The following is a 57,671-nucleotide window of genomic DNA, read 5'->3' as shown; positions in this document are numbered from 1 at the left end:
CTCGGCGGCGCGCTGGCCGTGCGGGTGGGCGCCCTCCCAGGGCTTCGGTACGTCGATCTCGTACAGCACATCGAGGTCCATGGCCGCGCTCCTCCGGTAGCCGGTCCGGTGGGGGTGCGGGGCGACGATGCGGGAGATCTGACGAAGAGTCAATAGGCAGGGGTGTCGCCCGCGGGGCCGCCCGTGGAACCCGGAATGTCCGGCTTCCGGTTAGCGTTGTCCGCGAGGACGGACAACCTGGTGGAAGGCGGCACACCGTGCACGGCGAGTACAAGATCCCCGGCGGCAAGCTCGTCGTCGTCGACGTGGACGTGGCGGACGGTGTGCTGCGCCAGGTCCGGGTCGCGGGCGACTTCTTCCTCGAACCGGACGAGGCGCTCCTCGCCATCAACGCCGCGCTCGAAGGCGCCCCCGCCGACGCCGACACCGCGGCCCTCGCCGCCCGGATCGACGCGGGGCTGCCCGCGGGCACGGTGATGCTCGGCCTGACGACCGAGGGTGTCGCCACCGCCGTCCGCCGGGCGCTCGCCCGGGCCACGGACTGGCGGGACTACGACTGGCAGCTCATCCACGACGCACCGCAGTCCCCCGTCCTGCACATGGCGCTCGACGAGGTGATGGTGGAGCAGGTCGCGCTCGGGCAGCGGCCGCCGACGCTGCGCGTGTGGGAGTGGGACCGGCCCGCGGTGATCATCGGCAGCTTCCAGTCGCTGCGCAACGAGGTGGACCCCGAGGGCGTCGAGCGGCACGGCGTGACCGTCGTACGCCGCGTCTCCGGCGGCGGCGCGATGTTCGCCGAGCCCAAGTCCACGATCACGTACTCACTCGCCGTCCCCGAGTCCCTGGTCTCCGGCCTGTCCTTCCAGGACTCCTACGCCTACCTCGACGACTGGGTGCTCGGCGCCCTCGCCGACATGGGCATCAAGGCCTGGTACCAGCCGCTCAACGACATCGCCACCGACGTCGGAAAGGTCGCGGGCGCCGCGCAGAAGCGGGTCGCGGCCGGGCAGGGCGCGGTGCTGCACCACGTGACGATGTCGTACGACATCGACGCCGACAAGATGGTCGACGTGCTGCGCATCGGCAAGGAGAAGCTGTCCGACAAGGGCACGAAGAGCGCCAAGAAGCGCGTCGACCCGCTGCGCCGGCAGACCGGCCTGCCGCGCGAGGAGGTCATCACGCGCATGATCGACTCGTTCCGCGCGCGCTACGGCCTCACGGACGACAAGGTCACCGCCGAGGAACTGGCCCGCGCCCGGGACCTCGTCCGCACCAAGTTCGGTACGGACGAGTGGACGGCGCGGGTGCCGTAGAGCCCGTGCTCCCTCAGACCTCTCGGTCGGCGACCCCCGCGATCGCGGCGAACCGCGGTGCCTCGTCGTCGTACGGCGCTCCGGTGAGGTCGCCGAGGACCTCGACGTCGTCGAATCCGGCGTCCCTCAGCTCGGCGGTCAGTTCGTCCGGGGTGAAGTAGCGGACCCAGTTGAGGAATGTCCGCTGCCGGTCGGCCTCGTAGATCTCGTACTTGTCCAGCGATACGTGCTCGGCCTCGTAGCGGTACGTGTTGAGGAAGCCGAAGTAGGGCCGCGGTGACCAGAAACCGTCCATGAGCGACGGGGCGTAGGACGCCTGTTCGCGCACGTCGGCGAACGCCGCCCGGGAGTCGACGTCGAAGACGAAGGAGCCGCCGTCGTCGAGGTGGCGGCGGACGGTGCGCAGCAGGGTCCGCCGTCCCTCGGGCGGCAGCGCGCAGTAGTCACGCATGATCATGACGATCAGGCCGTACCGCACGTCCTCCTCGTACCTGAGGTAGTCCTGGCGGAGATGGCGCACGGACAGGCCCTCCGCCCGGGCGAGCGCCTGCGCGTGCGCGAGCGAGCGGGTGGACAGATCGAGGCCGGTGACGCTCGCCCCGGTCCGCGCCAGGCGGGTCGTGTAGAGGCCCGGGCCGCAGCCGAAGTCGGCGACGCGCAGGCCCGGGCCCACGTCGAAACGGTCGCCGAGCCAGGCCACGACCCGTTCGAGGTACTCCGCCCGGTAGGAGGAGGCGTCGACATGGGGATCGAGGTGGGCGGCGAGCATCCGCTCGGAGATGTGGGGGTCGGTCCACAGGTCCGGGGTGGTGACGGCCGAGTAGACGGCGGGGCGGGCGTTGATCGTCGAGAGTTCTTCGAACACAGTGGGGCGATCCTAGGCTCCGCACCCCTACGCGACCAGCGATTTCGTGTCGGCCCTCGGGGCCGGCCGCTCCCTACACCGTCGCCTGGTCGCTGTCGCGGAATTCGCCCCAGCCGTGCCAGCGCTCGATCTCCATCACGGCGGTCACGCGGGCGCGCTCGCGCTCCGGGTAGGAGCCGCCCGTGTAGTGGGTGGAGATCCGGTCGATGTCCGCGAGGCCCTTGTCGTCGCGGAGCTCGATCACCCGGCCGATCAGGGTGATGTGGGTGTACCAGCTGTCCTTGTCGAGGACGGTGAGGGTGAGGCGGGGGTCGCGGCGCAGGTGCTTCAGGCGGACCCGCCCCTCGTCCATGTTGAGCAGCACTCGGCCGTCTTCCCAGAGGTACCAGGTCGCCGCGGAGACGGGGGAGCCGTCGGAGCGGAGGGTGGCGACGGTGGCCGGGTTCGCACGCTCCAGCATGGCGACGGCCGGGGCGGACAGCGGGGGCTTGGACACGGTTCCTCCTTGATGCGTCGGGGGGGTACGCCGTCGACCCTAGTGACGCACGCCACCGGCGGCACTTCGCGGGACCGCTTTGAGCGCCTGCGACGCCGGTAACCCAAGCCCCTGCGGCGCTTGAGCATCGGGGCCCGGGGCAGAGCCCCGACCTTTCCAGCCCCGCCGACGCTTGAGACGCAGGGCCCGGAGCGGAGCCCCGATCCTTCCAGCCCCGCAGGCGACTCAGCAGCGGGACACGGGGCAGAACCCCGAACTTCCAGCCCCGCCGACGCTTGAGGCGCGGGGTCCGGGGCAGAACCCCGATCCTTCCAACCCCGCCGCCGGTTCAGCAGCGGGGTCCGGGGCGAAGCTCCGACCCTTCCAGCCCCGCCGGCGATTGAGGCGCGGGGTCCGGGGCAGAGCCCCGATCCTTCCAACCCCCGCCGACGATGCAGCAGCGGGGCACGGGGCAGAACCCTGATCCTTCCAGCCCCGCCGGCGATTGAGGCGCGGGGTCCGGGGCGGAGCCCCGTGGCGTGGGGGCGGTCGACCGGAACAGAGACGGGTTACAGCAGGCGCAGCAGCGCGTGGAGCGCCGGGTTGTCATTGGCCTTGCGCCAGACCAGATGGAGCTCGACCGGCGTCGCGTCGGAAAGCTCAAGCGGACGGAACGCGATGCCGGGAAACCGCATCTGCGCCCCCGACTCGGGCACGAAGGCGATCCCCCACCCCGCATGGACCATCGCCAGCAGACTGTGCACCTGACTGAGGTACTGCGTGAACCGCGGCCGCACCCGCGCCTCACGAAAGACACTGACCAGCAGCTCGTGGAAGTACCGCGCCTCGATCGGCGAGTACATGAGCACGTCCTGCCCGTCGAACTCGCTCATCGGCAGCGCCCCCTCCCCCTCCGCGAGCGGATGCCCGATCGGCACGGCGGCGAGCAGCCCCTCACGGGTGGTCGGCCGGGTCTCCAGGTCGGGCCCCGTGCTGGAGGGACGGATCATGCCGAGGTCGAGCGAGCCCTCGGTGATGGCTTCCAGCTGGTCACGGGTCACCTTCTCGCGGAGCACGATCTCCGTACCGGGCATCCCGGTCCGGGCGACGTCGAGCAGCGGACCGAGCGCGGAGTACGCCGCCGCGGCGGTGAAGCCGACGGCGATCGCCCCGGCCTCCCCCGTGGACACCTGCCGCGCGGCGAGCGCGGCGGCCTCGGCCTGGCGCAGGATGGTGCGCGCCTCGTTCAGGAAGGCACGGCCCGCAGGCGTGAGCCGCACGGTGCGATTGGTGCGGTCGAGCAGCTGCACGTCCAACTCGTGCTCAAGGAGCTGGATCTGGCGACTGAGCGGGGGCTGCGTCATCCGCAGCCGTTCGGCCGCCCGCGTGAAGTGCAGCTCCTCCGCGACGGCCACGAAGCTCGCCAGCTGCGCAAGCGTGAACAACGATGCCCTCCAGGTATTGGATCATCCAAAAACTATGTTTGACGTGGATTAATCGCCGACCTTAGCGTCAACAGGAACCAACGGCTCACACCCCCAGGGATTCGCAGTGGTGACCAGCATGTCCACAGCCAGTTCAGTCGCCTCCCAGCAGGGCGGGGCGACCCTCGACACCATCGCCTGGATCAAGCTCTCCTCCGTCACGCTGCCGCTCGCGACGCCCATCAGCGACGCCAAGGTGCTGACCGGCCGGCAGAAGCCGATGACCGAGGTCGCGTTCCTGTTCGCGGAGATCGAGACCGTCGAGGGCCACTCCGGCATCGGCTTCTCGTACTCGAAGCGGGCCGGCGGCCCCGCCCAGTTCGCGCACGCCAAGGAGATCGCGGACAACCTCGTCGGCGAGGACCCCAGCGACATCGGCCGCCTCTGGACGAAGCTGGTGTGGGCCGGCGCCTCGGTCGGCCGCAGCGGCGTGTCCACGCAGGCCATCGCCGCCCTCGACATCGCCCTGTGGGACCTCAAGGCCAAGCGGGCCGGGCTGCCGCTCGCCAAGCTGCTCGGCGCCCACCGCGACTCGGTGCAGACCTACAACACCTCGGGCGGCTTCCTGCACACGCCGACCGAGCAGGTCCTCGAGAACGCCTCCGCCTCCCTCTCGAACGGCATCGGCGGCATCAAGATCAAGGTCGGCAACCCGGACCGCAAGGCCGACCTCGCCCGCCTGAAGGCCGTACGCGAACACATCGGCGACGACGTGCCGTTGATGGTCGACGCCAACCAGCAGTGGGACCGGCCGACCGCCCAGCGCATGGGCCGGGCCATGGAGGAGTTCGACCTCGTCTGGATCGAGGAGCCGCTCGACGCCTACGACGCGCAGGGCCACGCCGCGCTCGCCGCCTCGCTCGACACCCCGGTCGCCACCGGCGAGATGCTGGCCTCGGTCGCCGAGCACGTCGAACTGATCAAGGCGAACGCCTGCGACATCATCCAGCCCGACGCCCCGCGCATCGGCGGCATCACCCAGTTCCTGAAGCTGGCCACGCTCGCCGAGCACCACAACCTGCAGTTGGCCCCGCACTTCGCGATGGAGATCCACCTCCACCTCGCGGCGGCCTACCCGATCGAGCCGTGGGTGGAGCACTTCGACTGGCTGGAGCCGCTGTTCAACGAGCGCCTCGAGACCCGCGACGGCCGGATGCACGTGTCCTCCCGCCCGGGCCTCGGCATCACGCTCACCGAGCAGGCCCGCGCGTGGACGGTCGCCACGCACGAGGTGGGCAAGCGCCCGTAACCCGCTCCCCCTCTTCCCCACGCTCTCTGGCGCGGGCCCCGCTGACGGACAGCGCGGGGCCCGCGCCAGAGCCATGCACGGACCTTTTCGACATTCGATACCCGTCAGGTATCACTGAATGCAAAAACAGTGTTGGACGCGCATGAGTGACGCCTCGTAATGTCGCACTCACACCCTCCCTTCACCGTCCTCACCACCCGGCAGGAGCAGACCACCCATGTCCTCGTTCACCCCGTCCGAGCTCGGCCAGCGCATCGGCTCGGGCCTGCTCTCCTTCCCCGTCACCCACTTCACGGCCGACGACCTCGCGTTCGACGAGGCCGCCTACCGCGCCACCATCGAGCGCCTGGCGGAGTACGAGGTCGGCGGACTGTTCGCCGCGGGCGGCACCGGGGAGTTCTTCTCGCTGACCGCCGCCGAGACGGAGCAGGTGGTGACCTCGGCCGTGCGGGCGGCGCCCGCGGGCACGCCGATCCTCGCCCCGGCCGGCTACGGGACGCGGACCGCGATCGAGTACGCGCAGGCGGCCGAACGCGCGGGCGCCGACGGCCTGCTGCTCTTCCCGCCGTATCTCACGGAGGCCGCGCAGGACGGTCTCGCCGAGCACATCGAGGCCGTCTGCGGGGCCACGTCCCTCGGTGTCATCGTCTACGGCCGGGCCAACGCCAAGTACAGCGCCGACACCCTGGCCCGCGTCGCCGAGTCCTGCCCGAACCTGATCGGCTACAAGGACGGTGTCGGCGACATCGACGCGATGACCCGCATCTACACCCGCCTCGGCGACCGCCTGACCTACATCGGCGGACTGCCCACGGCCGAGACGTACGCGCTGCCGTACCTCGAACTCGGCGTCACCACCTACTCGTCGGCGATCTTCAACTTCCTGCCGGAGTTCGCCCTCGACTTCTACGCCGCCGTACGCGGCCGGGACCACGCCACCGTGCTCAAGCACCTGCGCGACTTCGTGCTCCCGTACACGGAGATCCGCAACCGGAAGGCCGGGTACGCGGTCAGCATCGTCAAGGCGGGCATGACCGCGACGGGCCACCCCGCGGGTCCCGTCCGCCCACCGCTCACGGACCTCTCCGAGGCCGAACTCGCGGAGCTGACCACACTGATCGGCGCAGGCAAATAAAGCCCCTGCGGCGCTTGAGCAGCGGGGTCCGGGGCAGAGCCCCGATCTTTCCAGCCCCGCCGGCGATTGAGGCGCGGAGCCCAGGGCGGATCCCCGATCTTTCCAGCCCCGCCGGCGATTGAGGCGCGGAGCCCAGGGCGGATCCCCGATCTTTCCAGCCCCGCCGGCGATTGAGGCGCGGGGTCCGGGGCGGAGCCCCGTGGCGTTCAGCGACGGTCACCGCCCCCACGGATCCGCCCCAGGTCCCGCGCCGCCTGGTCAAGAAGAGTCCGCATCGCAGACTCGGCGGCATCCGGATCACCCGCCCGAACCGCGTCGAGGACGGCGCGGTGGCTGGGGACCGGGTCCTTCGGGTGGCGGCCCGTGCCGTGCACGAGGCGGTCCCGGTGGCCGAGCCCCGCGGCGATCACCGGATCCATCCGTGCGAGCAGCTCGTTGTGGGAGGCCCGCAACAGGGCGCCGTGGAAGGCGAGATCGGCCTCGACCGCGTGGGCGGAGCCGCCGTCGCCCTCCTCCCCCATCGCCTCCAGCGCCGCGTCGAGCGCGGCCAGGTCGACCTCCGTGCGGCGGCGCGCGGCGAGCCGTACCGCGGCCGGTTCGACGATGGCCCGCACCTCGTCCAGGTCGCCGAGCAGTGGATTGCCCGCACCGGCCGCCGGGCCCTCGTCCATCGACTCGAACTGCCAGCGCAGCACGTCCGCGTCGAGCAGATGCCAGTCCGCGCGGGGCCGCACGAACGTGCCGCGCTTCTGCCGGGCGTCGACCATGCCCTTCGCGGCGAGCACCTTCAGGGACTCACGCAACGCGGTGAGGCTGACGCCGAGTTCGTCCTGCAGCGCGCCGAGGTCGAGGGTCGCCCCCTCGCCGATCCGGCCGCTCAGCACCCGGTGCGCGATGGTCTCCACGGTCTGCCCGTGCACTCCGCGGCGCGCGTACCCCGCCATGTCCTACCTGCTGTTCTCTCGACGTATCGGCCCGCCAAGTATGTCCGGGGCGGCGGGAGTTCACCTCGCGTCCTGCGCACGTTCACGCCGACGCCTTCTGCACGCTCCAGCCGCCGTCGACGACCAAGCTGGTGCCGGTCACGTACGAGGCCTCGGGCGACGCGAGGAACGCGATCGCGGACGCCACCTCGTCGGGCCTGCCGAAGCGGCGGGCCGCGGTCTCGGCGACGCTGGCCGCCCGCTCGTCCTCGGGCACCCGGTCCCACACCTGAGTCAGGATCGGCCCCGGCAGGACGGCGTTGACCCGCACCGACGGCCCGTACTCCACGGCGAGTTGGCTGCTCAGCGACAGGAGGCCGCCCTTCGCCGCGGCGTACGCCGGGTGGCCGGGGAAGCCGTGGCGCGCGTGGACGGAGGAGACGAGGACGACCGCGCCGTCCTGTGCGCGCAGGTCGTCGAGGCAGGTCCGCACGCCGAGGAAGGCCGCGGTGAGACCGATGGACAGCTGCCGGTTCCAGGACTCGGGCGAGGTCTCGTGCGCGGGGGCCACCTCGATCTTCACGGCGTTGCTGACCAGCACCCCGACGGGGCCGAAGGTGTGCGCGGCGCTCCGCACCTCGCGCCAGGCGTCCTCGCGGGCGACGTCGGCGCGCACGAACGCGGCGCGGCCGCCGTCCCGCCGGATCTCCTCGGCGACCTCGGGTCCGTGCCGCTCGTCGATATCGGCGAGGACGACGGCGGCGCCCTCCTCGGCGAGCCGCCGCGCGGTGGCGGCGCCGATGCCGGCGGCGGCGCCGGTCACGACGGCGGTGCGCCCGGCGAAGCGGTCGGTGGCACGGACGGCTGTCATGGGCTGCCTCCAACTGTTGTGCTGCGCGCAGGGGTTGACCCCCTCCACCCTCGCTCATATATTCCGCCACGTTAATTCCTAATTAATGGATTGAACAGGACCGAGCACGGCTCAACGGAACGAGTGAGGTGCGATGCTCCACTTCGGCGCCGACTACAACCCCGAGCAGTGGCCCGAGGAGGTCTGGTCCGAGGACACCCGGCTGATGAAGGAGGCCGGGGTCACCATGGTCACGGCCGGGATCTTCTCCTGGGCCACGGTCGAACCCCGCCCCGGCGCATACGACTTCGGCTGGTTCGACCGCGTCATGGACCACCTCGCAGAGGCGGGGATCCGGGTCTGCCTGGCGACCATGACCGCGTCGCCGCCGCCGTGGCTGTCGCACCTGCACCCCGAGGTCCTCCCGGAGACCGAGGACGGCCGGCGCAAGTGGCCCGGCGGCCGCCAGCACTACTGCCCGTCCAGCCCGGTCTACCGGGAGCACGCGACCCGCCTCGTCGAGCGGCTCGCGACGCGCTACGCCGACCACCCGGCCCTGGACACCTGGCACATCGGCAACGAGTACGGCTGCCACACCCGCCAGTGCCACTGCGACGTGTCCGCCGCCGACTTCCGCCGCTGGCTGCGCGCGCGGTACGGAACCGTGGACGCGCTCAACGACGCCTGGTCCACGGCCTTCTGGTCGCAGCGCTACGACGACTTCGCCGAGGTCCTGCCACCGCGTCTCGCGCCCACCTTCGCCAACCCGGCGCAGCAGCTGGACTACTGGCGCTTCAGCGACGACGCGCTGCGCCAGTGCTACCTCGCCGAGGAGGCCGTGCTCCGTCGGGTCACGCCGGACGTGCCGGTCACCACGAACCTGATGCCGAACCACAAGCCGGTCGACGCCTTCGCCTGGTCGCGGCACATGGACGTCATGGCGCTCGACCACTACCAGGACCCGTACGAGGACGATCCGCACCTGACCGCCGCCTACAACTTCGACCTCATGCGCTCGGCGCGCGGCGGACAGCCGTGGCTGCTCCTGGAGCAGGCGCCCAGCGCGGTCAACTGGCGTGCACGCAACAGTCCGAAGCAGCCCGGCCGGATGCGCCTGTGGAGCTGGCAGGCCGTCGCGCAGGGCGCCGACGCGGTCCTGTACTTCCAGTGGCGGCAGTCGCGCGGCGGCGCCGAGAAGTACCACTCGGCGATGGTTCCGCACGCCGGGACCGACACCCGGATCTTCCGTGAGGTCTCCGACCTCGGTCGTGAGCTGGCATCCGTCCCGGAGATCGCGGGGACCCGCTCGACCGCCGACGCCGCGCTGCTCACCGACTGGAACAGCTGGTGGGCCCTGGAGCTGGACTCGCACCCCTCCACGGCACTGAACCAGACCGAGATCAACCTCGCGCACCACCGCGCCCTGTTCGACGCGGGTGTGCCGTGCGACGTCGTGCCGCCGGACCGCGACCTCTCCCCGTACAGGCTCGTCGTCGTGCCGAACCTGTATCTGCTCAGCCAGGAGAACGCGGAGCGGCTCACGGCGTACGTCGAGCGCGGCGGGCACCTCGTGGTGTCCTTCTTCTCCGGCATCGTCGACGACTGCGACCGCGTCGAACTCGGCGGCTATCCGGCCCACTTGAGGCGACTGCTCGGCATCCGTACGGAAGAGTTCTGGCCCCTGGACGAGAACCAGCACCTAACGCTCGGAGGGGAGTTGAGCGGCCGGGCCGATCTCTGGTCGGAGGCCGTCGACCTGGAGGGCGCCGAAGCGGTCGCCGTCTTCGAGGACGGCGAGCTCGCGGGCCGCCCCGCCGTCACCCGGCACACGTACGGCGAAGGCACCGCCTGGTACGTGGGCACCCGTCTCGAACCGGCCGCGCTGCGGGCCCTGTTGGACCGGGTGCGCGCGCAGGCCGGTGTCACGCCCGTCCTGCCGAACCTGCCCGCGCAGGTGCAGGCCACCGTCCGCGAGGGCGCGGGCGAACGCTTCCTGTTCCTCCTCAACCACGGCGAGACCGAGGTGGAGGTCTCCCTGCCCACGCCGATGCGCGACCGACTCACCGCCGACCCGGCCCCCGCAAGCCACCTCACGCTGCCCGCCCGAGGTGTCGCCGTACTCGGCTGAAGCCCCGCTCCAAGGAGGTCAGATGCCCCACACGCCCAACCGGAGAACGCTCCTGACGTGGGGCGCCGCCGTGGCCGCGGCCCCCGCCCTCGCGGCCTGCGGCGAATCCGCCGGCGCCGCACGCATGTCGAAGGACCACGGCCGGGGGCCGGGGCAGAAGGTCACCCTCAGGCTCTGGACGTGGGTGCCGCTGCAGAAGGCGGTGGCGCTGTGGAACAAGCGCAACCCGGACATCCAGGTGGTCGCGCAGATGGTGCCCGCCAACACCTCCGGCGGCTACCAGAAGATGCACGCCTCAATCAAGGCCGGCAATCCGCCGGACCTCGCCCAGGTCGAGTACTACGCGCTGCCCGAGTTCATGCTGGAGGGCGGCCTGACGAACCTCAGCGCGTTCGGCGCGGACAAGCTGAAGGACAGGTACGTCGACTGGCAGTGGAAGCAGGGTGTCTTCGCGGGCAGGACGTACGCGATCCCGCAGGCCTCCGGACCGATGGGCCTCTTCTACCGCAAGGACCTCCTGGAGAAGTGGGACGCCGACGTCCCGCGGACCTGGGACGAGTACCGCGCCGTCGCGAAGAAGGCCAAGAAGCACGGCTCGTACCTGACGGCCTTCCCGCCGTCGAACGCCCAGTGGTTCGCCTCCTTCCCGTGGCAGCGCGGTGCCCACTGGGTGCGCACCGAGGGCGACACCTGGATCGTCGATCTGACGTCCCCGGAGTCCCTTGAGGTCGCCGACTACTGGGACGGGCTGGTCCGCGACCGCTACCTGCTCCAGACACAGGACGCGCAGAGCGCCTTCTTCAAGGGGCTCCAGACCGGGCAGTTGGCGACCTGGCCGGGCGCGCAGTGGTACGACGCGCTGATCCGCGGCAACGCCCCGCGCACCAAGGGCAAGTGGGCGGTGGCGGAACTGCCGCAGTGGGAGGCGGGCGCGCACGCCTCGTCCAACTGGGGCGGCTCGTCCACCGCGATCCTCCAGGGATCCCAGCACCCCGTCGAGGCACTAAGGTTCGCGCACTGGCTGAACACCGACCCGGACAGCATGAAGCTGCTCATCGAGGCCGGGTACGGCTGGCCCGCCGCGAAGATCGACCTGCCGAGGACACCGCTCGGCAAGCCGGACCCGTTCTTCGGGAACCAGCGTTACAACGAGGTCTTCCAGACCTCCGACCGCAATGTCGACACCTCCTGGCGGTACGCGCCGACCACCACGCAGTCCTTCACGCACATCCAGGACAGCCTGGCGCTCGCCCTCGCGGGCAAGGGCACGTTCGTGGACGCGCTGAAGGACGCGCAGAGCAAGTTCGTCGACGACCTCAAGGCCAAGGGACTCAAGGCGAGGAGTGCACGATGACGACATCATCCGTGAAGTCCGCGCGGCCCGGCGGGAGCGACGCCGGGCGCCCGGCCGCCTCCCCGAAGGCCACGGGCCGCGGGCGCACCCGCCGGGCCAGGCCCGACCGCAAGGCGTGGCTGTTCCTCGGCCCGTTCCTCGCGGTCTATCTGTTCGCGATGATCATCCCGGTGTTCTACGCGATCTACCAGAGCCTGCTGAAGGTCGAGCGCTCGGGACCGCTCGGGCTCGGCGCCCCGAAGGTCGTCTTCGGCGGACTCGACAACTACGCGCTCGCGCTCCAGCAGGAGGCGTTCCTGGAGGGCTTCGGCCGGGTGCTGCTCTTCGGCATCGTGCAGGTCCCGGTGATGCTGCTGCTCTCGCTCGTCCTCGCGCTGCTGCTCGACCAGATCTCGGACCGCTGGGCGGGTCTGATGCGGGCGACGTACTTCCTCCCGTACGGCATCCCCGGCGTCATCGCGACGATCCTGTGGGGCTTCCTGTACGTCCCCGGCCTCAGCCCGATCACCGAGATGCTCGGCGACCTGGGCTTCCAGCCCGACTTCCTCGGCCCCGACAACGTGCTGTGGTCGCTGGCGAACATCGTGATCTGGGAGTTCGCCGGCTACAACATGCTGATCATCGTCGCCCAGCTGAAGTCCATTCCGCACGAGCTGTACGAGGCGGCGCGGATCGACGGGGCGGGCCCCTGGCAGATCGCGCTGCGCGTCAAGATCCCGCTCGTCCGCCCGGCGCTCGTCCTGACCTGCGTGTTCTCCATCATCGGCACGATGCAGCTGTTCGCCGAGCCGCTGGTCCTGAAGAAGATCGCGCCGGCCGTCATCCCCGACTACACGCCGAACCTGAGCGCGTACTTCGACGCCTTCTCCAACGCCAACATCTATGTGGCGGCGGCCAAGTCGGTGATCCTCGCCGTGGTCGCGATGGTCCTGTCCTTCGGCTTCCTGAGCCTCGTCACCCGCAAGCAAAGGAGCGAGCGGTGAGCGCCGTCGACCTCAAGGCCCCACCCGTCACCACGCCCGCGGCCCCGGCCGCCCCGCCGAAGCGCGTCACACCGGGCCGGATCGTCCTGGTCGCGATTCTCGCGATCGCCGCGATCTACTTCCTCGTCCCCGTGTACTGGCTGGTCGTCGCCGCGACGAAGAACAACGACAGCCTCTACGGCTCGTTCGGCTTCTGGTTCGACGCCCCGCAGCTCTGGCACAACCTGGGCAACGTCTTCTCCTACGACCGCCACGTCTATCTCCAGTGGGCGCTGAACTCCGTGCTGTACGCGGGGGTGGGCGCGGTGCTCGCCACGCTGTTCTCGGCGGCGGCCGGTTTCGCGCTCGCGAAGTACCGGTTCCGGGGCCGCGAGGCGGTCTTCAAGTTCGTCCTCGCGGGCGTGCTGCTCCCGTCGACGGCCCTCGCGCTCCCGCTGTACCTGCTATTCAGCAAGCTGCACCTGACGGACACATACTGGGCGGTGCTGATCCCCAGCATCGTGTCGCCCTTCGGCGTCTATCTGTGCCGGATCTACGCGGAGGCGTCCGTGCCCGACTCCGTCCTGGAGGCGGCGCGGGTGGACGGCGCGGGCGAGGAGCGGATCTTCGCGACGCTCGTGCTGCGCATCATGACCCCGGCCCTGGTCACGGTCTTCCTCTTCCAGTTCGTGCACATCTGGAACAACTACTTCCTGCCGTTGGTGATGCTCTCCGACGACCGGAAGTACCCGATCACGCTCGGCCTGGTCACCTGGCAGCAGGCCGCCGACCGGGTGCCGGAGCTGACGCAGTACACCATCGGCGGATCGTTCGTCTCCGTCATCCCGCTGGCCGTCGCGATGCTCGTCCTCCAGCGGTTCTGGCGGACGGGTCTGACCGAGGGCAGCGTCAAGGAGTAGGGAGCACGTGGCTTGAAGATCACCCGAGTCGAGACCTTCGCCGTCCCGCCGCGCTGGCTGCTGTGCCGGATCGAGACGGACGACGGTCTCGTCGGCTGGGGCGAGCCCGTCGTGGAGGGCCGCGCCGACACCGTGCGCACGGCCGTCCGCGAACTCGCCGACCAGTTCCTCCTCGGCGCGGACCCGCTGCGCGTCGAGGACCACTGGCAGCTGATGACGAAGGGCTCGTTCTACCGGGGCGGACCCGTCCTCTCCAGCGCCGTCGCGGGGCTCGACCAGGCGTTGTGGGATCTCGCGGGCCAGGCGTACGACGCGCCCGTGCACCAGCTCCTGGGCGGTCCGGTGCGCGAGCGGGTGCGCGCCTACTGCTGGGTGGGCGGCGACGAACCTGCCGAGCTGCGCGACCGGATCGCCGAGCAGGCGGCGGCCGGTTTCACGGCGGTGAAGATGAACGGTTCGGGCCGCACGAACCGGCTACCGACCGTCGGCGAGCTCGACGCCATGGCGGCCCGCGCCGAGGCTGCCCGCGAAGTACTGGGCCCTGACGGGGACTTCGCGGTCGACTTCCACGGCCGGTTCACGGTGGCGGGCGCGGTCCGCGCGGCGGCGGCCGTCGCGCCGTACGGCCCGCTGTTCGTCGAGGAGCCGGTGCTGCCCGAGTACACGCACCGGATCGGCCGGGTGGTGGAGTCGACGACGACGCCGGTCGCGACGGGTGAGCGGCTGTACTCCCGTACGGAGGTGCTCCCGGCCCTCCAGTCGGGGGTGGCCGTCGTGCAGCCGGACCTCTCGCACGCGGGCGGCATCTCGGAGTCGCGGCGCATCGCCTCGCTCGCCGAGACCTTCGACGCGCTGATCGCACCGCACTGCCCGCTCGGCCCGGTCGCCCTGGCCGCCAGTCTCCAACTCGCTTTCTGCACACCGAACTTCCTCATCCAGGAACAGTCCATCGGCATCCACTACAACAACGGCTCCGAACTCCTCGACTACGTCACCGACCCCGAGGTCTTCCGCTTCCACGAAGGCCACTTCACCCGCCCCACGCTGCCGGGCCTCGGCGTGCGCATCGACGAGAAGGCGGTCCGCGCGGCGGACGGCTCGGCGCCGAGCTGGCACAACCCGGTGTGGCGGCACGGGGACGGCTCGTTCGCGGAGTGGTGAGAGGCGCCCACGGGTCCCGTCGGGGAATCCCGCAGGTACCGCATCCGAATGGCCCTCATTCCCGCCACGTATGAGAACTGACGCCCGCTCACCCCCTGTGGTCGACTCGTGGGCGATCGCGCTCGCGATCGCTTCCGAGCCGGACACAGGAGGGGGCACACGTGCACCAGGACGAGCCGGCGGGACCCGGCGGGCGGACCGTGGTGGTCACCGGCGGGACCAGTGGCATCGGCGCCGCGATCGCGCGGCGCTTCGCCGCCGACGGGGACGAGGTCGTCGTCGCGGGCCTCGACGCGGACCGGGCCGCTCCCGAACTCCCGCCGTGCGTTAGGGCGGTGGAACTCGACGTCACTCGGGCGGAGGCCCCCCGCGCGTTCCTCGCCGGGCTCGACCGGGTCGACGTCCTGGTCAACGCGGCCGGGGTGATCGCCCGCGGCCGGGAGTACGACCCCGACGTCTTCGCCGACGTCGTCGGCGTCAACCTCACCGGAACGATGCGTAGTTGCGTCGCGGCCCGCAAGGCGCTCGCCGACACCGGCGGCTGCATCGTCAACGTCGCCTCCATGCTCAGCTACTTCGGCGGCCCCAAGGTGCCCGCGTACAGCTCCAGCAAGGGCGGGGTCATGCAGCTGACGAAGTCCCTCGCCGTCGCCTGGGCGGACGAGGGGATCCGGGTCAACGCGGTGGCACCCGGCTGGATCCGCACCCCGCTCACCCGGGCGCTCCAGGAGGACCCGGAGAACAGCCGCCGCATCCTCGACCGCACCCCGATGGGGCGCTGGGGCACACCCGCGGACATCGCGGGAGCCGTCGCGTTCCTCGCGGGCCCCGACGCCGGGTTCATCACGGGAGCGGTGCTCGCGGTGGACGGCGGATACCTCGCCGCCTGAGCCCCCACCCCGCCTGTACGGAAAGGAATCTCACGTCATGTCACAGAGCACAGGCCCGGTCATCCCCGTCTCCCCCGTCGTACCGCCCGAGATCGCCGTCGCGGCGCTGCCCGACGACGAGCGGGTGTGGGTGCCACAGGCGCCGAACGTCTGGTTCCGGCCGCTGATGTTCAACACGGTGACCGGGCAGTGGTGCAACCTGCTGAAGGTGACAGCCGCCGGCATCGTGTCCCGGCACCGGCATCCGGGCGTCGTCTTCGGCTATGTCATCAAGGGCAAGTGGCACTACTACGAGCACGAATGGGTCGCCGAGGCGGGCCACTTCGTCTACGAGCCGCCCGGCGAGATCCACACCCTGGCCGTGCCCGAGGACTGCGCCGAGATGATCACCTTCTTCAACATCACCGGGGCGATGGCCTACGTCGACGAGGACGGCGTGCAGACCGGCTACGAGGACACCTTCACGAAGATCGAGATGTGCCGGGAGCACTACGCGAAGGTGGGCCTCGGCGCGGCGTACGTGGACCGGTTCATCCGCTGATGTCGCGCAAGGACGGTCGATGAGGTGATCACGCCCCATTCTGTTGGCGGCTCACCGAGGGTAGCGTTCCGGTCGATCTCGGTGACTGGAGGCGTCATGGACCTCGCAAGCGTGCACCACTACCGCATCGACTGGATCGTCAGCTTCGTGGCGGTCGCCCGGCACGGCAGCTTCTCCGCCGCGGCCAAGACCCTGTACCGCTCCCAGCCGCGCGTGAGCAGTCATGTCGCCGCGCTGGAACGGCTGGTGGGGCGGCGGCTCGTGGACCGTTCCGTGCAGCCCGCCGTCCTCACCCCGGAGGGGCGCGGGCTGCTGCCGCACGCCGAGGAGATCCTGCGGCGGCTCGACCTCATGGCGGAGAGCACCGAGGGCGTGGTGTGCGGCACGGTCCGCCTCGGCTGCTATCCGAGCGTCGCCGCCTATCTGTACCCGCGGGCGGTGCGGGCCCTGCGCGCCACGCATCCGCGGGTGCGGCTCGTCCTGCACGAGGGCCCGAGCCTGGAGCTGGGCGAGCAACTCGTCGACGGCGGGGTGGATCTGGCCGTCAGACCGCTGCACCCGCTGGTCAGCTCCGACCGGGTGACCAACCGGGTGCTGTGGCGCGAGCCGCTCGTCGCGGTCTTCCGCGCCGACCATCCGCTGGCGGGCGCGCACGAGGTGGCGCTCGCGCAGACGGTGACCCAGCCGGTGATCAGCATCGGGGAGAGCGACGACGGGCACAGCCGCCAGTACGAGACCAACCTCGCCTTCGCCAACCTCGGCCTGCAACCGGCGATCCGCGAACGCACCAACCAGCCGCAGACGTTGATCTCCCTGGTCCGGCACGGCCTGGGCGTCGGTGTCACCAACGCGCTCGCCATGACGACGGCCGACACCGAGGGGGTGGCCCTCGTCCCGATCCGTGACGCGGGCTGCGAGCGGGCCGTGGCCACGTGGTGGCGGACCGGCGAGGAGTCGCCCGCGGTCGCGGCCGTACGGGAGTGTCTCGACCGGCTGCCGGGGCCCACCTGGCCGTGGCGGGCCCCGGCCGTGTCCGCCCCATCCGCTAGTCGAATAGCCGCATTCGCGAGCGAGCACTGACGGCCCATCAGCGCGCTCCTACGGTGGCCCCCAGTCGAACAGTGCCGACATGGACAGGAGCACATCCCGCATGGCCAACTCCTTCTCCCCCGAGACCATCGAGGCGTTCCGCGCCATCGCGACGGCGTCGGTCGCCGACGCCGTGGAGCAGTTCGGAGCGCGCGGCTATCTCTCCGGCACCATCCGCCAGGTCCTGCCGGGCAAGCTCGTCGGCCCGGCCGTCACCGTCCTGGAGGTCCCCTCGCCCGAGCCCGCCCCGCCGGAGCACGCGCTGCGGGCCATCGACGAGTCGGCGCCGGGCAGCGTCGTGTGCATCGCGGCGGGCGGCGCCGACGTCGCGGTGTGGGGCGGCCTGATGAGCGCGGGCGCCGTCGCCAACGGCATCGCGGGCGCGGTCCTCGACGCGGGGGTCCGCGACATCGAGGAGATCCGCCGCGACTACCCGCACTTCCCCGTCTACGCCCGCGGCGGTGTCCCCGCCACCACCGTGGGCCGCTACCGCACGGTCGGCCTCGACGAACCGGTGGAGATGGGCGGGACGCGGGTGTGCCCCGGGGATCTGATCGTGGCGGACAGCGACGGCGTGGTGTGCGTGCCCGGCGACCTGGTGCCCCAAGTCCTGGACGCGGCGCAGGAGATCGAGCGGCGGGAGCGCGAACAGACCGCGCTGATCCTGGAGTCGGGCTCGCTCCAGGGCGGCCTCGAGAAGTACCACCGGATCTGAGGGCGGCCGTGGACATCCTCGCTGCCGGTGAGCCGCTGCTGGAGTTCAACGCGTCCACGGACGCGCCCGGTCCTGTGGACGCGGGCACCTCCTTCACCGTCGGGTACGGCGGCGACACCTCGAACTTCTGTGTCGCCGCCAGCCGTTCGGGCGCCGACACCGGGTACATCACGCGCGTCGGCGACGACGACTTCGGCGCCGCCCTGCTGCGACTGTGGGAGCGGGAGGGCGTCGCGACCGAGCACGTGGTCCGCGAGCCGGGCGGGCGGACCGGGATCTACTTCATCGCCCGCACCCCGGCCGAGAGTTCCTTCACGTACTACCGGGCGCAGTCCCCCGCCACCCGGCTCGCGCCCGCCGACCTGCCGGCCGACGCGATCGCGGGGGCCCGCCTCCTGCACCTGAGCGGCATCACCCAGGCGATCTCCACCTCCGCCTGCGACACCGCCTTCCACGCGATGCGGCTGGCACGGGACAACGGCACCCTGGTCAGCTACGACCCCAACATCCGGCCCGCCCTCTGGCCCGCAGAGCGGGCCCGCGCGGTGGTGTGGCGCAGCGTCGAGCTGTGCGACATCGCGCTGCCGAACCTCGCCGAGGGGCGGCTGCTCACCGGTCTGCACGCGCCGCACGACGTCCTCGCGGAGTTCGTGCGGCGCGGCCCCTCGATCGTGGTCCTGAAGATGGGCGACCGGGGCGCACTCCTCGCGCACGACGGGACGGTCACCCGCATCCCGCCGCACGCGGTCGACCCGGTCGACAGCACCGGCGCCGGTGACACCTTCGACGGCGCCTTCGCGGCGCGGCTGCTCACCGGCGACACCCCCGGGGAGGCCGCCCGGTACGCGGCGGTCGCGGCGGCGCTGACCACGACGGGGCCCGGCGCCGTCACCCCGATCCCGCGCCGCGAGGACGTCGAGGCCGCGCGGGCGGCCCTCGGCGCCGACCGGCCACCACCGTCCGCAACCACACCGGTCCGATGAGGAGTTGAGAAGCCAATGGTTCGCGCCACACGCCACGTCGCCGTGGCGGCATGCTCGGGGATCCTGCTGCTCGCGGGGTGCTCCGACGGTTCCACCGTGGACGATGCCGTAGAGGGTGCATCCGGCGCGGGCGCGCAGGCGCCGACCCGCGTCAGAGCCGGATACGTGTCCGCCATCGACCAGATAGGCCTGCCGTCCGGGGTGGAGGCCGGGTACTTCGACGAGCAGAACCTCAACGTGAAGCTGGCCCAGCCGTACCCGACCGGCGTCGACGCGCTCAACGCGCTGCAGGCGGGCGAGGTCGACTTCGTGCAGGTCGGCACGCCCTCGATCGCCGCCGCGCAGAAGGGCATCGACCTGGCCCTCGTCGGCAACTACACCGGCTCGTCCAGCCGGAAGAGCATCGACGAGACGATGGCGGTGGTCGCGGCCCCCGGGTCCGGCGTGGACGGGAAAGACCTCAAGAGCCTGCGCGGCAAGAAGATCGGCGTCTCCGAGGGCTCCATCAACCACCTCTATCTGCTCGGCCTGCTGGGCGAGGCCGGACTGAAGACCAGTGACATCAAGATCGTGAACACCGAGCCGCCGGACATGGCGGTCGCCCTCAAGACCGGCGGCATCGACGCGGCCATCGTCTGGGACCCGTTCCCCATCACGATCGTCGACCAGGTGGGCGGCGCCAAGGAGGTGCTGCGCGGCGGCGGGCACATCCCGTTCATCGGCTACATCGTCACCACACCCGCGTACGCGAAGAAGCACCCGAAGGTGGTCGAGCGGTTCCTGACCGCGCGGGCGCGCACCGACCAGTGGATGCGCGAGAACCCCGAGGACGCGGCCGACTCCGCGACCAGGTGGCTGCCCGGCACCAAGAAGGCGGTGGCCGTGGAGGCGATGAAGCACAACGTCAAGCAGCTCGACCCGCGCTTCTCCGCCTGCAACTACCTCGCCCTCGACACCCAGGCCCGGCTGCTCGCCCGGCAGGGCGCCGTCAAGGCGGGCTTCGACGTCGGCAAGTACTTCGAGCCGAAGCCGATCCTCAAGGTGATGGCGGCCAACCCGAAGCTCTTCCGGGACCTGCCCGACGTGCCGAAGGCGGCGGCCGTCGACGGCGGCTACCGCTTCGACCGGGCGAGCGCCTCGAAGGCCTGCCCCTCGTGACGCCGCCGACGACGAGGGAGGCGCTCCCGCGCCCGGCGGCCGTCACCCCGCGCCGCGCGCGAAAGCCCCGCGGGCGGCGCCCGTCCCGCGCCGGGCGCGCGCTGTGGTTCCTCGGGCCGCTGGCCGTGCTGGTGGCCGCGTGGGCGGTCGCGGTGGCCGTCACGGGAACGCCGCTGCGGGTGTTCCCGCAGGTGACCGACGTGCTCCGGGCGCTCGGTGACATGGCGGCGAGCGGGGACCTGGTCCGGCACCTGGGCGCGAGCCTGCGCCGGATGGGCCTCGGCATCGTGCTCGCGCTGGTGACCGCGCTGCCCTTCGGCATCGCCCTGGGCTCCAGCCGGGCGCTGTCGGCGTTCTTCGCGCCGCTGCTGCGGTTCTCGGTGGCGCTCGCGGGCATCGCGTGGATCCCGGTGGCGACGCTGTGGTTCGGCTACGGCGACCGGGCGGTGATCTTCATCGTGTGGAACGCGATGTTCTTCGCGCTGACCTACAACGCGATGCTGGGCGTGCGCCAGATCCCGGTCCAACTGCTGCGCGCAGCACGATCTTTGGGGGTGAGCCGGGCGCGGATGTTCTGGGAGATCCTGCTGCCGGGCGCCCTGCCGAGCATCGTCACGGGGCTGCGCGTGGGCCTCGGCTACGGCTGGCGCGGGCTCGTGGCCGCCGAGATCATCGCGGGCAGCGCGGGCCTCGGCTACGCGCTGTTCCAGGCGCAGAAGTACTTCCGCACCGACGTCATCATCGCCTCGATGGTGATCATCGGGGTGCTGTGGCTGCTGATGGACCGGCTGCTGCTCGCGCCGCTCGAACGGCGCACGGTGGAGCGCTGGGGCATGACGGGGGTGAGCCGCTGATGGCCGCACTGTCCACGGCGCCCGCCCCGGTGTGGCGGCGCGCGCTGCGCAAGGGCGGCCTCCTGTTCCGCAGCGGCGCCGTCCGCACGCTCGGCCCGTTCGTGCCGGTCGTCGCCCTGTGGTGGCTGCTCGCCGAGTTCGAGGTGTTCCCCCGGTCGTTCTTCGCGAGCCCCGGCACCGTCCTTTCGACACTCGGCGGGCTCCTGGAGAAGGGCATCCTGCCGGGCTATCTGTCCGACTCGCTGACCCGTCTCGCGTACGGGGTCGGGTTCGGTCTCCTCATCGGGCTGCCGCTGGGCTTCGCGGTGGCGATGATCGGCCGGCTGCGCCGGTTCTTCTGGCCGATCCTGCTGTTCTTCCAGGCGATCGCGGACATCGCGTGGCTGCCGATCGTCATCGTGTGGTTCGGCTTCAGCCTGACCGCCGTCACCTTCGTGATCGTCTACACGATCGTCTTCCCGCTGATGCTGAGCGTCGTCGCGGGTGTCGAGCAGGTGCCGCGCGAGCTGGTGCGGGCGGCGCGCAGCCTGGGGGCCGGGCGGTGGCGGGTGTTCGTCGAGGTGATCGTGCCGGGCTCACTGCCGTCGGTCGCGGGCGGTATCCGCACGGGGCTGGGCTACGGCTGGCGGGCCCTGGTGGCCGCCGAGATCATCGTCGGCACGAGCGGCATCGGCTACATGATGTTCGACGCGCGCCGGGTCGGCGACATCAGCCAGGTCTTCCTCGGCATGGTCGTGCTCGGCGCCCTCTGGTACGCGCTGGACGCGTTGATTCTGGCCCCGTTCGAGCGGGCGACCGTCGAACGCTGGGGATTGGTACGCAGGTTGGAGGCCGACGGATGACCGCCCTGGAGATCAAGGGACTGCGCAAGGTGTACGAGGACACCTACAGCGGCGAGGAGGTCACCGCCATCGACGAGGTGTCCTTCGGCGTCCAGGAGGGCGAGTTCGTCTCGGTTCTGGGGCCGAGCGGCTGCGGCAAGACCACCGTCCTGAACATCGTCGCCGGGTTCGTGGAGGCGAGCGGCGGCACCGTGGCCGTGGACGGCGCGCCCGTGCACGGCCCCGGCCCCGACCGGGGCGTGGTGTTCCAGAGCCATGCACTGTTCCCGTGGAAGACGGTGCTCGGCAACGTCGCCTTCGGTCCGCGCATGCGCGGCGTACCGAAGGCCGAACGCACGTCCCGCGCGCGGGAGTTCCTCGACCTGGTGGGGCTCGGCGGCTTCGAGCACCGCTATCCGCACGAGCTGTCCGGCGGTATGCAGCAGCGGCTCGGGGTGGCCCGCGTGCTCGCCAACGAACCGGCGGTGATGCTGATGGACGAGCCGTTCGCGTCCATCGACGCGCAGACCCGGCGCAAGCTGCAGGAGGACCTCACCGGCATCTTCGAGAGCCGCCGCCCGACGGTCTTCTTCGTCACGCACGACGTCGACGAGGCGGTGTTCCTCTCCGACCGTGTCGTCGTGCTGTCCCGGCGGCCCAGCCGGGTCAGGGAGATCGTCGACGTGCCGCTGCCCCGGCCCCGGCGCTGGGACACCGCGGTCGCGCTCCCGGAGTTCCGGGCGACCGTGGACCGGGTCAACGCACTCCTGGCAGGGGAAGGGGATGAGGACGGTGCCGCCGACGTCGTCGCTGCTCCGTAGGTCCGCGAAGAGCCCGACGCTCCGCAAGATCGCGGTGGTGGTGCTGCTCGTGCTGGCCTACCAGGTGTGGCTGAGCGTGCAGGCCACCGGGAAGGTGGGTCCCGGAGTCGGTGAACTCCGCGATCCGCGCGGGCGGTTCGCGGTCGACGTCGAGCTCGGTTTCAAGCCCGAGCGCTACCACATCCTGCAGTTGCAGAAGCACGGCCGCATCGCGGGCACGGACGGCGACGTGGTGCATCTGCGCGGGGTGGCACCGGCCGGGGTCGACGCGCTGACCCGCCAGTACTGGATCGAGCGCATCGAGGCACCTCAGGGGGCGCCTCGCTGAACCCGCCCGTCCTGAACCCGCCCGTTCCGAACTCACCCGTCCCGAACCCAGCCGTGCTGAACGCCGGTTCAGGATGTCGCACGCTATTCGGAAACCGTATCGGCCCTCCTCTGAAAGCCGGTCCTGTCTGGTCCACGCCGCGCGGGCGGCGGTAGACGAGAGGCATGCTCCGTTCAGATCTGCGTCTCGAATGGTTCGTCTCCTTCCTCGGCGTCGTGGACACCGGCAGCTTCAGCGCGGCGGCCGAGCTGACCCACCGCTCCCAACCGCGCGTGAGCATGCACGTCGCCTCCCTCGAACGGGAGGCGGGGGTGCCGCTGTTCGACCGCGACCGGCGCCCGGTGACCCCCACCGACGCGGGCGCGGTCCTCGCCGAGCACGCGCGCGCCATCCTGCGCCGGCTCGCCGGGGCCGAGGCCGCGATGGCCGGGTACCGCGGCGCCGCGCGGGGCGTGGTGACCCTGGGCAGCTACCCGAGCGCGAGCGTGGCGTTCGTGCCGCAGCTCCTCGAACGGATGGCGCGTACCCGCCCGGCCATCAAGGTGGTCCTGGTGGAGCGCTCCACCCTGGAGCTCGACGCGGCGCTCGCGACCGGCGAGGTGGACATCTGCCTGCGCCCGATGGCACCGCCGCCGGGCCCCTCGGTGGAGTCGCGGCCGCTGTGGTGGGAGGGCCTGATCGCGGTCCATCCGCCGGACCATCTGCTGGCCGAGCTGCCGGAACCGCTGCCGCTGGCCGCGGTGGCCGCGCACCCCCTGATCACCATCGGCCGGCTCGGCTCCGCCGAGGCGATGGGCTTCGAGACGTACCGCGCCTTCAGCGAACGCGGCCTGGAGCCCAACGCGGTGCAGGCCACCAACCAGCCGCAGACACTCATCTCACTGGTCCGCAGCGGGCTCGGCATCGGTGTCACCAACCTCCTCGCCGTCGCCACCGCCGACACCTCGGGCGTCGTGGCGCGCAAGCTCGACGTGCCCTGCGGGCGCAGGGTGGCGGTGCACTGGTCGAGCACCCGGCCGCTGACCCCGCCCGCGCGCACGCTGCTGCGCGAGATCGAGGCATCACCGGCGCCGCCGGGGACCCGCGATCTGACGGGAGACACCGCGCACGGTTCATCCAAGTTGCGAATACCCGCATCAGCACGACGCGCTTAACGCCGGACGGCGGCGTTCCTAGCGTGTGCCCAACACCGGTCAACGAGCGGGAAGTCGAGGGTTCGGATGCGTACTGACCCAGTCACACGTCGCACGATGCTCGGGCGCAGCGCAGCGGCCGGCGGGGCGCTCACGCTCGCCCCACTGCTCCAGGGGCAGGCGGTCGCGGCCGACGGATCCGCGCCGAAGAAGGGCGGCTACGAGCGCATCGGAGTCCGCCCGCTGATCAACGGCCGGGGCACCTACACCGTGCTGAGCGGTTCGCTGATCCTGCCGGAGGTGCGTGCTGCCATCGACGCGGCGTCCCGGCAGTACGTGCAGCTGGACGAGCTGGCCGACGGGGTCGGCAAGCGGCTCGGCGAGCTGACCGGCGCCGAGCTCGGCATGGTCAGCTCCGGCTGCTCCGCTGCCCTCACGCACGCGTCGGCGGCCTGCACGGCGGGCGGCAACCCGGACCTGCACATCCAGATCCCCGACCTGCGCGGCTTCACCAAGACCGAGGCGATCATCCCCAAGCACTCCCGCAACGTGTACGAGGCGGCCATCAGCGCCGTCGGCCTCAAGGTCGTCGAGGTGAACACACGCGAGGAGATGAAGGCGGCGCTCGGCCCGCAGACCGCGCTCGTGTACGTCTTCGCGATGCCGCGCGTCGACGAGAGCGAGCTGGACCTGAAGACGATCGCCCGGCTCGCCCACGCCGAGGATGTGCCGGTCCTGGTCGACGCCGCCGCCGAGGTGCTCACCATCCCCAACGTCCATCTGGAGCGCGGCGCCGACCTCGTCGCGTACAGCGGCGGCAAGGCGCTGCGCGGTCCGCAGTCGGCGGGCATCCTGCTCGGCCGCGAGGACCTGGTGCGCGCGGCGTGGGTGCACAGCGCGCCGCACCACGGCTACGCCCGCGGCTTCAAGGTCGGCAAGGAAGAGGCCATGGGCATGCTCGCGGCCGTCGAGACGTGGGTGCGCCGCGACCACAAGGCGGAGTACGCGACCTGGACGTCGTGGCTGAGGACCATCGCCAAGCGCGTCTCCGCCGCGGTCCCCGGTGTCACCTCCGAACTCGTCCAGCCGGAGGGCCTGTCGAACCGCACACCGACCCTCAACCTCTTCTGGGACGCGAAGAAGCGCGGCGTCGTGGGCCAGACGATCGTGGACGCCCTGTGGGAGGGCGAGCCGCGCATCGCCATCAACCCGGCGAGCAGCAAGGACCCCGCGAAGTCGGGCCTGGCCGTCACCCCGTACATGCTGGAGCCGGGCGACGAGAAGACCATCGCCGACCACATCGTCAAGCAGCTCAAGGATCCGCCCCCGGCGCCCGCGCAGCCGAAGCCGCCGTCCGTCGACGCGAGCGGCAGCTGGTCCCTGGAGATCACCTACGCGGCCGGCGCCTCCGGTGCGCACCGGCTGACGCTGAAGCAGGACGGGGCGAAGCTCACCGGCACCCACCGCGGCGACTTCGTCGAGCGCCCCGCCACCGGTTCCGTCTCCGGCGACGAGGTGACCGTGACCAGCTCGTACGGCGAGGAGCACGGCGACTCCCTCTCGTACACCTTCACGGGGAAGCTCAGCGGCGACTCCCTCAGCGGGCGCGTGGACCTGGGCGAGTACCTCAAGGGCAGCTGGAAGGCGACCCGGACATGACCCGTACGCCCTGATCCCCCTCCCTCTCTCGAAGCCTCACCACTCACACCTTCACACCTTCATCGGAGGACGCGTGACCTCGAACCGACGGGACTTCATCCGCAGGGCGCCCGCAGTGGCGGCCGTCGCCGCCGTACCGGCCGTGGCGGGCGCGGGCACCGCATCGGCCGCCGACACCGGGCGCGGCAAGCCGGGCACCGGCAGGCCCCGCAAGGAGGTGCACTACCCGGACGGCGCGGAGCCGCCGGAGAACCCGCTGTTCAGCCCGATCGTGACGTACGGCTCGATGGTCTTCATCTCCGGCATCGGCGCCCACTTCGAGGGCGACATCCGCGCCCACACCGACCATGTGCTGAACGAGGTGGAGCGCTATCTGGAGTCGGTGGGCTCCTCGATGGCGAAGGTGCTCAAGATCAACGTCTATCTCAACACGCTCGACGACTACGACGGGATGAACGAGGTCTTCCTCGGCCGCTGGGGCCCCGAGCCGGGTGTGCGCACCACGATCGCGGCGTCGGGCGGCATCCCCGGCGACTCGCTGGTCGAGATCGACTGCATCGCCGCCATCTGATCCGCCGACCCCGAAGGGACGTCCCATGCAGGCAAGACAGCGGGCCCACTGGCTGGTGTTCCCGGCGGCGCTGACGCTCGTGCTCGGCGCGGCGACAGCGGGCGCCTCGACCTTCGCGGCCGAGAAGAAGGACCCGGCCGAGGCGTACGACCTGGTGATCGAGCGCGGCCATGTGATCGACCCGAAGAACCGGGTGGACGCGGTGCGCGACGTCGCGGTCAGGGACGGGAAGATCGCGAAGGTGGCGAAGGACATCGACGCGTCCGCCGCCAAGCAGACGGTGGACGCGGCCGGTGCCTACCTCACCCCCGGCCTGGTGGACCTGCACGCCCACCTGTTCCCCGGCCCCGAGGACGACTACGCGAACGGCAAGAACGGGGTGGCGCCCGACGGCTTCACCTTCCGCACCGGTGTCACCACCGCGGTGGACGCGGGCTCGTCCGGAGCGGTCAATTTCGACCTGTTCAAGAAGAACATCATCGACCGCTCGCAGACCCGCGTCCTCGCCTTCCTGAACATCGTCGGCAAGGGCATGGGCGGCGCGAAGGTCGAGCAGGACGTCAGTGACATGAAGCCGGGACCGGCGGCGGAGAAGGCGGCCGAGCACCCGGACACGGTCGTCGGCATCAAGACGGCGCACTACGAGGGCAAGGACTGGGCGGCCGTCGACAACGCGGTCGAGGCGGGCGAGAAGGCCGACCTGCCCGTCATGGTCGACTTCGGCGCCAACCACCCCGAGCGGCCGATCGAGCAGCTCCTCGGGGAGCGGCTGCGGCCCGGTGACATCTACTCCCACGTGTACTCGGGCCTGCGCAACGAGCTGCTCGACAGCGGCAAGCTCAATTCGGGCCTGCACAAGGGCCGGGAGCGCGGTGTGCTGTTCGACGTCGGGCACGGCGGCGGCAGCTTCAGCTGGGACGTGGCGGTCGAGGCGATGAAGGAGGGCTTCGCGCCCGACACCATCTCCACCGATCTGCACATCACCAGCATGAACGCGGGCATGAAGGACATGCCGAACATCATGGGGAAGTTCCTCACGCTCGGCATGCCGCTGAAGGACGTGGTGGAGGCGTCCACCTGGAAGCCCGCGAAGTCGATCGGCCGCACCGATCTGGGCAATCTCTCGGTCGGCGCCCCCGCCGACCTGGCCCTGTTCTCCCTCGACAAGGGCAGGTTCGGCTACGTCGACAGCTTCGGCTACCGGATCGACGGCAGCCGCAAGCTCACCACCCAGCTGACCGTCCGCGCCGGCAAGGTGGTGTGGGACCTCAACGGGAAGTCCGCGCAGAAGTGGACGCCGGGCGCGAAGCGCGACACCGGCGAGCACGAGCACTGAGCGGCGCGCACAGGTGACACGCAGCTGAGACACAGGGCCCCGGTCCCCCGGCCGGGGCCCTGTGCACCGCTGTGACCAGCATGCGGACAAGTGGACGAGGCCCTTCCGGTGGCTGCATACGATTCCGCGACACCCACCACCGCAGCACACCCCCGGAAGGCCCCCGTGAGCACCACTTCCTCCCTGCCCTCACCCACGCCGGCGGAGGCGGCGTCCGGCCCCGTGGCGATCCGCTCGGCGGCCGATGTCTCCGATCTGGTCAACTCCGGCACGGCGCGCGGCAAGCACGCCCGGATGATCGTGATCATCGCGCTCGGCGGCATCTTCCTCGACGCGTACGACCTCAGCTCGCTCGCGTACGGCCTGCCGGACATCACGAAGCAGTTCGGCCTCAGCTCCACGATGGCCGGCGTCGTCACCGCCTCGATCAGTGTCGGCTCGCTGATCGGCGCGCTCGTCGGCGGCTGGCTCGTGGACCGCATAGGCCGCTACCGGGTCTTCATGGCCAACATGCTGTTCTTCGTCGTGACGGCGCTGGTGTGCGCGGTGGCGCAGGACGCGTGGACGCTGATCGGCGCCCGGTTCGTGATGGGCATCGGCGTCGGCATGGACATCCCGGTCGCCATCGCGTTCCTCGCCGAGTTCTCCCGGCTGCGTGGCAAGGGCAGCAAGGGCTCGCGCACGGCCGCCTGGTCGCCCGCCTGGTACGCGGCCACCAGCGGCTGCTACCTCGTCATCATGGCGCTGTACTTCCTGCTGCCCGACGCCCACCTGGGCTGGCTGTGGCGCTTCACCGTCGGCTTCGGCGCGATCCCCGCCCTCGTCGTCCTGCTGCTGCGCCGCCGCTACATGAACGAGTCCCCGACCTGGGCCGCCGACCAGGGCGACCTGGAGGGCGCGGCGAGCATCCTGCGGCAGTCCTACGGTGTGGAGGCCTACGTCCCCGAGGACGTCGCGGGGAGGACGGAGCGCCCGCAGCGCCCCGGACTCGCCTCTTACGCCCGCCTGTTCAAGGGCCCGTACCGCACCCGCACCATCCAGTCGGTGACGGTCGGCCTCGCGGAGACCTTCGGTTACAACGCGGTCGCGTTCGGCCTGCCGATCATCATCGCGACGCTCATGACGCAGGGCCCGCTGACCACCATCGCGTCGTCGTTCACCCTGAACCTCGTCTTCGCCCTCACCGGCGGCCTGCTCGGCATCCGCTGGGCGTCGACGAAGGGTGCCTGGCCGATGATGTCGCTCGGCTTCGCGATCCAGGTCGTCGCCATCACCGTGCTCGCTGTCATCGGGCAGCCCTCGGGCACCGCCGTCGTCACGGCGGGCATCCTGATGCTGGGCGCGTTCATGTTCGCCCAGGGCTTCGGACCCGGCGCGCACATCATGAGCTATGCCTCGCTGGGCTTCCCGACCTCGATGCGCGGCGTCAGCATCGGCTTCAACCAGGCGGTGCTGCGCCTCGGTTCGACGCTCACGCTGTTCTTCTTCCCGATCCTCAGCACCGGCCTCGGCACCGGTGTGTACTGGGTGATCCTCGGCGCGCCCGTGCTCGGCCTCGTCGCGCTGCTCGTGAAGCGGTGGGAGCCGGTGGGCTTCGACGCGGACGCCGAGGAGCGGGAGCTCAGTCTCCGGTCGGGCTGAGCGGCACCGCGCCCACGCTGTGCCCACGCCGGTCGAGCAGTCGGCCGGCGTGCTTCAGCGTGCGCAGCACCACCGCGCGCTCCGTGATGCGCAGGCCGAGGTCGGCGAGGCGGCGGTTGAGCAGTGCCTCGGTGGTGTGCACCTCGGCGAGGGTGCGCAGCCAGATGTCCAGGATGAGGTTGTGGGTGCCCGCGGTGATGCTGCACATGCGCAGTCCGGGAAGGGTGCGCAGGGCCTGCACCGCGGGTTCCAGGTTCTCGGCGGGCACGGACCCGAAGTAGACGGCGGACACGGGGAACTCCGTGAGCGGCCGGGCGAGCGTGCAGCGCAGCGAGAGCCGCCCGCCCGCGGTCAGCACGCGCAGCCTGCGGCGGACCGTGGCGGTGCTCGCCCCGGTGACCCGGGCGAGCCCGGACAGCGACATCCGCCCGTCCGTGCCGAGCGCGTGCGCGATGCGCCGGTCGAGGGGGCGTATCGGCTCGTCGGGCACGGGTGCCTCGGCGTCCGCGTACTCGGGGCGCAGCAGCGCGCGCTGGTCCGGTGTGAGGCTGCGCAGCCGCCACTGCGCGCCCTCGAAGGGGACCGCCGTGATGACATGGATACGGGTGCCGCGCACACCGGACAGCCGGGAGATCCGCTCGCCGGTGTACCGGGCGAGGTCGTCGAACGACGAGGCACCCACGATGGCCAGCAGGTCGCGCCCGCCCGACGTCTGCTTGAGGCTGAGCATCCGGGAGTCCGCGGCGAGCGACGCGAGCACGTTCTCCGGCAGATGCCCACCGGTGTCGATCTCGACCTGCGCGTACACGGACCCCTCGTCGCGGTCGAGCGCGAGATATCCGTCGACCCAGGCCGCCCCGCTGCGCGCGAGCCGCTCCCAGCGGCGCGCGGCGGTGACGGGGTCGATCCCGAGGGCCTCACCGACGAGCGTCCAGGGGGCACGGGTGTTGACCTGGAGGGCATGCACGAGCGCGAGGTCCAGCTCGTCGATGCGGGTGCGTTCCGCGACGCTCCGCTCCACCGTCGTCGGTTCTGAATGCTGCGTACTCACGGTGGCTCAAATCCTGCACAGATCGGGAGGCCGGGTCGGGTTCCTGCGATTTTACGTGTTCGTCATCGCGGAATCCGACAGTGTTCGCTCATGAGTTCCCAACAGCTTTCCTCGCTCCGCCTCACCAACGCCCGCCTGATCGACGGCACCGGCGCCGCGCCCGTCGAGGACGCCACGCTCGTCGTCGACGCCGAGGGCCTGATCACGTACGCGGGCCCGTCGGCCGCGGCGCCGGCCGCCGAGCCCGGTGTGCGCACCGTCGACGCCGGCGGGCGCACCCTGCTGCCCGGATTCATCGACACCCACGTCCACCTCGGTGTCGAGTCCGCGCGCCAGATGGTGCGCCGTTACGAGCAGGACTCCACGGTCGAGACCTTCCGCACCGCCGAGCGGCTGCGCGCCACCCTCGACGCGGGTGTCACCACCGTCCGCGACCTCGGCGGGCTGCCGTCGGGCTACCGCACGGCCGTCGAGCAGGGGCTGACCACGGGACCGCGCATCCACACCGCCGTCCGCATCCTCAGCCACACCGGCGGGCACGCCGACTTCGCCACCGAGTGCGGGTTCGACCCGAGCGCCGGGATGGGCGAGATCGCCGACACCCCGGACGAGGTGCGGCTCGCGGTGCGCAAGCTGCTGCGCGCGGGCGCCGATGTCATCAAGGTGTGTGCCACGGGCGGCATGTCCAGCCCCTACGACCACCCCGACGACGAGGGTCTGACCGAGGACGAGATCCGTACGGTCGTCGAGGAGCTGGCCCGGCACGGCGGCCGCCCGGTCGCCGCGCACGCGCAGGGCACGGCCGGCATCCTCAACGCGATCCGTGGCGGTGTCACCAGCGTCGAGCACGGTTACGGCATGACGGCGCAGGCCAGGGAACTCGCGGGCGAGAAGGGCACGTTCGTCGTCCCGACGCTCTCCACGGTCTTCGACGGCATCGACAAGGCCACCATGGAGCCGTACCACTACGAGAAGAAGGTCCGCTGGTCCTCGATCACCAAGGAGAACATCTCCGCGGCGATCGCCGAGGGCGTGAGGATCGCCATGGGCACGGACGCGGCGATGGTCCCGCACGGCCGCAATCTGCGCGAGCTCACCCACCTCGTCGCGCTCGGTATGAGCCCCCTGCAGGCGATCACCACGGGCACCCGCTCCGCCGCCGAACTCCTCGGCCTGGACGCCGAGATCGGCACCCTGGAGGCGGGCAAGCGCGCCGACCTGGTGCTGTGCGAGGGCGATCCGCTCGCCGACATCGCGCTCCTCGCCGACCCGGCGAACGTCGTCCTCGTGGCGCAGGGCGGCACCCTCCGCAAGATCGGACTCGGAACGTGACGACACAGGCGCCGGCCCCCGAGCAGGACCCCACCAGAGCGGGGTTCATCGACAAGGCCATGTCCGGCATCGAGCGGGTGGGCAACAAACTCCCCCACCCGGTCCTCCTCTTCCTCGGCCTGTTCGTCCTCGTCGGCGCCGCGTCCACGGCCCTCGCGGCGGCGGACGCGACGGTGCGGATCCCCGGCGAGGACAAGACGGTCGCGGTACAGGGGGTGTTCACCGGGGACGGCGTGGTGTGGCTCCTGGAGAACTTCATCCCCAACTTCACGGGCTTCCCCTCGCTCGGCACGGTGCTGCTGATGATGGCGGCGGTGGGCGTCGCCGAGCGCACCGGCCTGCTGGAGACCGTGGTGCGGGCCTCGATCTCGCGCGCACCGCGGTGGCTCCTGCCGTACCTGGTCGCCTTCGTGTCGGCGCAGGCCCACCTGATGAGCGACGTGGCGATCCTGGTGATCCCGCCGCTGGCCGCGCTGGTGTTCAAGAACGCGGGCCGCAATCCGATCGCGGGACTGATCGGCGGCTTCGCCTGCGTGTGCGCGGGATACGCGGCGGGCTTCTCGATCGGCGCCCTCGACGCCCTCTACACGGGCATCACCCACCAGGCCGCGCAGGTCCTCCCGCAGGGCGCGGACGCCCCGACGCACATCCTGATCAACTACTTCTACACGGCGTCGGCGAGCATCGTCCTCGCCCTCATCGGCGGCTTCCTCATCGCCCGCGTCCTGGAGCCGCGCCTGCCGTGGCCGACCGCGACCGGGGAACCCACGGGAGAGGCGGGGCAGGCGGGCGAGGCGGGAGAGGTCACCACGGAGGTGACCGCCCTCCAGCGCCGCGGCATGGCGCGCGCGGGCCTCACCGTCCTCGCGTACGCCGCCGTGGTCGTCACCTGCTGGCTGCTGCCCGGCTCCCCGCTGCGCGGCGAGGGCGGGGCACTGGTCCCCTCCCCCGTCCTGGACGGCATCGTCCCGCTGCTGTTCGTCGCGTTCCTGCTGGCCGGCGCGGTCTACGGCCGCACCGTCAAGGCGGTCACCCGCTTCGAGGACGTGCCGCGCATGATGGCGGACGCGATCACGGGCATGTCGGCGTACATCGTGCTCATCCTGGTCATCGCGCAGGTCATCGGTGTCTTCGACTGGACGAACCTGGGCACGCTGCTCGCGGTGAAGGGCGCGGCGCTGCTCGAATCGGTGGGCCTGACCGGCTACCTCGGCCTCGTGGCGTTCGTCCTGCTGGTGTGCGTCCTGAACCTGTTCATCACGTCGGGCTCGGCGCTGTGGTCCCTGGTGGCTCCGGTGTTCGTACCGGCCTTCATGCTGCTGCACATGGAACCGGCGGTCACCCAGGCCGCGTTCCGCATAGGTGACTCGGCGACCCAGATGATCACGCCGCTCAACCCCTATGTGTTCCTGCTCCTGACGGTCCTCAAGCGCTACGAGCCGGAGGCCCAACTCGGCTCCCTGCTCTCACGGTTGTCGGTGTTCGTGGTGCCGTTCCTCGTGGCGTGGCTCGCGGTGCTCGGCATCTTCTACGGCTTCGACATACCGCTGGGGCCGGGGGCCGACATCAGCACCCGTTGACACATTTCCCACACATGTACGGCACCACGTATTCACATGGCATATGCTCACGGGGCTCCGCTGGAACATTTGAGGGGGGAACCTCATGCGTTACCGCTTTGCCCTGCCCGCCGCCATGGCCGCCGCCGCGCTCGCCGTCGCGGTGACTCCCGCGCAGGCCGCCGAGTACTCCTCGGCCCTGAAGGTCAGGGGCGCCCAGTACGACGCCCCCGGCCGGGACTCCAACCGCTGCTCGGGCGGGAACACCAAGAGCGAGTACCTGACCATCAAGAACTACTCGCGCACCGCGACGGTCAACCTCAAGGGGTACGTCGTCAAGGACGCCGCGGGGAACCGCTTCAAGTTCACCGCGAGCCACTCCCTGCAGCCCGGCGACTACGTGCGGCTGCGTGGCGGCAACGGCACGGACTCCGACGCCGGCAACGTCGTCTACCGCGACAACTGCAACTTCATGTGGAACAACGACAAGGACACCATCTACCTGTACAAGCCCTCCGGCTCGCGCTCCGACGTGCACGCGTACACCAAGGCGCGCAACGACCGGGACGGCGACGGGTACATCAAGTTCCACAGCTGACCGGGCCCACCCGCGTCATGTCGTCCCGCCCACCGGCCGCGCGCGCCGGTGGGCGGGACGTCTTCGCTCTCCTGTCCGGCGCCTACTGCGCGTACGTCTCGAACTCCGCCACCTGAGGTGCGGCGCTCGCGCCGGTGATCTCGAACGTGACCTTCTTCAGCGAGGTGCCGGGGAAGGAGGCGACACCCGCCCCGGTGCCGGAGGTCAGCACCGCGCCGGTGTCACCGTTGAGGATCCGCCAGGCCTTGATCCGGCCCGAACCGGCCGCCGTCTCCCGGATGTTGACCTTGGAGACCGTGGTGGCCGTGCCCCACTTGACCGAGACCGATCCGGTCGTGCCGCTCGGCGACCAGTAGGTGGTCATGCTGCCGTCGCGCACGTTGCCGTAGCTGGTGCCGTCCGCCTTGCTGGAGCCGTCGGCACCCGCGCCGAGGCTCAGGTTGGTGCCGCTCGGCTGCGTCGGCGTGGGCGAGGGGTCCGTGGGCGTCGGGGTGGGGGTCGGCGTCGGGGTCTGCGTCGAGCAGCTGCCGTCCGACACCTTCATGCCCTTGTTGGCGCCCGCCGTCTGACCCACGACACCCGGCACGCAGGACGCGTCGTCGAGCTTGTAGGAGTACGGGATCGAGACCGTGGTGTTGGACACCGGGTTCGGTCCGGCCGGCTTGTAGTCGCTCGCGGCGGACGACCAGGTCACGTTGTCGAAGGTGTTCCCACTGACCTGCCAGTATCCGGCCGCGGTCGTGTAGAACGTGCCGAGCACGTCCTTCGAGTCCTTGAAGTAGTTGTTGTCGACCTTGGCCTTCGCCCCGGCGCGGGAGTTGATGCCCGACTCGTTGAGGCTCACGTAGTAGTTGTTGTACATGTGCGCCGTGCCGCCGCGGAGCAGGGGCGCACGGGAGTCGATGTTCTCGTACAGGTTGTGGTGGAACGTGATGTAGCCGTTGGACAGTTCCGTCTCGCTGGAGCCGATCAGGCCGCCGCGGCCCGAGTTGCGCAGCGTGCTGTACGAGAGGGTGACGTACTGGGTGTTGTCCTTCATGTCGAACAGGCCGTCGTAGCCGTCCGACTCGCCGCCCGAGGCGAGGAGGTTCACATGGTCGACCCAGACGTTGCGGACGTCGCTCTCCATGCCGATGGCGTCGCCGCCGTTGGAGGTGGGCGAGCCGGACTTCTTGACGTTCTGGACCGTCACGTTCTGGATGACGATGTTGCTGGACTCGCGGATGTGGATGCCGAGTTGGTCGAAGACCGCGCCGCCCCCGACGCCGACCAGCGTGACGTTGCTGATCTGCTTGAGTTCGATGACCCCGGCGGCGGTGTTGCAGCTGTCGCCGGACACCTTGGCGGTGTTTCCGTGGTTGATCGTGCCCTCGACCTCGATGGTGATCGGGGTGCTGCTGCTGGCCCGGTCGCACAGGGCCTGGTGGATCTGGGTTCCGGTGGTGGCCCGTACGGTCGCGCCGCCCGCGCCGCCCGTGGTCCCGCCGTTCTGCGTGGCGTAGCCGGTGGCGGTGCCGGTCACGGCGGCCGAGGCCTCGGACGTCGTCAGCGTCATCGCGGCGGCTCCCGCAAGGGCGAGAGCGCCGATCCCGGCGGTGAGGCGGAGCGCGACGGGTCTGGGTAACTTCATGCTCATGGTTCCCTTCCGGTGCAGTGCGGCGCACCGGTTCGGGTGCGGCGCACTGGTTCAGGTGCTCGGGGCATGCCGGTGCAACCGGTGTGGTGACCGGCGGAAAGAGGGGGAAAGCGCTTTCTGCGCGGGAGAATAGAGCGCCGCCGGAGCGCGTGGCAAGGTTCCGCGCACCGCTTGTGACTCAACCTTCGGCAGACCGGCGGGACTTGACCACCGGCACGGTTCAGCCGCTCCCCGCGACCTCCACCCCGCCCCGTACACCTCGAACGCCCTGACCTGCCCCGCCGGGGCCGACGCGTCCGCCGCCGTCACTCATTTGTGATCGGCATCACCCTGTACTCACCGTGGACGTCAGGTCATCATATGACCTGCGCTCCAGGCGCCCACGGCCCTCGCGGCCCACGGCTAGAGACAGGGACGGAACCCCCATGCACGACCAGGATCACCCGGCACCGGCCGCCGCGGCCACGACCCGCGTAGGCGTCGTCGGCCTCGGGGCCATGGGGCTCGGCATGGCGCGCAGCCTGCGCGCCGCCGGGTTCCACGTGGCGGTCCACGACCTGCGCGCCGACGTGGCCGCGGACTTCGCGCGCGAGGGCGGCACCGCCTACGCCTCGGCCGGTGACCTGGCGGCCGAGGTCGACGTACTCGTCGGCGTCGTGGTCAACTCGGCGCAGGTCGAGGCGGTCCTCTTCGGCGAGGGCGGCGCGGCCCACCGGCTGCGGTCCGGCGCCGTCTACGTCATGTGCTCCACCGTCGACCCCGCCTTCTCCACCGAACTCGAAGCGCGGCTCGGCGAGTTGGGCGTGCGCTTCCTGGACGCCCCGATCTCCGGCGGCGCCGCCCGCGCCGCGACCGGCGAGCTGACGATGATGACCTCCGGCTCCCCGGAGGCGTACGCGCTCGCCGACCCCGTGCTCGACGCCATGAGCGCCACGGTCTACCGGCTCGGTGACACCGCCGGGCTCGGCTCCAAGGTCAAGATCGTCAACCAGCTGCTCGCGGGCGTGCACATCGCCGCAGCCGCGGAGGCCATGGCCCTCGGCATCAAGGCGGGTGTGCCGGCCGAGTCGCTGTACGAGGTGATCACGCACAGCGCGGGCAACTCGTGGATGTTCGAGAACCGCATGGCCCACGTCCTGGCCGGGGACTACACGCCGCTGTCCGCCGTCGACATCTTCGTCAAGGACCTCGGTCTCGTGCTGGACTCCGCGCGGCCGCAGAAGTTCCCGCTGCCGCTCTCGGCGACCGCCCACCAGATGTTCCTCCAGGCGTCCGCGTCCGGCCTCGGCGGCGAGGACGACAGCGCCGTCATCAAGATCTTCCCGGGCATCGAGCTGCCCGGGCAGCACCACCTCAACGACGAGAAGGATGCCTGACGTGCCCGTCCGCCTCGGCTGCATCGCCGACGACTTCACCGGCGCCACCGACCTCGCCAACAACCTGGTGCGCGCGGGCATGCGCGTCGTCCAGCTCATCGACGTACCGGCGCGGGACACCGCGGCGCCGCAGGACGCCGACGCGGTCGTGATCGCGCTCAAGTCGCGGACCGTCCCGGCGGCCGAGGCCGTCGACTCCTCGCTGCGCGCCCTGGAGTGGCTGCGGTCCGCGGGCGCCGAGCAGATCTACTTCAAGTACTGCTCGACCTTCGACTCGACGCCGGCCGGCAACATCGGCCCGGTCACCGAGGCTCTGATGGACGCGCTCGGCACCGACTTCACCGTCGCGACCCCGGCGTTCCCCGACAATGGGCGCACCGTCTTCAAGGGACACCTCTTCGTCGGTGACGTGCTGCTCGGCGAGAGCAGCATGCGCCACCACCCGCTCACCCCGATGACCGACTCCAACCTGGTGTCCGTGCTCGGCACGCAGATGGCACGGCCGGTCGGGCTGATCGACCACAAGGCCGTCGCGGCGGGCCCCGAGGCCGTCGCCGCGCGGATCGGGGAGCTGCGCGAGGACGGGGTCGGCGCCGCGATCGTCGACGCCGTGTCCAACGACGACCTGGTGCGGCTCGGCGCGGCGGTCGCCGGTCTGCCGCTGGTCACCGCCGGTTCGGGGCTCGCCATCGGGCTGCCCGCGAACTGGGGCATCGAGCCGTCTCCCGAGGCCGCCGAACTCCCCGCCGCCTCCGGCACGTCGGCGGTGATCGCCGGTTCGGTGTCCGCCGCCACGAACGGCCAGGTGCGGGCCTTCACCGACACCGGCCGACCCGTCTACAGCGTGGATCCGCTGCGGATCGCGGCGGGCGAGGACGTGGCCGCCGAGGCGCTCGCCTTCGCCGACGCGCACCTGTCGTCCGACGGTCCTGTACTGATCTGCTCGACCGTGTCGCCTGACGCCGTCCGCGAGGTGCAGGGGCGGCTCGGGGCCGCGGAGGCCGGGGAGTTGGTGGAGCGGACGCTCGCGCGCGTCGCGCAGGGACTCGTCGAGCGCGGTGTGCGGCGGCTCGTCGTCGCCGGTGGTGAGACCTCCGGCGCCGTCGTCCAGGCCCTCGGCCTGTCCGGTCTGCGGATCGGCCCGCAGATCGATCCGGGTGTGCCGTGGTGTGCGGCGCCGCTCCCGGACGGCGGCACCCTCCACATCACCCTCAAGTCGGGGAACTTCGGCGGCCCCGACTTCTTCACGGCCGCCTTCGGCCTCCTGACCGACGGGGAGTCCCGATGACACCTGACATCAAGTCGCCCGTCGACACGGCACGTTCGGAGATCGTCCGCGTCGGCACCAGCCTTTTCGACCGCGGCTACGTGCACGCCAGCGCGGGCAACATCAGCGCCCGGCTCGACGACGGTCTCGGCCACCTCATCACCCCGACCGACGCGGCCATGGGCTTCCTGGAGCCGGAGCGGCTCGCGCTCGTCGACGCCCGGGGTGTGCAGGTCGCGGGCGACCGCGCCAGCAAGACCCTCACCCTGCACCGCCGGATCTACGCGGCCGACCCCACGGCCCGCTTCGTGATCCACACCCACTCCACGCACCTGGTCGCGCTCACGCTGGCCGGTGTGTGGAGCCAGGACGACGTGCTGCCGCCCATCACCCCGTACTACGTGATGAAGGTGGGGCACGTCCCGCTCGTCCCCTATCACCGGCCCGGCGACCCGCGCGTCGCCGATCTGGTGACCGAGCGGATCGCCGGCCGCGCCGCGGCCGGCACCCCGATCAGGGCGGTCCTGCTGGACCGTCTCGGCCCCGTCGTCTGGGGCCCGGACGCCGCCTCCGCGCTCGCCGTCCTCGAAGAGCTCGAGGAGACGGCCCGCCTCTGGCTGACGACCGACCGCGAACCCACCCCCCTCCCCGACGACGCCATCGCCGAACTGAGAGCCACGTTCGGCGCGGCGTGGTAGTCCCCCCGCCCGCTCATTCCCCCACCTGAGCCGCACAAGGAAGTGCCCCTCATGTCCACGACCGTCCCCACGGCCGACGCCCCTGAACTCGCGCGTGAGAACGCGGTGTTCCGCAAGGTGATCCGCCGCATCGTCCCCTTCCTGATCCTCTGCTACGTGGTCTCGTACCTGGACCGCGTGAACGTGGGCTTCGCCAAGCTGCAGATGTCCTCGGACCTCGGCTTCAGCGAGGCGGCCTACGGACTCGGAGCCGGCCTCTTCTTCATCGGCTACTTCTTCTTCGAGGTGCCCTCGAACCTGCTGATGCAGAAGGTGGGCGCCCGCACCTGGATCGCCCGCATCATGATCAGCTGGGGCGTGGTGTCCGCGGCGTTCGCCTTCGTCACCAACGAGGCGACGTTCTACGCGCTCCGTTTCCTGCTCGGCGCCGCGGAGGCCGGCTTCTACCCCGGCGTGATCCTCTACTGCACGTACTGGTTCCCGTCAAAGCGTCGGGCCCGCGTCATCGCGATGTTCATGTCGGCGATCCCCGTCGCGGGCATCTTCGGCAACCCGCTCTCGGGCTGGATCATGGACGTCTTCGACAACGCGGCCGGCTGGAGCGGCTGGCAGTGGCTGTTCGTCGTGGAGGCGATCCCCGCCCTCGTCATCGGTGTGGTGTGTCTCTTCTGGCTCGACAACAGCGTGCGCGACGCCAAGTGGCTGACCGACGACGAGAAGACGGTCATCGAGAAGGCCCTCGCCGCCGACGCCACCCACCACACCGTCCACGGCCGCGCGCTCGACGCCTTCCGCAACGGCAAGGTGTGGCTGATGTGCCTCATCTACTTCTGCTTCGTGATGGGCCAGTACGCGCTGACCTTCTGGATGCCGACGTTCGTGGAGTCCACCGGCGTCAAGGGCGGCCTCGCGATCGGCGTCCTGAGCGCCGTCCCGTACCTGGCCGCGCTGATCGCCATGAACCTCTTCGGCTTCTCCGCCGACAAGCGCCGCGAGCGCCGCTGGCACCTGGTCGTCCCGTCCCTGATGGGCGCCGTCGGCTTCTCGATGGCGGCGAGCTTCACCGGTTCGACCGCGCTGGCCCTCGTCGCCCTGTCGATCGCGGCGGCCGGCGTGCTGACCTGCGCCCCGCTGTTCTGGTCGCTGCCCACCGCGTTCCTCGGCGGCACGGCTGCCGCGGCGGGCCTCGCGGCGATCAACTCGGTCGGCAACCTCGCCGGCTTCGTCAGCCCGTACATGATCGGCGCGCTGAAGGACGCGACCGGTTCGACGGCGATCCCGATGTACGTTCTGGCGCTGTCCCTCGTCGTCGGGGCGGCGGCCGTCCTGACCACGAAGAAGGACGTCGTCAACCGCTGACACGTCCCTCTCCACCTGCTGTTATTGAGGAGTCACCATGCCGAGGTTCGCGGCGAACCTTTCCATGCTGTACACCGAGCACGACTTCCTGGACCGCTTCGCCGCGGCCTCGGCGGACGGCTTCGAGGCCGTCGAGTACCTCTTCCCGTACGCGTACGGGACCGGGGAACTCCGCGCCCGTCTCGACGGGCACGGGCTGCGCCAGGTCCTGTTCAACGCCCCGCCCGGCGACTGGGACGGCGGCGAGCGCGGCATCACGGCGCTGCCGGGCCGCGAGTCCGAGGCCCGCGAGGGCGTCGACCGGGCCCTGGAGTACGCGGCCGCGCTCGGCAGCCCGCGCGTGCACATGATGGCGGGCCTCGTACCCGAGGGTGTGTCGCGCTCCGCCTGCCGCGACACGTACCTCACCAACCTGGCGTACGCGGCCGGGCAGGCGGCGTCCGCGGGCGTCGACATCCTGATCGAGCCGATCAACACCCGTGACATGCCGGGCTACTTCCTGAACCGCCAGGCGGACGCCCACGCCGTCGTCCAGGAAGTCGGCGCGGCCAACCTGAAGGTCCAACTCGACCTGTACCACTGCCAGATCGTCGAGGGCGACCTCACCGCCACCCTCCGCCGCGACCTGCCGACGGGCCGCGTGGGCCATCTGCAGATCGCGGGCGTCCCCGACCGCCACGAGCCCGACGCGGGCGAGCTGAACCTCCGTCATCTGATGTCCGTCGTCGACGACGTGGGCTTCGACGGCTGGATCGGCTGCGAGTACCACCCCAAGGCCGGCACGAGCGAGGGTCTCGGCTGGCTGAAGCACCTGCAAGGAGAGCACGCATGAGGATCGTCATCACGGGCGGCTTCGGCTTCCTGGGCCGCCAGGTCGCCGAGGCCCTGCTGGAGCGGCGCACGTTCGACGGCGCGCCCGTCGACCGGCTCACCCTCGCGGACCGGTTCGTCCCGGACGAGTCGCCGCTGACGGCCGACCCGCTCGTGGACGTGGTCCGGGGCGACCTCACCGAGCACCTCGGGGAGCTGTTCACCCGGACGGCCCCGGTGGACGTGGTGATCCACCTGGCGGCCGCGGTGTCGGCGGAGTGCGAGGCGGACTTCGACCTCGGCATGACGGCGAACCTGGACACGACCCGCGCGCTCCTGGAGGCGGCCCGCGCCCAGGCGGAGAACGGCGGCCCGACGGTGCGCCTCGTCCTGGCCAGCAGCGTCGCCGTCTACGGCTCGGACGCGGCGCTCCCCCTGCCCCCCGTGGTCAGCGAGTCGACGCTGCCCACACCGCAGTCCAGCTACGGCGTGCAGAAGCGGATCTGCGAGCAGCTGGTCGCCGAGTACACGCGCCGCGGCTACGTGGACGGCCGCGTCACCCGTCTGATGACGGTGTCGGTGCGCCCCGGCAAGCCGAACGCGGCGGCCTCCGGCTTCCTGTCCGGCGTGGTCCGCGAACCGCTCGCGGGCCTCCCCGCCAACTGCCCGGTGAGCCCGGACACGCGGGTGGCGCTGGCGTCGCCGCGCCGCACGGTCGAGGGCATCCTGCGGGTGGCGCAGGCCGAACGCGGCTCGGGCGAGGGCCAGTTGACGGGCAACATCCCGGTGAACCTCCCGGCCCTGACGGTCACGGTCGCCGAGATGCTGGACACGCTCCGCCGGGTGGCGGGCGACGCGGTGGCCGACCTCGTGACGGTGGCACCGGACCCGTCCGTGGAGGCGATCGTCGGCTCGTGGCCCGCCGCGTTCGACAACGCGCGCGCGGCGGCACTGGGCCTGAGCCCCGACCCGGACTTCGCGTCGGTGATCCGCCAGTACGCCGCCGACCACGCGGACGCCGTGACGGCGCCGATAGACTGAACTCATGTTCAACAAGGTGGACGGGCCCGTGCGGCTCGCCGATCGCGTCGCCGCGATGCTCACCGAGGAGATCGAGTCGGGGCGGCTGACGGCGGGCGACAAGCTGCCGACCGAGGTCGAGCTCGTCAAGCAGCTCGGCGTGAGCCGCACGGTGATCCGTGAGGCGGTCTCCCGGCTGCGCAACGCCGGGCTCGTCGAGCCGCGGCAGGGGCGCGGCGTCTTCGTGCTGCCCCGCCGCACCCGCCCCCTCGACCTGGAGGGCGACGACACCGACGGCACGGAGACCAAGGGCAAGGTGCTGCAGATCGTCGAGGTCCGCCGCGCGATGGAGGCCGAGGCCGCCCACCTCGCGGCGACCCGGGCCAAGCCCGCCGACATCGTCCGGATGCGCGCCGCGCTCGCCGCCATCGACACGGCGGTCGCGGCGGGCGGCGACGGCACCGACGAGGACCTCGCCTTCCACCGCTCCATCGCCGAGTCGACCGGCAACCCGGTCCTGGTCTCCACGGTCCACTACCTCGGCGAGGTCTCCCGGGGCGGCATCCGCGTCACCCGCGCCAACGAGGCCCGCCGCGACGACTTCTTCGAAGCGGTCCGCCAGGAACACCAGGCGATCCTCACCGCCATCGAATCCGCCGACCCCAAGGCGGCCCGCACGGCGGCCCGCCGCCACATGAAACACGCGGCAGCCCGCCTCCAGAAGGCGGACCCGGAATTCTGGGACGAGGCGGAGCACCTGGACGTGGATGTCGACCTGGACGCGGGGTCCTGACGGATCTCGGCACGGGGACGGCGTCCACGCGTCACACGCGCGGCGCCCCGGCCTTGCGCGCGTGCAGCACACTCCCGCCCAACGGCAGCGGCGCCGCGGCTCCTTCCACCAGCAACAGCCCCGCGTCCGCGAGCAGTTGGCCGTAGTCGGCGGCGGTGCGTTCGCGGCCGCCGACGTTGCACCTCATGTGGAGGTCCCACGCGGTGGCCAGGGAGGGGGCGCCGTCGGCGGGCAGGAGGCGTTCGACGACGAGAAGGTCGGCGCCGTCGGACATGGCGCGGGCGCAGTGGCCCAGGATGTCGCGGCAGCGCTGGTCGTCCCAGTCGTGCAGGACGCGGGAGAGCAGATAGACGTCGCCGCCGGGAGGTACGTCGGCGAAGTCTCCGGGGTGGTACGTGCAGCGGTCGCCGAGGCCTGCCGCGTTCAGCGAGCTGCGGGCGGCCTCGACCACGTGGGGGCGCTCCACGAGTACGCCGTGCAGCCGAGGGTGGGCGGCGAGGATGCGGCCGAGGAGTTCGCCGTTGCCGCCCGCGACGTCGACCACGGTGCGGGTGGCAGGGGCGCGCAGGACGGGGTGGTCGGGGAGCGGCTCGAACATGAGGGAGCCCGCGGCCATGGACCGGTCGAAGAGGTCGGCGAGTTCGGGGTCCCGGGCGAAGTGGTCGAAGTGGTTCTCGCCGAAGACGTGGTCGAAGGCGGTGGCGCCGGTGCGCACGGTGTGCGCGAGAGCGCCGAAGGAGCGGTAGAACGGGCCTCCGTACAGCAGCGCAAGGGGTCGCATCGAGCCCGCGGAACCGGTGCGCAGGAGTTCACCGAGAGGCGTGAGGCGGTAGCCGTCCGGGCCGCTCGCCACGACGTCCAGCATGCGCAGATAGCGCAGGAGTGACGCCAGGCACTCGGGGTCGGCGCCGACCGTCCGCGCCAGGTCCGCCACGTCCGTACCCGTCTCCGTGTCCATGGCGTCGGGCACCTTCAACTCGGCGAAGACCGCGACCGCCCGGGTCGTCCAGGCCCCGGTGAACAGCCTCAGCAGCGCCTCGGCGACGTGCGGGCCGTCGGGGCGGGCGGCGAGGTGGGCGTCGAGCACGTCGCGGTGGTCCCCGGGGACGTACAGCTCCACGCGCCCGTAGGCGGACTTCGCGTCGGCGGGCGCGGCGAAGTAGAAGACCGTGCCGTTCTCGTGCGGGTTGTATCCGCCGCCGTCCGGTGCCGCGCCGTACCGCGCGAAGGTGGCGCACAGGCCGCGCAGGAGCAGCGGATCCGGGGCCGGCACCTCGAAGGCGACATGTGCCTCGTGCTGCCGCTCGCGTTCGTGCGCGGCGAGTTCGGCGAGGCCCGAACCGGAGCCGGGCGGCACGGTCAGGGCGAACACCTCGACCACGCGCCGCCCTCCGTCCCGGCCGGTCACCGCGGGGCGCAGGATGCCGACGTCGAGCTCGGCCGCGTCCCGCCGATGCCGGACGGCCAGGCGGTCCCGGACGACGACGCTCGGCATCGGGTCACCGTCGGCGGTGAGCCCGCACGCATCGAGCATCGCGGCGAGCGCCGGGGCGTCCTCGGGGAACACGAGCAGCGCGGCGTGCGCGAACCGGCACCGTCCGGCGAGCGTCCGCAGCTCGGGGCCGTCGAGTCCGGGCAGGAGCAGCGGGAGCAGGGTTTCGGTGTCCTGGTCGCGTACGAAGTCGGCCGTGGCGCGCAGGCGGGCGGCGTCGTCCGCCGCTGCCGTGGTGGTGATCATCGGAGCGGGGTCCTCTGTTCAAGTGCTGGGTGGGGTAGGGCAAGGAGGTTCACGTCGGGGGTGGCGTGGGCGGGGCCGGTCGCTCAGATGCCGACGTACTGCTCGGCGAACCAGTTCTGCTGGGCGCGCGAGGTGCGCAGGGAGTGGAGTCGGGAGCGCCTCAGGGCGTTGTGGAACAGCGCCGCGCCGTCGGTTCCGGTCGGGCCGTGGAGCAGGCCGATCATCCACTGGGAGAAGTCCTGCGCCCGCCAGATGTGCGCCAGACAGCGGTCCGAGTAGCCGTCGATCCCGGACCGGTCGCCGTGGACGAGCGCGTCCGTCAGGGCGTGGGCGAGGAGTTCCGCCTCCACGACGGCGAGGTTGGCACCCTTGGCGGCGGAGGGGCTGAGCAGGGCGGCGGCGTCGCCGGCGAGGAAGAGGGGCCCGTGGCGCAGGGGTTCCACCACGTCGGACTCGAAGTCGACGACGGTGCGCTGGACGAGCGGGCCGCGGCGCAGCGGTCCGTAGGTCTCGGCCCGCATCCGCAGGTCGAGTTCGGCCCAGATCCGCTCCTCGGACCAGGCATCGGCGCGTGTGCCGCGCTCGCACTGGAGGTAGTAGCGGGTGACGTCCTGGGTCCGGGCCATGTGCCCGGCGAAGCCGAGGTCGTGCACCGCGTAGCCGACGGCGTCCAGGCTCGGCGGCGCCTCGGCGAGCACCCCGAGCCAGGACACCCCGTGGTCGCGGTGGTGCCGGCGGACCGCGCCCGCAGGAAGCGAGCGGCGGGCCGCGCCGTGCCGGCCGTCGCAGCCGGCGACGTAGCGGGCCTGCCATGCGCCGCGCCCGCCGTCCGCGTCGCGCGTGACGACCACCGGCCGGTCGCCGTCGAGGCCCCGCACCTTCTCGGCCTCGCAGTCGAAGCGGATCCGGCCACCGGCCTCCTGATAGTGCGTCAGCAGATCGGACACCAGGAACTGCTGCGGGTAGACGGTGTGCTGTTCGCCCTGCCCGAGGCCGCGGTAGTCGAGCCGGAACCGGCCGTCCTCGCAGCGGAATTCGCAGGTTCCGTGGGCCGTTCCGTTCCGGCGCAGGTTCTCGGCCAGCCCGTGGCGTTCGAGGATCCGTACGGTGTGGGCGGCCAGGTAGCCGGCGCGGGCCCGGGTACTGATGTGCTCGCGGGTGCCGCGCTCCAGGATCACGCAGTCGATCCCGGCACACTGGAGCAGGTTCCCCAGGGCGAGCCCGGCCGGACCTGCACCCAGGATCGCTACGTCGGCCCTGCCGCCGGACGCCTGCTCGTCACGCTCGGCCCGCCGGGCCTGCCGCTCTGTCACGAACGGTGACCATAGACGGACTTGAAGCCGACGGCTGACCGGAATCACCCATCTGCGGATGCGCTTGCACGTGGCACCGGACAACAAAAAGTAAGAGCCGAGGGCGCGTTGGCACCATGGCCCCCGGTTTCACGCAGAACCGGTCAGGCCTCCTGACCGGTCAGTCCTCCTCGTCCCACGCTCCGCCCAACGCGAGCAGCTCCGTACTGTGTTCCACCCGGGAGATCCACTCCGGGGGCCAGGCCGTGATCCCGTGGTAGGCGCCCGTGAAGGCGCCCGTGAGCGCGGCGATCGAGTCGGAGTCGCCGGACGTGCACGCGGCGCGGCGGATCGCGGCGACCGGGTCGTCGGGGAAGAGCAGGAAGCACAAGAGGCCGGTCGCCAGGGCCTCTTCGGCGATCCATGCCGCGCCCGTCGCCAGGCACGGGTCGGCCTCCGGGTCGACGCCGCCGGGCGCGGCGGCCGCGGCGAGGCGTTCGAGGACGCTGATGCATTCCTGCCAGCCTCCGTCGACGTAAGCGGCCCCTTGGGGTGCGAGGTCGCCGAGCCACTGGCCCCAGCCGGGCGGCGGCGTGAGGACCGAGGCGCGCGCGTAGGTGAGCAGGAGTTCCGGCAGGAGCGCGGGCGGCGTGCCGTGGGCGAGGAGCCGGATCGCGTACGCGGTCAGGTCACTGGCGGCGAGGGCGGTGGGGTGGCCGTGCGTGAGGGCGCTCTGCAACTGGGCGATCAGGGCGCGGTGGTGGGGCGCCGGGCCGGGGACCAGGGCGACGGGCGCGACGCGCATGTTGGCGCCACAGCCCTTGCTTTCGGTGATCGTCGCCGCTGCCCACGGGGTGCCCTTGCGCAGGGCGCGGCACGCCCTCATACAGGTGTTGCCGGGGGCGATGCCCGGGTGGTCGAGCCAGGCGGAGAAGTGCTCGACGAGCGCGCCCGTCACCGGCTCGGGCCGACTCAGCCCACCGGCCTCCTGCACCTTGCGCAGGGCGCGCGCCACCGCGAGTGTCATCTCGGTGTCGTCCGTGACGAGCGCGACGCCGTCGTGACGTACGGGCAGCCGCATCCCGCGCCAGGGCCCGAACTCGGCCTCGATGCGCGTGACGGACGTGAGGAACTCGGTGGGCTGCCCCAGGGCGTCACCGAGGGCGGAACCGATCAGGGCGCCGGTGGCAGGGCGCTTGTTGGGGGTGCTCACGACGCTGTGGTCCTTCCGGTGGGATGTGCTTCGGCGCCGGCTGATCAGGGCCTGTACCGCGACGGCGAACGAACCGTCTTCCAGCGCCCTGGCGATGCAGCCGTCCCCGAAGCGTTCGCCTCGTACGACGGTGGTGAGCAGGCGGACGGCGTCGGCCGCACCCATGGTGCCGTCATCACCAGTTCGTGGTGGATCCTGGTCCATCCACGGGTAGGCGGGCGTGATGGCACCGACCTCGTACAGCAACTCGCACACGCGCCCGACGAGGGGCGGGTACTGAGGGTGAGGAATGCGTAGGACGCCATCACTGCTCTCGCCAGGAGACGTCCACGGCACGGCTCGAATCTCCCGCAACCAGCCGATACTGCGCTCCAGCTCCGACCACTGCGCGTCCTTGGCCGGGGCGAGCTGGTCGAGCAGCGCGGCATCGCTGCGCGGCCCGTCGGCAGGCTGATTCATCGTCGTCGTCCGTTCGTCAGCCGAAGGCGTTCGCGGCGATGTCGCGGACCGGGAGGGTGACACCGAGGCGGTAGCCGCGGTTGATCCGCACCCAGCTCGACGGGGCGGCGTTTCGGGTCAGCTCCTCGACGGTCGCCGTGCCGACCCCTGGCCAGTCCTTGGGGACGTAGTCCTCGCGCGTGGCGATCTCCAGCAAGTGGGGGTACTTGCCGTCCATGTCGTCTCGCAGCCACAGCGGCCTGCCGTCCGCGGCGAGTGGGTAGTGCACCTCGGCGCTGCGCAGGACCACCAGGAAATTCGCGGCCGTGGTCCGCGCCACGCGCAGCCTTTGGTATTCGAGCTCGACGTCGTTGACCGCCGGGTCGAAGCCCATCCCCTTGGCCGTCACCTTCCATTTGGGGTTCGGCTCGTACTCCGACAGCGACCCGTCGGGGCGGATGCGCCACAGGCCGAGGTATCCGCTGACCGGGATCTTGCTGCGGTCGTACAGCGGAAAGTTCGGGTCCACCGCGAACCAGAGACGTTCACCCTCTGCCGGCTTGGCGTATTCGGCGGTCCGCCGCATCTGATCGGAGACGTGCACGACGAATCCCTTTCCCCGTTCGTACCTGGGGAAGTGGCGGGAGAACAGGCTGCGTCGGTCCGGTTCGTCGATGCTGGGCGTGACGATCTTCTCCGAGAGCTCACTCGGGCTCTGCGCCTCGCCCCATTCGCCCGGCAGCACGACTCCCGGATACGGCCAGGCGCCGGGGCGCTTGGACTGAGCCTCGGCCAGGAACTCGGTCGGGCTCAGCCCCCGCTCGTAGGCCGCCCGACGCCGCCAGAGCCAGAAACTGTAGGACTTGTTGCTCGCGTCATCGCCTTGCTCCCGATTGATGTAGATGCCTACAGCACCCTCCTCGTCGGATGCCCACAGGCAGCCGAAAACTCCTATGGGGTTGGCCAAGAGCACATACTTGACCGGACCGTCGTACCGACTCCTGTAATCGGGCGGGCTGTACACGAGCCGCGGGCTGAGGGGTTCCGACTGGGGCCGTACCAAGGGGATTTCCTCATGCCCCCCGGGGGTTTTCTCACTCACTTGGCTACAATTTCTCCGTAGATGTGATACTTGCCGTCCACGTTCGCGACTTCCGACACCTGGAATTTCTGGCCCCGGTCGAGGAGCAATTCTCGCTCACCCCGGTTCTGGCTGATCTCGTCGACCCACATTCCATGCGTTCCCTCGGGGGCGCGGAGATGCAGCACGGACTCGGTGTGCGTGAACTGCGTCGGCCCCAGGGACGTGGACAGATAGCCGTCGTCGGTGAGCGTCTTGCCCGCCAGTTCCTGCGGGTCGCTCACCTTGAATTCCTTGAGCCAGTGGTCCAGGTCGGTCGCCCTGTGGACCACCAGGTCCTCCGGGAGGGTGCTCTTGCCCATGGCGGAATCGATGTTGTCGATCCAGCCTTCCACTTGCGGGCTCGCCAGGCCGGCGTCTCCTCGCAGGAGTCCGTTGATGTCGCCGAAGCGGTGGCTGGTGTAGGCGTGCAGTGCGTCACGCTCCTCCGCAGGCAGCGAGCGAACGGTGTCGCCCAACTCGGAATTTCCGTACCGCACCGCCCCGTCCGCATCGAAGTCCCGGGCGCCGGTGAGTGCTTCATGCTCATCGCCTCGGGCCGCGGATGTGTCACCGTCGGGTGGCTGCTCCGGGGAGCCGTCCGGGGACTGGTCGAGGTCACCGCCGTGCCCTTCATCTGCGCCGTTGCCACGGTCGTCCCAGTCTCCCCTGTCCGGGGCGTCGGGGGCGGGCCCGTCATGGCCGGTGCCGTGGCTGCCGGGATCGGCCAGCGCGTCGTCGGCGGAGGTGTGGGACGGGACGTCATCGGCCTTGGGGGCGTCGTCGAAGGGGCTGTGCGCGGTATCCGGCACCGCGGGACTCTCCGGCACCGCGGGACTCTCCGGCACCGCGGGACTCTCCGGCACCGCGGGATTCTCCGGCGCCCGGTCGACGGTCCACCCCTCCGGCAGCTCCGTCCTGCCCGCCGTCGGGGACCCCGCACCGGCGCCGCCCCCGGCCTTCGCCACATCCGAGTCGACAGCCCCCCACGCATCGGACCCGCCATGCTTCGCCGCGGACTCCCCCGCCCCCTCGGCGAAGTCCTCCGTAGCGTGCCGCGCCGCACTCCGGGCCGCCGACTCCGTGGCCTCCTCCGCGCCCTCGCGGGCCACCGTGGTCAGCCCGCGCCGCGCAGCGGAGGCTCCGGTTGCCGCGCCGCCCGTGGCGACGTCGGTCGCGGCGTCGAAGAGGAACGAACCCGTCGCCTCCGCCGGATCCTTGGACCAGCCGGAACCGACCATGCCCTTCACCAGGTCGACGGGGTGGTTGGTGCTCTTGACCAGGCCGGCGGTCATACCGCTCACGTTGGAGAGGTACTGCATCGGGTGCGTCATGTTGTACGGCGTGAACGGCTGCACCGTGTTGAGGAGCCGTACGGTGTCCGAGCCGCCCTTCACGAAGCCGCCCAGCAGATGCTCGGTGCTGACGACGCCGGACTTCGCGTAGTCCCCGACCGCGGACAGGAGTTGACTCCCCGCTCCTGGTGTGTCGGGGGCACCCTTAGATGCCTCGATGACCTTGACCTTCGCGGCGGCCGCCGCTGAACTGCGCTGACTGCGAGCTTCGTTGAGGATCTCACGGGCCTCCTGCTTGCCCGCCGCTCCGGGGTCGTCGAAGACACCGGGGTCCTTGGGTGCGGGGCCCTGTTCGGCGGCGAGCGGCCCGGCCACCTTGTAGTCCCACACCGCCTGCTGCTCTCGCTCGTACGTTGCCCGCGCGTGCTCGGAGCGCTGCTCGGCGGCGCGCCAGGTCTGGACGGCCACGGCCGCCTGCTTGCGCGCCCACTCGACGGTGTCGGCGTACACGTGCAGTGCGCTCGCGGCGTCGTGGCAGGCGTCGGCCGCGGTCAGCCACCGCTTGGGGTGCGCTTCGAACTTCTCGCGGAACGAGTCGCCCGCCGCGCCGCTCCATTCCCCGGTGGCAATCTTCCGCAGCGCCTGCCCTGTCGACTCGAAAGCCTTCGCGAACGCGGCCAGGTGGTCGGCGGCCTCCCGTAGATCGCCGGGCGAACCGTGGACGAGCTCGCCCGGCTCGACCGTCTCGTCAAGCTCGCGCTCGGACACGTCCATGCCCAGCTTGTCGCCGGCCCACTCGAGGCCGTCCTTCGTGCCCTCGACGACCGTGTCCTTGGCGGCCCCGACCTTGTCGGAGATCCAGCCGGTGACGCCCATCAGCCGTCACCGCCGCGGCCCGAACGGTAGACGGACTCGAGCATGTCGATGGTCGCGCCCCTGACGCCGCTCGTGGTGGAGTCCTTGATGGCACCCGACCACTGCTCATGCATGTCGTCCATGGCCGACTTGGTGGCTTCGGGCGACCGGTCGGGCCTGGTGGTCTCCTTGATGCCGTCCCCGATCTCGCCCCACGACATCTTGCTCGCCTCGTCGCCGGTCACCGTCGGAGCCCCGTACTGCGCCATGGCCGCGTCCTTGACGATGCCTTCCCCGTACTCCTCCATGTCGTGGTACGTGCCGGCGGACAGGTCCAGCTTGTCGGCGACCTCGTTGCCCTCCTGTACAAGTTCGCGTACGCCCCAGGCCCACCGCTCACCGAAGGCCGTCAGTACCGTGGCCAGGCCCTCGTCGCCCACCTGCAACTTGCTCAGCGAGATGTCCTCGAATCCGCGCCCCACGGCGCCGTTCCCGACCGCGTGCAGCCCGCCGAGCGACTGCAGCTCGTCGATGACCTGGTTGATGCCCTTGGCCGCCTGCTTGAGCAGCTCCGGGTCGACCCCGTAACCACCGCCGCTCATGCCATCGCCCCCTGCGCGAGGGTGTCGACGGCGATTGCGTCCGGGACGATGCCGCACGTGGGCGGCAGCAGCATCGGATACGCGCCGGCCACGTCCACCGCGACACCCGCCGGCTGCCTCACCTCGCGTACAAGGTCGGGCAGGACGTCGTCCAGAAGTCGGAAGCCGAGCACGGTCACGAAGTTGATCCGGCCGTGCTGCGCGGCGAGATCCGCGTCGTCCTGGGCGCCCTTGGCGTGCACGAACCGCTGCAACTCGCCCTGCGAGGTGAAGGCGTACAACCATCGCGTGCCCTGCACCGAGCCGTTCCACAGCGAGCGCGGTCCGGCCATCGGCACGATGACCGCCGCCTCACGGAACGCGGCGAGCAACGCGTCCCGGTCCCCTCGCTCCGCGTAGAAGTCCCTGATCTCGGCCGCCAATTCGGCCCGCCCGTCGTCGCCCGCGGCTCTCTGGACCCCACTGGCTACCTGTCCCGCGTGCATCATTCGCTACTTCCTCCCCGTGCGCGGCGCAGCGATCATGCAATCACAGACGTGTGTGCACGCTGCGAAGACGGGTTCCTGAACCGTTCCGCCTGCGCGTTTGACCTTTCTGTTGCATTCTCTTTGCACACAGGGGAGTTGTTCGACCGGTGCGCCACAGGGGCAGCAGGGGGAAGGAGCGGGGCAATGGAGATCGCACAGACGCTCGCGCTCGTCGCGGCGACGGTCACGACGGGGCTTGTCAGCGGGTTGTTCTACGGGTTCGCCATTTCGGTGATGCCGGCGCTGCACGGCGGGGACGACCGGACGTTCATCGATGTGATGCAGCGGATCAACAGGGCGATCCTCAACGGGTGGTTCCTGCTCGGATACGTCGGCGCGCTGCTGTTCGGCGCGCTCGCGGTCGGCCTGCAGTTCGGCGGCGGAGACCGGGCCGCGGTGTGGCCCGCCGTCGCGGCGCTCGTCTGCTATGTCGCGTCGATGGCCCTCACCGGCCGCCTGAACATTCCGCTCAACAACGCGCTCGACGCCGCCGGGCCTGTGGCCTCGATCGCCCAGCCGGCTGCCGCCCGGGCCGAGTTCGAGGGGCCGTGGGTGCGGTGGAACGTGGTGCGGACGCTACTGTGCACGGCCGCCACCGGATTGTGGTGCTGGGCGCTCGTCCTCCAGGGCGGAAGCTGAACGCCACAGCACCAACGGCCCGCGCCCAGCAGCGCCTCCGCGCGCCCGTGCAGCCTGGCCGCGTACGCCGCGGTTCCCTTGAACGAGTCGACGAGCGCGAACAGGTCCCAACGGAGGCGGCTTCAACTGGCGGTGTCAGACGTCCAGTTCGTCGACTTCGGGCCTGACCGCGATGTCCTCCGGGTCGTACATCCGCAGACTCTCGGCTCCGTCCTCTTCGACGATGTCGTTCTGGACGGGCTTTCCGGTAGCGGCCTCGATGAGCTGTATCAGCTTCTGCAGACGACTGTTGAAGAACCCCTCGAAATCGTCCTGCCTCAGTTCAGAGGGTTCCACCAAGTGGGTACCGACGATGTCATCAAGCTTGGCGGCACCAATGTCGGCCCTTTTCTCGACCCTCGGCAGGTACACCGACGGAGCGACCCCGCCGATGGCCCGGTTGGTTTCGGCGGAAAGCGGGGTCTTGTTGACGATGCTCTCCCGATGCGCGGGGTCGATGTCGTGATCCAGGCACCACCTGTAGGGAAAGATGTGGTGGATGTCGACGGCGAGGTCCGAGTACTGCACCTTGTCGAGCGCCTTGTCGTACATCCAGTCCTTCGACCCGTTCGACAGAATGAGCGCGTAGATGCCCTTGTAAGCTGCGGCATTCCTCGTACGGAGCGACAGGAGTCGTGAGGCGGCAAAGGTGCAATCTGCGACGGTCCGTGGCGTATCCGTCTCCCTGCCACGGGCCCAGTCCGGGACGGACTCGATGTCGCGCGCGAATCGGGTCTCGATGGCCGAGCCGTACAGCTCTCCGAGGATGCCGCACCAGAACCAGCGGGCCAGCTTCTCGCGAACGCCATGGAGGTCGGCGTCGTCACCGAGGACGACCTTGATGGCGGCGAGCGGGACGAGCTGCTTGGGATACGGCAGGAACTTCACATCGTAGATGTGATGGTCGGCGAGAAAGACCGCCGCCCAGGCGTACGCGTCGCGAACGGGCTGCACCCAGTCCAGGTAGTCATCGAGGGTGAGCTTGAGCAGGTCCTCTTTCCGCGCGGACACCGCTGACGGCCGACCGGGCCCTTGCTCGCGGGCACGCCTCAGACTGGCGAGCAGGCTCACCGTCTGAAGGAAATCGATGTTCTCCACGGCCGCCAGAACCGGCTGCGCGGCGAAGCCGTTCTGGGTCTTCTGCCAGTCGTCGTTCAGTCGGAAGTCGGTGCCGTGCGTGTCGAAGTACTGCTTGTCGCCGGCGAAGGTAGCGGTGAGCAGCTCGAAGACGTTGAGCGGAAGGCCGCCGGTGTTGACCTTCTCGAAGACGGTGGCCACGGCTGACTTGGTGGTCGTCTTGTCGAGCTCGATGGCGGGCAGGTTGTAGGTGGAGCAGGGCTGAATGACATTGGCGTGGAATGTGCTCGCCTGGGTCGTGTCCGGGCAGGCGAAGAGCCAGGTGACGGTTTCCGCGCCGCCGAAGAGGAGACGCGCGGGAAAGTAGCCGTTGGCTCGCTCCAGCTCCGGGGTGGAGAGATCCAGGTCGATGTCCTTGCCGAAATTGCTACGTATGATGCCGTCGCCCGGCAGGGACACGACGGCCTCATCCATCCGATCCTCTCCCTGCAACGCCGTCGGCATGTGAATGACGTAGCGGCGGTCCATGAGCCTGCCGCGACTGTCCTTGGTGTGGACGATGCCGTCGCCCGTCAGGGCCTGGGTGAGCGAGGTGAGCCGCTGCTGCCCATCGAGCAGAAGCAACTGAGGCTCGGTGCCCGGTGGGAGCTCGACTCCGTCGATCGGGCGCGGCTTGAAGCGGATCTGATCGTTGCCAGTCCGCAGCATCATCACGACGCCGAGCGGATGGCCTCTCAGAATCGTGACGATGAGCTGGCGGATCCGCTCGTCCTCCCACTTGTAGCCGCGCTGGAAGTCGGGCAGCTGGATCTGGCCGTCAGCCGTCCACTTCAGGTAGTCGGACAGCTCGTAGAGGGGGGTCTGGAAACCCATGATCACTCAATCCCTGAGTAGCGGTCGCTGCGTGATGCACAGCCACACCGGAGAGCCAACCAGGTGCTAATGGGCCAGGATAGGCAGGGCCATCGTTCAGTACACCCCTGCGGCCCAAGCGTTGAAGGGGCCTGCCCAAGGGAGCGGCTTCGCGCCGGACCGGGGAAACGACGAATCCCGGTGAGTCGTACGACTCACCGGGATTCGTGAACGCTGCCGGACGATCCAGCGAACGTCCTGAACGTGTCCGAGGGGGGACTTGAACCCCCACGCCCGATAAAGGGCACTAGCACCTCAAGCTAGCGCGTCTGCCATTCCGCCACCCGGACAAGGTGTCCGCCGCCAGGGGCTGGCCCCGTGGCGACGGACAGAACCTTATCAAGGTCTGGGAGTGGCTTTCACCAGCGCCTATGTACTGGCGTACTACGGCGAAGTCATCCGCTGCTCGACCTCCGGGTGCTTCTTCAGCCACGCCGCGACGGCCTCCGCCTGATGGCCCTGGCCCCGCTTGTTGATCTCGATCTCCAGGGTGCCGAGTTCGTCCTCGGTCATCTTGAAGTTCTTGAACCACTTCGTGAGCTTCGGGTACTGCTCGGTGAACGCCTTGCTGGTGACCGTGCGAATCGTGTCGCCCTTGCCGAAGAGACCCTTGGGGTCCTTCAGCTTGGTCAGGTCGTACTTGCTGTAGGCCCAGTGCGGGGTCCACAGGAGCACCGCGATCGGCTTCTTCTTGGCGTAGGCGCGCTTGAGTTCGGCGAGCATCGCGGGCGTGGAGCCGTCGACGACCTTGTACTCCTTGTCGAGGCCGTAGCCCGGCACGACATCCTTGCGGAGGATGTCCATCGTGCCGGTGCCGCCCTCGATGCCGACGATCTTGCCGTTGAACTCCTTGGCCCTGCCCTTGAGGTCCTCGACCGACTTGATGCCCTTCACGTACGACGGGACGGCGATCTCGAGCGAGGTGGGCCCGTACCAGGAGCCGAGGGTCGTGACCTTGTTCTTGTACTTGTCCCAGTAGCTCTTCTGCGTATACGGCAGCCAGGCGTCGAAGTTGACGTCCAGGTCACCGGTGGACAGGCCCGTGTAGACCGGGCCGACGTCCATCTGCTTGAGGTTGAGCTTGTAGCCGCGGTTCTCCAGGACGTGCTTCCAGAGGAAGGTGACCGCGATGTCCTCGTCCCAGGGGAACCAGGCGACGTTCACCGGGCGCTTGGCCTCCGCGGGGGTCGACTGCTTCTTGACGGGGGCGATCTTGTCGACGAAGCCGGGGTTCTTCTTCAGCCACGCCCGCACGGCGTCCTGCTGCTCGCCCTTGCCCGACTTGTTGATCTCGGCCTCAAGACTCGTGAGCTGCTTGTCGGTCAGCTTGAAGTCCTTGAGCCACTTGTCGACCTCGGGGAACTCCTTGCCGAAGCCCTTGCGCCCGATGGAGTGGATGCCGTCGCCCTTGCCCCAGGCGCCCTTGGGGTCCTTGAGCTTGGTGAGCTTGTAGTCGTTGTACGCCCAGTGCGGCGACCACAGCGTCGTCAGGATCGGCTTCTTGGCGGAGTACGCGCGCTTCAGCTGCGCCAGCATGGCCGGCGTGGAGCTGTCGACGACCTTGTACTCCTTGTCGAGGCCGTACTCCTTCAGGACCTTGCTCTTGAGCAGGCCCATCTCGCCGGCGCTGGCCTCGATGCCGGTGATCTTGCCGTCGAACTTGTCGGCCTGGCCCTTCAAGTCCTCCATGGACTTGATGTCCTTCATGTACGAAGGCACCGCCAGTTCGAGGGACGTGGGGCCGTACCAAGAACCGAGGTCCTCAAGCTCCTTGCCGTACTTCTTCCAGTACTCGGCGTGCGTCACCGGCAGCCAGGAGTCCGTCTGGAAGTCGACCGAGCCCTCGGCGAGCGAGGTGTAGAGCGGGCCGGCGTCGAGCTGCTTCATCTCCACCTTGAAGCCGCGCTGTTCGAGGGCTTCCTTCCACAGGAATCCGGAGGCGACGGCGTCGTCCCACGGCACATAGCCCAGGGTGATCTTCTTGCCCTGACCCACGTTCGTGGACACGGCCTGGGAGGTGGAGGCGTTGTTCTGGCCGAACATGCCCATGCCGCCCGCGACGAGCGCCAGGACGACGACACCGACCACGGCGACGGCCGGGCGGGGACGGTACGACCAGATCTTCATGCCGTGCGCGGCGCGCAGCTTGGCGAGCGCACGGCGGCCCAGCGGCGAGACCTGCTGGCCCAGCGAACTCGTCATGCGGTCCAGGTAGACCGCCAGAATCACGATCGAGATACCGGCCTCGGCACCGAGGCCGACGTTCAGCTGGCCGATGGCCTCGTTCACCGCGCCACCGAGACCGCCGGTGCCGACCATGCCCGCGATCGCGGCCATGGACAGGCCCAGCATGATGACCTGGTTGACGCCCGCCATGATCGTCGGGAGAGCCAGCGGCAGCTGCACGCGCCACAGGGTCTTGGCCGGGGTCGTGCCGAACGCGTCGGCGGCCTCGACCAGTTCCTCGTCGACCTGCCGGATACCCAGCTCGGTCATGCGCACGCCCGGCGGCACCGCGAAGATCAGCGTCGCGACGATACCGGCGGGGGCACCCGAGCCGAAGAACAGAATGGCCGGGATCAGGTAGACCATCGCCGGCAGCGTCTGCATCAGGTCGAGGACCGGACGGAACAGGTTGCTGACGCGCTTGGAGCGCGCGGCCCAGATGCCGAGCGGCACGCCGATGATCAGCGCGATGAGCGTCGACACGAGGACGAGCGACAGCGTCAGCATCGCGTCGTCCCACAGCTCCAGGTTCTGGATGAACCAGAATCCGACGAAGGTGAGTACGCCGGCGAGCGTGCCGCGCAGCCAGAACGCGACGACGGCGAAGATGCCCGCCATCAGCAGCGGCTCGGGCGCCTGGAGGACGTCGCTCAGGCCGTTGTAGACGCCGTTGAAAATCGACTGGAAGAAGTCGAACAGCCACGCCATGTGCGTGAGCATCCACTGGACCGCGTCGTTGACCCAGTCACCGAAGGGAATCCTAGGCACCGGCGATCACCTTCTCCGCCGACTCGTCCTCGACGACGTCCACGTCGGCGGCCGATTCGCCGCCTTCCACGC

General features: G+C 70.5%; 51 protein-coding genes, 1 tRNA gene and 1 pseudogene (1 of these 53 running past the window's edge). 34 read left to right on the top strand and 19 right to left on the bottom strand.

The window, feature by feature from the left end:
• Positions 1-81, bottom strand: partial view of an LLM class flavin-dependent oxidoreductase gene (locus ACY34M_RS22295; RefSeq protein ID WP_462719773.1) — the beginning only. The gene continues 1,035 nt to the left of window position 1, outside the view; only the first 81 of its 1,116 coding nucleotides appear in the window; the start codon lies at positions 79-81; its stop codon lies off the left edge, out of view.
• A gap of 176 nt (positions 82-257) precedes the next feature.
• Between ACY34M_RS22295 and ACY34M_RS22290 the strand changes: the two genes are divergently transcribed.
• On the top strand, positions 258-1,313 hold the full coding sequence (locus ACY34M_RS22290; protein ID WP_462719772.1) for a lipoate--protein ligase family protein: 1,056 nt from the start codon (positions 258-260) through the stop codon (positions 1,311-1,313).
• A 13-nt stretch (positions 1,314-1,326) separates the two neighbouring features.
• Here ACY34M_RS22290 and ACY34M_RS22285 read toward each other — a convergent pair whose 3' ends face one another.
• The 3 genes from ACY34M_RS22285 to ACY34M_RS22275 form a co-directional block, all read right to left on the bottom strand.
• Positions 1,327-2,178, bottom strand: a complete 852-nt coding sequence (locus tag ACY34M_RS22285) for an SAM-dependent methyltransferase (protein WP_462719771.1) — start codon at positions 2,176-2,178, stop codon at positions 1,327-1,329.
• A gap of 73 nt (positions 2,179-2,251) precedes the next feature.
• The gene (locus ACY34M_RS22280; protein WP_462719770.1) at positions 2,252-2,674 is read right to left on the bottom strand and encodes a PPOX class F420-dependent oxidoreductase; all 423 of its coding nucleotides are present in this window, start codon (positions 2,672-2,674) and stop codon (positions 2,252-2,254) included.
• A gap of 548 nt (positions 2,675-3,222) precedes the next feature.
• Positions 3,223-4,098 (bottom strand): LysR family transcriptional regulator, encoded by an 876-nt coding sequence (locus tag ACY34M_RS22275; RefSeq protein ID WP_462719769.1) that lies wholly within the window; start codon positions 4,096-4,098, stop codon positions 3,223-3,225.
• A gap of 118 nt (positions 4,099-4,216) precedes the next feature.
• Here ACY34M_RS22275 and ACY34M_RS22270 point away from each other — a divergent pair, with 118 nt between their 5' ends.
• A complete protein-coding gene (locus tag ACY34M_RS22270) occupies positions 4,217-5,386 on the top strand; it encodes an L-talarate/galactarate dehydratase (protein ID WP_462719768.1) in 1,170 nt (389 codons plus the stop codon).
• Positions 5,387-5,603: 217 nt separating this feature from the next.
• Positions 5,604-6,521, top strand: a complete 918-nt coding sequence (kdgD, locus tag ACY34M_RS22265; protein WP_462719767.1) for a 5-dehydro-4-deoxyglucarate dehydratase — start codon at positions 5,604-5,606, stop codon at positions 6,519-6,521.
• Between the two features lie 206 nt (positions 6,522-6,727).
• Here kdgD and ACY34M_RS22260 read toward each other — a convergent pair whose 3' ends face one another.
• Together ACY34M_RS22260 and ACY34M_RS22255 are read right to left on the bottom strand one after the other, a co-directional pair.
• Positions 6,728-7,465 (bottom strand): FadR/GntR family transcriptional regulator, encoded by a 738-nt coding sequence (locus ACY34M_RS22260; protein WP_462719766.1) that lies wholly within the window; start codon positions 7,463-7,465, stop codon positions 6,728-6,730.
• Between the two features lie 82 nt (positions 7,466-7,547).
• Positions 7,548-8,315, bottom strand: a complete 768-nt coding sequence (locus tag ACY34M_RS22255) for an SDR family NAD(P)-dependent oxidoreductase (RefSeq protein ID WP_462719765.1) — start codon at positions 8,313-8,315, stop codon at positions 7,548-7,550.
• A 133-nt stretch (positions 8,316-8,448) separates the two neighbouring features.
• Between ACY34M_RS22255 and ACY34M_RS22250 the strand changes: the two genes are divergently transcribed.
• The 20 genes from ACY34M_RS22250 to ACY34M_RS22155 all read left to right on the top strand — a co-directional run bounded on the left by ACY34M_RS22250 (position 8,449) and on the right by ACY34M_RS22155 (position 29,359).
• Entirely contained in the window at positions 8,449-10,422 is a 1,974-nt protein-coding gene (locus tag ACY34M_RS22250) for a beta-galactosidase (protein WP_462719764.1), read from the top strand.
• Between the two features lie 22 nt (positions 10,423-10,444).
• Positions 10,445-11,776, top strand: a complete 1,332-nt coding sequence (locus ACY34M_RS22245) for an ABC transporter substrate-binding protein (protein ID WP_462719763.1) — start codon at positions 10,445-10,447, stop codon at positions 11,774-11,776.
• Complete coding sequence (locus tag ACY34M_RS22240; protein ID WP_462719762.1) at positions 11,773-12,759, top strand: carbohydrate ABC transporter permease; 987 nt, start codon at positions 11,773-11,775, stop codon at positions 12,757-12,759. Before ACY34M_RS22245 ends, ACY34M_RS22240 begins: the two co-directional genes overlap by 4 nt.
• The gene (locus ACY34M_RS22235; RefSeq protein ID WP_462719761.1) at positions 12,756-13,658 is read left to right on the top strand and encodes a carbohydrate ABC transporter permease; all 903 of its coding nucleotides are present in this window, start codon (positions 12,756-12,758) and stop codon (positions 13,656-13,658) included. The genes ACY34M_RS22240 and ACY34M_RS22235 overlap by 4 nt, the downstream gene beginning before the upstream one ends.
• Before the next feature lie 12 nt (positions 13,659-13,670).
• A complete protein-coding gene (gene dgoD / locus ACY34M_RS22230) occupies positions 13,671-14,819 on the top strand; it encodes a galactonate dehydratase (RefSeq protein ID WP_462719760.1) in 1,149 nt (382 codons plus the stop codon).
• 161 nt (positions 14,820-14,980) lie between these two features.
• Positions 14,981-15,709 (top strand): SDR family NAD(P)-dependent oxidoreductase, encoded by a 729-nt coding sequence (locus tag ACY34M_RS22225; RefSeq protein WP_462719759.1) that lies wholly within the window; start codon positions 14,981-14,983, stop codon positions 15,707-15,709.
• Positions 15,710-15,746: 37 nt separating this feature from the next.
• Positions 15,747-16,250 carry a 2,4'-dihydroxyacetophenone dioxygenase family protein gene (locus ACY34M_RS22220; RefSeq protein ID WP_462719758.1) on the top strand — a complete coding sequence of 168 codons (504 nt, stop codon included), beginning with the start codon at positions 15,747-15,749 and terminating at the stop codon, positions 16,248-16,250.
• A 96-nt stretch (positions 16,251-16,346) separates the two neighbouring features.
• Positions 16,347-17,330, top strand: coding sequence for a LysR family transcriptional regulator (locus ACY34M_RS22215; RefSeq protein WP_462719757.1), 984 nt, complete (start codon positions 16,347-16,349; stop codon positions 17,328-17,330).
• Positions 17,331-17,379: 49 nt separating this feature from the next.
• Positions 17,380-18,054, top strand: coding sequence for an RraA family protein (locus ACY34M_RS22210; protein WP_462719756.1), 675 nt, complete (start codon positions 17,380-17,382; stop codon positions 18,052-18,054).
• A gap of 8 nt (positions 18,055-18,062) precedes the next feature.
• Positions 18,063-19,037, top strand: a complete 975-nt coding sequence (locus tag ACY34M_RS22205) for a sugar kinase (protein WP_462719755.1) — start codon at positions 18,063-18,065, stop codon at positions 19,035-19,037.
• A 15-nt stretch (positions 19,038-19,052) separates the two neighbouring features.
• The gene (locus tag ACY34M_RS22200; RefSeq protein WP_462719754.1) at positions 19,053-20,195 is read left to right on the top strand and encodes an ABC transporter substrate-binding protein; all 1,143 of its coding nucleotides are present in this window, start codon (positions 19,053-19,055) and stop codon (positions 20,193-20,195) included.
• Positions 20,192-21,049, top strand: coding sequence for an ABC transporter permease (locus ACY34M_RS22195; RefSeq protein WP_462719753.1), 858 nt, complete (start codon positions 20,192-20,194; stop codon positions 21,047-21,049). The genes ACY34M_RS22200 and ACY34M_RS22195 overlap by 4 nt, the downstream gene beginning before the upstream one ends.
• A complete protein-coding gene (locus tag ACY34M_RS22190; RefSeq protein ID WP_462719752.1) occupies positions 21,049-21,891 on the top strand; it encodes an ABC transporter permease in 843 nt (280 codons plus the stop codon). The genes ACY34M_RS22195 and ACY34M_RS22190 overlap by 1 nt, the downstream gene beginning before the upstream one ends.
• The gene (locus tag ACY34M_RS22185; RefSeq protein WP_462719751.1) at positions 21,888-22,691 is read left to right on the top strand and encodes an ABC transporter ATP-binding protein; all 804 of its coding nucleotides are present in this window, start codon (positions 21,888-21,890) and stop codon (positions 22,689-22,691) included. Before ACY34M_RS22190 ends, ACY34M_RS22185 begins: the two co-directional genes overlap by 4 nt.
• Positions 22,663-23,019, top strand: a complete 357-nt coding sequence (locus ACY34M_RS22180; RefSeq protein ID WP_462719750.1) for a hypothetical protein — start codon at positions 22,663-22,665, stop codon at positions 23,017-23,019. Before ACY34M_RS22185 ends, ACY34M_RS22180 begins: the two co-directional genes overlap by 29 nt.
• A 164-nt stretch (positions 23,020-23,183) precedes the next feature.
• A complete protein-coding gene (locus ACY34M_RS22175; protein WP_462719749.1) occupies positions 23,184-24,173 on the top strand; it encodes a LysR family transcriptional regulator in 990 nt (329 codons plus the stop codon).
• Between the two features lie 96 nt (positions 24,174-24,269).
• Complete coding sequence (locus tag ACY34M_RS22170) at positions 24,270-25,811, top strand: aminotransferase class V-fold PLP-dependent enzyme (RefSeq protein WP_462719748.1); 1,542 nt, start codon at positions 24,270-24,272, stop codon at positions 25,809-25,811.
• A 73-nt stretch (positions 25,812-25,884) separates the two neighbouring features.
• Complete coding sequence (locus ACY34M_RS22165; protein ID WP_462719747.1) at positions 25,885-26,382, top strand: RidA family protein; 498 nt, start codon at positions 25,885-25,887, stop codon at positions 26,380-26,382.
• Between the two features lie 25 nt (positions 26,383-26,407).
• Positions 26,408-27,718: an amidohydrolase/deacetylase family metallohydrolase gene (locus tag ACY34M_RS22160; protein ID WP_462719746.1), complete on the top strand. Its 1,311-nt coding sequence runs from the start codon at positions 26,408-26,410 to the stop codon at positions 27,716-27,718.
• Between the two features lie 165 nt (positions 27,719-27,883).
• Positions 27,884-29,359, top strand: coding sequence for an MFS transporter (locus ACY34M_RS22155; protein WP_462719745.1), 1,476 nt, complete (start codon positions 27,884-27,886; stop codon positions 29,357-29,359).
• On the opposite strand, the gene ACY34M_RS22150 is transcribed toward ACY34M_RS22155, so the two are convergent.
• Positions 29,340-30,410, bottom strand: a complete 1,071-nt coding sequence (locus ACY34M_RS22150; RefSeq protein WP_462719744.1) for an Lrp/AsnC family transcriptional regulator — start codon at positions 30,408-30,410, stop codon at positions 29,340-29,342. The two genes, ACY34M_RS22155 and ACY34M_RS22150, sit on opposite strands and share 20 nt — an antisense overlap.
• A 90-nt stretch (positions 30,411-30,500) precedes the next feature.
• Between ACY34M_RS22150 and ACY34M_RS22145 the strand changes: the two genes are divergently transcribed.
• From ACY34M_RS22145 to ACY34M_RS22135, 3 genes are all read left to right on the top strand, one after another.
• Positions 30,501-31,742, top strand: a complete 1,242-nt coding sequence (locus tag ACY34M_RS22145) for a metal-dependent hydrolase family protein (RefSeq protein WP_462719743.1) — start codon at positions 30,501-30,503, stop codon at positions 31,740-31,742.
• On the top strand, positions 31,739-33,322 hold the full coding sequence (locus tag ACY34M_RS22140) for an AbgT family transporter (RefSeq protein ID WP_462719742.1): 1,584 nt from the start codon (positions 31,739-31,741) through the stop codon (positions 33,320-33,322). The genes ACY34M_RS22145 and ACY34M_RS22140 overlap by 4 nt, the downstream gene beginning before the upstream one ends.
• 85 nt (positions 33,323-33,407) lie before the next feature.
• On the top strand, positions 33,408-33,899 hold the full coding sequence (locus tag ACY34M_RS22135; protein ID WP_462719741.1) for a lamin tail domain-containing protein: 492 nt from the start codon (positions 33,408-33,410) through the stop codon (positions 33,897-33,899).
• Between the two features lie 82 nt (positions 33,900-33,981).
• Here the strand turns inward: ACY34M_RS22135 and ACY34M_RS22130 are convergent, their stop codons facing one another.
• The gene (locus tag ACY34M_RS22130; protein ID WP_462719740.1) at positions 33,982-35,529 is read right to left on the bottom strand and encodes a pectate lyase family protein; all 1,548 of its coding nucleotides are present in this window, start codon (positions 35,527-35,529) and stop codon (positions 33,982-33,984) included.
• A 431-nt stretch (positions 35,530-35,960) separates the two neighbouring features.
• On the opposite strand from ACY34M_RS22130, the gene ltnD reads away from it, so the two are divergent.
• The 7 genes from ltnD to ACY34M_RS22095 are packed head-to-tail and all read left to right on the top strand — an operon-like array spanning position 35,961 to position 42,858.
• Positions 35,961-36,911 carry an L-threonate dehydrogenase gene (gene ltnD / locus ACY34M_RS22125; protein WP_462719739.1) on the top strand — a complete coding sequence of 317 codons (951 nt, stop codon included), beginning with the start codon at positions 35,961-35,963 and terminating at the stop codon, positions 36,909-36,911.
• Position 36,912: 1 nt separating this feature from the next.
• Complete coding sequence (otnK, locus tag ACY34M_RS22120; protein ID WP_462719738.1) at positions 36,913-38,199, top strand: 3-oxo-tetronate kinase; 1,287 nt, start codon at positions 36,913-36,915, stop codon at positions 38,197-38,199.
• A complete protein-coding gene (locus tag ACY34M_RS22115) occupies positions 38,196-38,876 on the top strand; it encodes a class II aldolase/adducin family protein (RefSeq protein ID WP_462719737.1) in 681 nt (226 codons plus the stop codon). Before otnK ends, ACY34M_RS22115 begins: the two co-directional genes overlap by 4 nt.
• Before the next feature lie 51 nt (positions 38,877-38,927).
• A complete protein-coding gene (locus ACY34M_RS22110; protein WP_462719736.1) occupies positions 38,928-40,235 on the top strand; it encodes an MFS transporter in 1,308 nt (435 codons plus the stop codon).
• A 37-nt stretch (positions 40,236-40,272) separates the two neighbouring features.
• A complete protein-coding gene (otnI, locus tag ACY34M_RS22105; RefSeq protein WP_462719735.1) occupies positions 40,273-41,067 on the top strand; it encodes a 2-oxo-tetronate isomerase in 795 nt (264 codons plus the stop codon).
• Complete coding sequence (gene denD, locus ACY34M_RS22100; protein ID WP_462719734.1) at positions 41,064-42,086, top strand: D-erythronate dehydrogenase; 1,023 nt, start codon at positions 41,064-41,066, stop codon at positions 42,084-42,086. Before otnI ends, denD begins: the two co-directional genes overlap by 4 nt.
• A gap of 4 nt (positions 42,087-42,090) precedes the next feature.
• The gene (locus tag ACY34M_RS22095) at positions 42,091-42,858 is read left to right on the top strand and encodes a FadR/GntR family transcriptional regulator (RefSeq protein WP_462719733.1); all 768 of its coding nucleotides are present in this window, start codon (positions 42,091-42,093) and stop codon (positions 42,856-42,858) included.
• A gap of 31 nt (positions 42,859-42,889) precedes the next feature.
• Here the strand turns inward: ACY34M_RS22095 and ACY34M_RS22090 are convergent, their stop codons facing one another.
• From ACY34M_RS22090 to ACY34M_RS22055, 8 genes and pseudogenes are all read right to left on the bottom strand, one after another.
• Positions 42,890-44,596 carry a methyltransferase gene (locus tag ACY34M_RS22090; protein ID WP_462719732.1) on the bottom strand — a complete coding sequence of 569 codons (1,707 nt, stop codon included), beginning with the start codon at positions 44,594-44,596 and terminating at the stop codon, positions 42,890-42,892.
• Positions 44,597-44,679: 83 nt separating this feature from the next.
• On the bottom strand, positions 44,680-45,909 hold the full coding sequence (locus ACY34M_RS22085) for a 4-hydroxybenzoate 3-monooxygenase (protein ID WP_462719731.1): 1,230 nt from the start codon (positions 45,907-45,909) through the stop codon (positions 44,680-44,682).
• A gap of 160 nt (positions 45,910-46,069) precedes the next feature.
• Entirely contained in the window at positions 46,070-47,101 is a 1,032-nt protein-coding gene (locus ACY34M_RS22080; protein WP_462719965.1) for an ADP-ribosylglycohydrolase family protein, read from the bottom strand.
• Positions 47,102-47,158: 57 nt separating this feature from the next.
• Positions 47,159-47,560 (bottom strand): annotated as a pseudogene (locus ACY34M_RS22075) (DUF6508 domain-containing protein); the annotation flags it as partial.
• A 16-nt stretch (positions 47,561-47,576) separates the two neighbouring features.
• Positions 47,577-48,506, bottom strand: a complete 930-nt coding sequence (locus ACY34M_RS22070) for a hypothetical protein (protein WP_462719730.1) — start codon at positions 48,504-48,506, stop codon at positions 47,577-47,579.
• 131 nt (positions 48,507-48,637) lie between these two features.
• Positions 48,638-50,830: a putative T7SS-secreted protein gene (locus tag ACY34M_RS22065; RefSeq protein WP_462719729.1), complete on the bottom strand. Its 2,193-nt coding sequence runs from the start codon at positions 50,828-50,830 to the stop codon at positions 48,638-48,640.
• A complete protein-coding gene (locus tag ACY34M_RS22060; RefSeq protein WP_462719728.1) occupies positions 50,830-51,411 on the bottom strand; it encodes a hypothetical protein in 582 nt (193 codons plus the stop codon). Before ACY34M_RS22060 ends, ACY34M_RS22065 begins: the two co-directional genes overlap by 1 nt.
• Positions 51,408-51,899 carry a hypothetical protein gene (locus ACY34M_RS22055; protein WP_462719727.1) on the bottom strand — a complete coding sequence of 164 codons (492 nt, stop codon included), beginning with the start codon at positions 51,897-51,899 and terminating at the stop codon, positions 51,408-51,410. Before ACY34M_RS22055 ends, ACY34M_RS22060 begins: the two co-directional genes overlap by 4 nt.
• A 183-nt stretch (positions 51,900-52,082) precedes the next feature.
• On the opposite strand from ACY34M_RS22055, the gene ACY34M_RS22050 reads away from it, so the two are divergent.
• A complete protein-coding gene (locus tag ACY34M_RS22050) occupies positions 52,083-52,577 on the top strand; it encodes an anthrone oxygenase family protein (protein WP_462719726.1) in 495 nt (164 codons plus the stop codon).
• Between the two features lie 135 nt (positions 52,578-52,712).
• Here the strand turns inward: ACY34M_RS22050 and ACY34M_RS22045 are convergent, their stop codons facing one another.
• The 3 genes from ACY34M_RS22045 to ACY34M_RS22035 form a co-directional block, all read right to left on the bottom strand.
• Positions 52,713-54,566 (bottom strand): GmrSD restriction endonuclease domain-containing protein, encoded by a 1,854-nt coding sequence (locus ACY34M_RS22045; protein WP_462719725.1) that lies wholly within the window; start codon positions 54,564-54,566, stop codon positions 52,713-52,715.
• 244 nt (positions 54,567-54,810) lie between these two features.
• Positions 54,811-54,895, bottom strand: a tRNA-Leu gene (locus tag ACY34M_RS22040).
• A 94-nt stretch (positions 54,896-54,989) separates the two neighbouring features.
• Positions 54,990-57,599, bottom strand: a complete 2,610-nt coding sequence (locus ACY34M_RS22035) for an ABC transporter permease/substrate binding protein (protein WP_462719724.1) — start codon at positions 57,597-57,599, stop codon at positions 54,990-54,992.
• Positions 57,600-57,671: the final 72 nt, after the last annotated feature.

Source organism: Streptomyces sp. EDA2-14 (assembly GCF_054963755.1).
This window is presented reverse-complemented; position numbering and strand designations above follow the sequence as displayed.

Bases quoted from the DNA above. Each gene is read 5' to 3' on its own strand.
- ACY34M_RS22270 (WP_462719768.1), top strand. From the start codon at position 4,217: ATGTCCACAGCCAGTTCAGTCGCCTCCCAGCAGGGCGGGGCGACCCTC.
- kdgD (WP_462719767.1), top strand. From the start codon at position 5,604: ATGTCCTCGTTCACCCCGTCCGAGCTCGGCCAGCGCATCGGCTCGGGC.
- ACY34M_RS22260 (WP_462719766.1), bottom strand. From the start codon at position 7,465: ATGGCGGGGTACGCGCGCCGCGGAGTGCACGGGCAGACCGTGGAGACC.
- ACY34M_RS22255 (WP_462719765.1), bottom strand. From the start codon at position 8,315: ATGACAGCCGTCCGTGCCACCGACCGCTTCGCCGGGCGCACCGCCGTC.
- ACY34M_RS22250 (WP_462719764.1), top strand. From the start codon at position 8,449: ATGCTCCACTTCGGCGCCGACTACAACCCCGAGCAGTGGCCCGAGGAG.
- ACY34M_RS22245 (WP_462719763.1), top strand. From the start codon at position 10,445: ATGCCCCACACGCCCAACCGGAGAACGCTCCTGACGTGGGGCGCCGCC.
- ACY34M_RS22240 (WP_462719762.1), top strand. From the start codon at position 11,773: ATGACGACATCATCCGTGAAGTCCGCGCGGCCCGGCGGGAGCGACGCC.
- ACY34M_RS22220 (WP_462719758.1), top strand. From the start codon at position 15,747: ATGTCACAGAGCACAGGCCCGGTCATCCCCGTCTCCCCCGTCGTACCG.
- ACY34M_RS22215 (WP_462719757.1), top strand. From the start codon at position 16,347: ATGGACCTCGCAAGCGTGCACCACTACCGCATCGACTGGATCGTCAGC.
- ACY34M_RS22210 (WP_462719756.1), top strand. From the start codon at position 17,380: ATGGACAGGAGCACATCCCGCATGGCCAACTCCTTCTCCCCCGAGACC.
- ACY34M_RS22200 (WP_462719754.1), top strand. From the start codon at position 19,053: ATGGTTCGCGCCACACGCCACGTCGCCGTGGCGGCATGCTCGGGGATC.
- ACY34M_RS22190 (WP_462719752.1), top strand. From the start codon at position 21,049: ATGGCCGCACTGTCCACGGCGCCCGCCCCGGTGTGGCGGCGCGCGCTG.
- ACY34M_RS22185 (WP_462719751.1), top strand. From the start codon at position 21,888: ATGACCGCCCTGGAGATCAAGGGACTGCGCAAGGTGTACGAGGACACC.
- ACY34M_RS22175 (WP_462719749.1), top strand. From the start codon at position 23,184: ATGCTCCGTTCAGATCTGCGTCTCGAATGGTTCGTCTCCTTCCTCGGC.
- ACY34M_RS22170 (WP_462719748.1), top strand. From the start codon at position 24,270: ATGCTCGGGCGCAGCGCAGCGGCCGGCGGGGCGCTCACGCTCGCCCCA.
- ACY34M_RS22160 (WP_462719746.1), top strand. From the start codon at position 26,408: ATGCAGGCAAGACAGCGGGCCCACTGGCTGGTGTTCCCGGCGGCGCTG.
- ACY34M_RS22145 (WP_462719743.1), top strand. From the start codon at position 30,501: ATGAGTTCCCAACAGCTTTCCTCGCTCCGCCTCACCAACGCCCGCCTG.
- ACY34M_RS22135 (WP_462719741.1), top strand. From the start codon at position 33,408: ATGCGTTACCGCTTTGCCCTGCCCGCCGCCATGGCCGCCGCCGCGCTC.
- ACY34M_RS22130 (WP_462719740.1), bottom strand. From the start codon at position 35,529: ATGAAGTTACCCAGACCCGTCGCGCTCCGCCTCACCGCCGGGATCGGC.
- ltnD (WP_462719739.1), top strand. From the start codon at position 35,961: ATGCACGACCAGGATCACCCGGCACCGGCCGCCGCGGCCACGACCCGC.
- ACY34M_RS22115 (WP_462719737.1), top strand. From the start codon at position 38,196: ATGACACCTGACATCAAGTCGCCCGTCGACACGGCACGTTCGGAGATC.
- ACY34M_RS22110 (WP_462719736.1), top strand. From the start codon at position 38,928: ATGTCCACGACCGTCCCCACGGCCGACGCCCCTGAACTCGCGCGTGAG.
- otnI (WP_462719735.1), top strand. From the start codon at position 40,273: ATGCCGAGGTTCGCGGCGAACCTTTCCATGCTGTACACCGAGCACGAC.
- denD (WP_462719734.1), top strand. From the start codon at position 41,064: ATGAGGATCGTCATCACGGGCGGCTTCGGCTTCCTGGGCCGCCAGGTC.
- ACY34M_RS22095 (WP_462719733.1), top strand. From the start codon at position 42,091: ATGTTCAACAAGGTGGACGGGCCCGTGCGGCTCGCCGATCGCGTCGCC.
- ACY34M_RS22090 (WP_462719732.1), bottom strand. From the start codon at position 44,596: ATGATCACCACCACGGCAGCGGCGGACGACGCCGCCCGCCTGCGCGCC.
- ACY34M_RS22065 (WP_462719729.1), bottom strand. From the start codon at position 50,830: ATGGGCGTCACCGGCTGGATCTCCGACAAGGTCGGGGCCGCCAAGGAC.
- ACY34M_RS22060 (WP_462719728.1), bottom strand. From the start codon at position 51,411: ATGAGCGGCGGTGGTTACGGGGTCGACCCGGAGCTGCTCAAGCAGGCG.
- ACY34M_RS22055 (WP_462719727.1), bottom strand. From the start codon at position 51,899: ATGATGCACGCGGGACAGGTAGCCAGTGGGGTCCAGAGAGCCGCGGGC.
- ACY34M_RS22050 (WP_462719726.1), top strand. From the start codon at position 52,083: ATGGAGATCGCACAGACGCTCGCGCTCGTCGCGGCGACGGTCACGACG.
- ACY34M_RS22045 (WP_462719725.1), bottom strand. From the start codon at position 54,566: ATGGGTTTCCAGACCCCCCTCTACGAGCTGTCCGACTACCTGAAGTGG.